Annotated in this window: 55 protein-coding genes (1 of these 55 running past the window's edge); 45 read left to right on the forward strand and 10 right to left on the reverse strand. The window is 53.4% G+C overall.

Annotation, left to right across the window (positions count from 1 at the left end; translation table 11 throughout):
* From AC0YOA_RS29870 to AC0YOA_RS29925, 12 genes are all read left to right on the forward strand, one after another.
* On the forward strand, positions 1-1,148 hold a 1,148-nt coding region (locus AC0YOA_RS29870; protein ID WP_475789728.1), incomplete at its 5' end, for a WIAG-tail domain.
* 330 nt (positions 1,149-1,478) lie between these two features.
* Entirely contained in the window at positions 1,479-2,711 is a 1,233-nt protein-coding gene (locus tag AC0YOA_RS29875) for a glycosyltransferase family 2 protein (RefSeq protein ID WP_475789729.1), read from the forward strand.
* A gap of 4 nt (positions 2,712-2,715) precedes the next feature.
* Positions 2,716-3,816 carry a hypothetical protein gene (locus AC0YOA_RS29880; RefSeq protein ID WP_475789730.1) on the forward strand — a complete coding sequence of 367 codons (1,101 nt, stop codon included), beginning with the start codon at positions 2,716-2,718 and terminating at the stop codon, positions 3,814-3,816.
* Entirely contained in the window at positions 3,816-4,562 is a 747-nt protein-coding gene (locus tag AC0YOA_RS29885) for a glycosyltransferase family 2 protein (protein ID WP_475789731.1), read from the forward strand. The genes AC0YOA_RS29880 and AC0YOA_RS29885 overlap by 1 nt, the downstream gene beginning before the upstream one ends.
* Before the next feature lie 57 nt (positions 4,563-4,619).
* On the forward strand, positions 4,620-5,342 hold the full coding sequence (locus tag AC0YOA_RS29890) for a sugar phosphate nucleotidyltransferase (RefSeq protein ID WP_210037222.1): 723 nt from the start codon (positions 4,620-4,622) through the stop codon (positions 5,340-5,342).
* Positions 5,339-6,487, forward strand: coding sequence for a GT-D fold domain-containing protein (locus AC0YOA_RS29895; RefSeq protein WP_475789732.1), 1,149 nt, complete (start codon positions 5,339-5,341; stop codon positions 6,485-6,487). Before AC0YOA_RS29890 ends, AC0YOA_RS29895 begins: the two co-directional genes overlap by 4 nt.
* 23 nt (positions 6,488-6,510) lie before the next feature.
* On the forward strand, positions 6,511-7,887 hold the full coding sequence (locus AC0YOA_RS29900; RefSeq protein WP_475789733.1) for a glycosyltransferase family 2 protein: 1,377 nt from the start codon (positions 6,511-6,513) through the stop codon (positions 7,885-7,887).
* 86 nt (positions 7,888-7,973) lie between these two features.
* On the forward strand, positions 7,974-8,261 hold the full coding sequence (locus AC0YOA_RS29905; protein ID WP_210037225.1) for a nucleoside-diphosphate sugar epimerase: 288 nt from the start codon (positions 7,974-7,976) through the stop codon (positions 8,259-8,261).
* A gap of 27 nt (positions 8,262-8,288) precedes the next feature.
* Entirely contained in the window at positions 8,289-8,612 is a 324-nt protein-coding gene (locus AC0YOA_RS29910; protein ID WP_475789734.1) for an alpha-helical endospore appendage domain-containing protein, read from the forward strand.
* A complete protein-coding gene (locus AC0YOA_RS29915) occupies positions 8,612-8,905 on the forward strand; it encodes a hypothetical protein (protein ID WP_475769167.1) in 294 nt (97 codons plus the stop codon). Before AC0YOA_RS29910 ends, AC0YOA_RS29915 begins: the two co-directional genes overlap by 1 nt.
* 27 nt (positions 8,906-8,932) lie before the next feature.
* Complete coding sequence (locus AC0YOA_RS29920) at positions 8,933-9,253, forward strand: hypothetical protein (RefSeq protein WP_475789735.1); 321 nt, start codon at positions 8,933-8,935, stop codon at positions 9,251-9,253.
* 172 nt (positions 9,254-9,425) lie between these two features.
* Positions 9,426-10,178: a hypothetical protein gene (locus AC0YOA_RS29925; protein ID WP_475789736.1), complete on the forward strand. Its 753-nt coding sequence runs from the start codon at positions 9,426-9,428 to the stop codon at positions 10,176-10,178.
* 40 nt (positions 10,179-10,218) lie between these two features.
* On the opposite strand, the gene AC0YOA_RS29930 is transcribed toward AC0YOA_RS29925, so the two are convergent.
* Positions 10,219-11,496, reverse strand: a complete 1,278-nt coding sequence (locus AC0YOA_RS29930; RefSeq protein ID WP_475789737.1) for an adenylosuccinate synthase — start codon at positions 11,494-11,496, stop codon at positions 10,219-10,221.
* A 108-nt stretch (positions 11,497-11,604) separates the two neighbouring features.
* Here AC0YOA_RS29930 and AC0YOA_RS29935 point away from each other — a divergent pair, with 108 nt between their 5' ends.
* Positions 11,605-12,507, forward strand: a complete 903-nt coding sequence (locus AC0YOA_RS29935) for a LysR family transcriptional regulator (protein WP_475789738.1) — start codon at positions 11,605-11,607, stop codon at positions 12,505-12,507.
* A gap of 9 nt (positions 12,508-12,516) precedes the next feature.
* Here the strand turns inward: AC0YOA_RS29935 and AC0YOA_RS29940 are convergent, their stop codons facing one another.
* Positions 12,517-12,750, reverse strand: a complete 234-nt coding sequence (locus tag AC0YOA_RS29940) for a cold-shock protein (protein ID WP_379219636.1) — start codon at positions 12,748-12,750, stop codon at positions 12,517-12,519.
* 238 nt (positions 12,751-12,988) lie between these two features.
* On the opposite strand from AC0YOA_RS29940, the gene AC0YOA_RS29945 reads away from it, so the two are divergent.
* The 13 genes from AC0YOA_RS29945 (at position 12,989) to AC0YOA_RS30005 (ending at position 27,149) form a co-directional block, all read left to right on the forward strand.
* Entirely contained in the window at positions 12,989-14,080 is a 1,092-nt protein-coding gene (locus AC0YOA_RS29945; RefSeq protein ID WP_475789739.1) for a CgeB family protein, read from the forward strand.
* Between the two features lie 40 nt (positions 14,081-14,120).
* Positions 14,121-15,332: a CgeB family protein gene (locus tag AC0YOA_RS29950; protein WP_475789740.1), complete on the forward strand. Its 1,212-nt coding sequence runs from the start codon at positions 14,121-14,123 to the stop codon at positions 15,330-15,332.
* A 163-nt stretch (positions 15,333-15,495) separates the two neighbouring features.
* Entirely contained in the window at positions 15,496-17,061 is a 1,566-nt protein-coding gene (locus AC0YOA_RS29955) for a glycosyltransferase family 4 protein (RefSeq protein WP_475789741.1), read from the forward strand.
* A gap of 36 nt (positions 17,062-17,097) precedes the next feature.
* Positions 17,098-18,195 carry a non-hydrolyzing UDP-N-acetylglucosamine 2-epimerase gene (wecB, locus tag AC0YOA_RS29960; RefSeq protein WP_475789874.1) on the forward strand — a complete coding sequence of 366 codons (1,098 nt, stop codon included), beginning with the start codon at positions 17,098-17,100 and terminating at the stop codon, positions 18,193-18,195.
* Complete coding sequence (locus AC0YOA_RS29965; RefSeq protein ID WP_475789742.1) at positions 18,185-19,168, forward strand: polysaccharide biosynthesis protein; 984 nt, start codon at positions 18,185-18,187, stop codon at positions 19,166-19,168. The genes wecB and AC0YOA_RS29965 overlap by 11 nt, the downstream gene beginning before the upstream one ends.
* Positions 19,165-19,998 (forward strand): dTDP-4-dehydrorhamnose reductase family protein, encoded by an 834-nt coding sequence (locus AC0YOA_RS29970; RefSeq protein WP_475789743.1) that lies wholly within the window; start codon positions 19,165-19,167, stop codon positions 19,996-19,998. Before AC0YOA_RS29965 ends, AC0YOA_RS29970 begins: the two co-directional genes overlap by 4 nt.
* Positions 19,980-20,942 (forward strand): NAD-dependent epimerase/dehydratase family protein, encoded by a 963-nt coding sequence (locus tag AC0YOA_RS29975; protein WP_475789744.1) that lies wholly within the window; start codon positions 19,980-19,982, stop codon positions 20,940-20,942. The genes AC0YOA_RS29970 and AC0YOA_RS29975 overlap by 19 nt, the downstream gene beginning before the upstream one ends.
* A 119-nt stretch (positions 20,943-21,061) precedes the next feature.
* Positions 21,062-21,844: a glycosyltransferase family A protein gene (locus AC0YOA_RS29980; protein ID WP_475789745.1), complete on the forward strand. Its 783-nt coding sequence runs from the start codon at positions 21,062-21,064 to the stop codon at positions 21,842-21,844.
* A gap of 110 nt (positions 21,845-21,954) precedes the next feature.
* Complete coding sequence (locus AC0YOA_RS29985) at positions 21,955-22,653, forward strand: FadR/GntR family transcriptional regulator (RefSeq protein WP_475789746.1); 699 nt, start codon at positions 21,955-21,957, stop codon at positions 22,651-22,653.
* A 160-nt stretch (positions 22,654-22,813) separates the two neighbouring features.
* A complete protein-coding gene (locus AC0YOA_RS29990; protein ID WP_475789747.1) occupies positions 22,814-24,142 on the forward strand; it encodes an ABC transporter substrate-binding protein in 1,329 nt (442 codons plus the stop codon).
* An 87-nt stretch (positions 24,143-24,229) separates the two neighbouring features.
* The gene (locus AC0YOA_RS29995; protein ID WP_379112982.1) at positions 24,230-25,120 is read left to right on the forward strand and encodes a carbohydrate ABC transporter permease; all 891 of its coding nucleotides are present in this window, start codon (positions 24,230-24,232) and stop codon (positions 25,118-25,120) included.
* On the forward strand, positions 25,120-25,947 hold the full coding sequence (locus AC0YOA_RS30000) for a carbohydrate ABC transporter permease (RefSeq protein ID WP_210037241.1): 828 nt from the start codon (positions 25,120-25,122) through the stop codon (positions 25,945-25,947). Before AC0YOA_RS29995 ends, AC0YOA_RS30000 begins: the two co-directional genes overlap by 1 nt.
* Positions 25,944-27,149 carry a trans-sulfuration enzyme family protein gene (locus tag AC0YOA_RS30005; RefSeq protein WP_475789748.1) on the forward strand — a complete coding sequence of 402 codons (1,206 nt, stop codon included), beginning with the start codon at positions 25,944-25,946 and terminating at the stop codon, positions 27,147-27,149. The genes AC0YOA_RS30000 and AC0YOA_RS30005 overlap by 4 nt, the downstream gene beginning before the upstream one ends.
* A 131-nt stretch (positions 27,150-27,280) precedes the next feature.
* Here the strand turns inward: AC0YOA_RS30005 and AC0YOA_RS30010 are convergent, their stop codons facing one another.
* From AC0YOA_RS30010 to AC0YOA_RS30020, 3 genes are all read right to left on the reverse strand, one after another.
* Positions 27,281-27,997 carry a glycosyltransferase family 2 protein gene (locus AC0YOA_RS30010; protein ID WP_475789749.1) on the reverse strand — a complete coding sequence of 239 codons (717 nt, stop codon included), beginning with the start codon at positions 27,995-27,997 and terminating at the stop codon, positions 27,281-27,283.
* A gap of 141 nt (positions 27,998-28,138) precedes the next feature.
* The gene (locus AC0YOA_RS30015) at positions 28,139-29,227 is read right to left on the reverse strand and encodes a glycosyltransferase family 4 protein (RefSeq protein ID WP_475789750.1); all 1,089 of its coding nucleotides are present in this window, start codon (positions 29,225-29,227) and stop codon (positions 28,139-28,141) included.
* Between the two features lie 157 nt (positions 29,228-29,384).
* A complete protein-coding gene (locus AC0YOA_RS30020) occupies positions 29,385-30,377 on the reverse strand; it encodes a ketoacyl-ACP synthase III (RefSeq protein WP_210037244.1) in 993 nt (330 codons plus the stop codon).
* A gap of 145 nt (positions 30,378-30,522) precedes the next feature.
* Here AC0YOA_RS30020 and AC0YOA_RS30025 point away from each other — a divergent pair, with 145 nt between their 5' ends.
* Positions 30,523-32,394: an adenylate/guanylate cyclase domain-containing protein gene (locus AC0YOA_RS30025; protein ID WP_475789751.1), complete on the forward strand. Its 1,872-nt coding sequence runs from the start codon at positions 30,523-30,525 to the stop codon at positions 32,392-32,394.
* An 87-nt stretch (positions 32,395-32,481) separates the two neighbouring features.
* Complete coding sequence (locus tag AC0YOA_RS30030) at positions 32,482-33,159, forward strand: YhcN/YlaJ family sporulation lipoprotein (RefSeq protein WP_475789752.1); 678 nt, start codon at positions 32,482-32,484, stop codon at positions 33,157-33,159.
* Positions 33,160-33,324: 165 nt separating this feature from the next.
* Here AC0YOA_RS30030 and AC0YOA_RS30035 read toward each other — a convergent pair whose 3' ends face one another.
* Positions 33,325-34,185: a helix-turn-helix transcriptional regulator gene (locus AC0YOA_RS30035; protein ID WP_475789753.1), complete on the reverse strand. Its 861-nt coding sequence runs from the start codon at positions 34,183-34,185 to the stop codon at positions 33,325-33,327.
* A gap of 167 nt (positions 34,186-34,352) precedes the next feature.
* On the opposite strand from AC0YOA_RS30035, the gene AC0YOA_RS30040 reads away from it, so the two are divergent.
* The 3 genes from AC0YOA_RS30040 (at position 34,353) to AC0YOA_RS30050 (ending at position 36,444) form a co-directional block, all read left to right on the forward strand.
* Complete coding sequence (locus AC0YOA_RS30040) at positions 34,353-35,267, forward strand: phytanoyl-CoA dioxygenase family protein (protein WP_475789754.1); 915 nt, start codon at positions 34,353-34,355, stop codon at positions 35,265-35,267.
* Positions 35,268-35,462: 195 nt separating this feature from the next.
* Positions 35,463-35,687: a helix-turn-helix domain-containing protein gene (locus tag AC0YOA_RS30045; protein WP_210037248.1), complete on the forward strand. Its 225-nt coding sequence runs from the start codon at positions 35,463-35,465 to the stop codon at positions 35,685-35,687.
* 169 nt (positions 35,688-35,856) lie between these two features.
* Complete coding sequence (locus tag AC0YOA_RS30050; protein WP_475789755.1) at positions 35,857-36,444, forward strand: restriction endonuclease; 588 nt, start codon at positions 35,857-35,859, stop codon at positions 36,442-36,444.
* A 75-nt stretch (positions 36,445-36,519) separates the two neighbouring features.
* On the opposite strand, the gene AC0YOA_RS30055 is transcribed toward AC0YOA_RS30050, so the two are convergent.
* From AC0YOA_RS30055 to AC0YOA_RS30065, 3 genes are all read right to left on the reverse strand, one after another.
* Entirely contained in the window at positions 36,520-36,672 is a 153-nt protein-coding gene (locus tag AC0YOA_RS30055) for a hypothetical protein (RefSeq protein ID WP_475789756.1), read from the reverse strand.
* Between the two features lie 86 nt (positions 36,673-36,758).
* Positions 36,759-37,097, reverse strand: coding sequence for a L,D-transpeptidase (locus AC0YOA_RS30060; protein ID WP_475769201.1), 339 nt, complete (start codon positions 37,095-37,097; stop codon positions 36,759-36,761).
* Positions 37,098-37,267: 170 nt separating this feature from the next.
* Positions 37,268-38,860, reverse strand: a complete 1,593-nt coding sequence (locus AC0YOA_RS30065; RefSeq protein WP_475789757.1) for a catalase — start codon at positions 38,858-38,860, stop codon at positions 37,268-37,270.
* Between the two features lie 225 nt (positions 38,861-39,085).
* Here AC0YOA_RS30065 and AC0YOA_RS30070 point away from each other — a divergent pair, with 225 nt between their 5' ends.
* The 9 genes from AC0YOA_RS30070 (at position 39,086) to AC0YOA_RS30110 (ending at position 49,428) form a co-directional block, all read left to right on the forward strand.
* Positions 39,086-39,700, forward strand: coding sequence for a CBS domain-containing protein (locus tag AC0YOA_RS30070; protein WP_379112862.1), 615 nt, complete (start codon positions 39,086-39,088; stop codon positions 39,698-39,700).
* Positions 39,701-39,737: 37 nt separating this feature from the next.
* Positions 39,738-40,547, forward strand: coding sequence for a pyruvate, water dikinase regulatory protein (locus AC0YOA_RS30075; protein ID WP_475789875.1), 810 nt, complete (start codon positions 39,738-39,740; stop codon positions 40,545-40,547).
* 39 nt (positions 40,548-40,586) lie between these two features.
* Positions 40,587-41,561 (forward strand): class II fructose-bisphosphatase, encoded by a 975-nt coding sequence (gene glpX, locus AC0YOA_RS30080; protein WP_475789758.1) that lies wholly within the window; start codon positions 40,587-40,589, stop codon positions 41,559-41,561.
* 167 nt (positions 41,562-41,728) lie between these two features.
* Positions 41,729-42,916, forward strand: coding sequence for a GntR family transcriptional regulator (locus tag AC0YOA_RS30085; protein WP_475789759.1), 1,188 nt, complete (start codon positions 41,729-41,731; stop codon positions 42,914-42,916).
* A gap of 666 nt (positions 42,917-43,582) precedes the next feature.
* On the forward strand, positions 43,583-44,881 hold the full coding sequence (locus AC0YOA_RS30090) for an ABC transporter substrate-binding protein (protein WP_475789760.1): 1,299 nt from the start codon (positions 43,583-43,585) through the stop codon (positions 44,879-44,881).
* A 68-nt stretch (positions 44,882-44,949) separates the two neighbouring features.
* Positions 44,950-45,837: a carbohydrate ABC transporter permease gene (locus AC0YOA_RS30095; RefSeq protein WP_475789761.1), complete on the forward strand. Its 888-nt coding sequence runs from the start codon at positions 44,950-44,952 to the stop codon at positions 45,835-45,837.
* 33 nt (positions 45,838-45,870) lie between these two features.
* Positions 45,871-46,758, forward strand: a complete 888-nt coding sequence (locus tag AC0YOA_RS30100; RefSeq protein ID WP_475789762.1) for a carbohydrate ABC transporter permease — start codon at positions 45,871-45,873, stop codon at positions 46,756-46,758.
* A 147-nt stretch (positions 46,759-46,905) separates the two neighbouring features.
* Entirely contained in the window at positions 46,906-49,026 is a 2,121-nt protein-coding gene (locus AC0YOA_RS30105; protein ID WP_475789763.1) for a glycoside hydrolase family 76 protein, read from the forward strand.
* Between the two features lie 48 nt (positions 49,027-49,074).
* On the forward strand, positions 49,075-49,428 hold the full coding sequence (locus AC0YOA_RS30110) for a DUF3243 domain-containing protein (RefSeq protein ID WP_475789764.1): 354 nt from the start codon (positions 49,075-49,077) through the stop codon (positions 49,426-49,428).
* Between the two features lie 131 nt (positions 49,429-49,559).
* On the opposite strand, the gene glsA is transcribed toward AC0YOA_RS30110, so the two are convergent.
* Positions 49,560-50,495 carry a glutaminase A gene (gene glsA / locus AC0YOA_RS30115; RefSeq protein WP_475789765.1) on the reverse strand — a complete coding sequence of 312 codons (936 nt, stop codon included), beginning with the start codon at positions 50,493-50,495 and terminating at the stop codon, positions 49,560-49,562.
* 168 nt (positions 50,496-50,663) lie between these two features.
* On the opposite strand from glsA, the gene AC0YOA_RS30120 reads away from it, so the two are divergent.
* The 5 genes from AC0YOA_RS30120 to AC0YOA_RS30140 form a co-directional block, all read left to right on the forward strand.
* Positions 50,664-51,335 (forward strand): tetratricopeptide repeat protein, encoded by a 672-nt coding sequence (locus AC0YOA_RS30120; RefSeq protein WP_475789766.1) that lies wholly within the window; start codon positions 50,664-50,666, stop codon positions 51,333-51,335.
* A 29-nt stretch (positions 51,336-51,364) separates the two neighbouring features.
* The gene (locus tag AC0YOA_RS30125) at positions 51,365-53,110 is read left to right on the forward strand and encodes a sensor histidine kinase (protein WP_475789767.1); all 1,746 of its coding nucleotides are present in this window, start codon (positions 51,365-51,367) and stop codon (positions 53,108-53,110) included.
* A 38-nt stretch (positions 53,111-53,148) separates the two neighbouring features.
* A complete protein-coding gene (locus AC0YOA_RS30130) occupies positions 53,149-53,622 on the forward strand; it encodes a GNAT family N-acetyltransferase (RefSeq protein ID WP_210037265.1) in 474 nt (157 codons plus the stop codon).
* A 200-nt stretch (positions 53,623-53,822) separates the two neighbouring features.
* Positions 53,823-55,397 (forward strand): SWIM zinc finger family protein, encoded by a 1,575-nt coding sequence (locus AC0YOA_RS30135; protein WP_475789768.1) that lies wholly within the window; start codon positions 53,823-53,825, stop codon positions 55,395-55,397.
* A protein-coding gene (locus AC0YOA_RS30140) for a DEAD/DEAH box helicase (RefSeq protein ID WP_475789769.1) crosses the window boundary here: on the forward strand, positions 55,394-57,671 show its 5' portion. The gene runs 758 nt beyond the window's last position; only the first 2,278 of its 3,036 coding nucleotides appear in the window; it begins with the start codon at positions 55,394-55,396; the stop codon falls past the right edge of the window. Before AC0YOA_RS30135 ends, AC0YOA_RS30140 begins: the two co-directional genes overlap by 4 nt.

Below are 57,671 nucleotides of genomic sequence, written 5' to 3' on the forward strand. Positions count from 1 at the left end.
CGAACGAGAAGCTTGCTCCCGAGGCTGTCATTACGGAAGCATTGTCAGCAGGAGCAGTTACAAGCGAGAAGCTGGCGGCTGAAGCGGTCGGTCAGGAACAGCTGCAAGCAGGCGCAGTGACGGAAGCGAAGCTCGCGGAGGGCTCAGTTACGGCGACAAAGCTGGCAGCGGGATCGGTGACGAACGAGAAGCTTGCTCCCGAGGCCGTTCCTACGGAAGCATTGGCAGCAGGAGCAGTTACAAGCGAGAAGCTGGCGGCTGAAGCGGTCGGTCAGGAACAGCTGCAAGCAGGCGCAGTGACGGAAGCGAAGCTCGCGGAGGGCGCAGTTACCGCGACAAAGCTGGCAGCGGAATCGGTGACGAACGAGAAGCTTGCTCCCGAGGCTGTCATTACGGAAGCATTGGCGGCAGGAGCAGTCACAAACGCGAAGCTGGCGGCTGAAGCGGTCGGTCAGGAACAGCTGCAAGCAGGCGCGGTGACGGAAGCGAAGCTCGCGGAGGGCGCAGTTACCGCGACAAAGCTGGCAGCGGGATCGGTGACGAACGAGAAGCTTGCTCCCGGGGCTGTCACTACGGAAGCACTGGCAGCAGGAGCAGTTACAAGCGAGAAGCTGGCGGCTGAAGCGGTCGGTCAGGAACAGCTGCAAGCAGGAGCCGTAATACTGGGTAAAATCGCGCCTGGATCCATTACAACGGCAAATATTATTGCCGGCTCCATTGAAAGCGACCTGCTGTGCGACGAGGCAGTGACAGGGGATAAAATCGCGCCCGGTACGCTTACTGTGAAGCATTTCGCTCCGGATGTGTTGGCATCCCTGATCCAGGATGTGAATCCCCCAGCCTCCGAACAGCTTCCAGCCGATGATACCCAGGATGCGGAGCTGCAGGTCAGTCCGGCAATCTGTCAGCAATTCGGATTGATTCCTTACAATTTTGCAGGGCAGGGCGAGCAGCTGGAGCTGACCGTTACATTCGACCAACCGTTCGCAAGCGATGTCTACGTTCTTGTTGCTACGGCCGATCAGCTGTCCTGTTATGCGACAATAAAATCAAAAACGGCTGACAGCGCAGAACTGACTGTCGTGCGCACGCGAATCTCCCCCGAGCCCGTCGGATTCATCAATTGGATTGCCATAGGCAGCAAATAGTTCCAATATCCGATGCCAGGATCGCGGTCATCCGATTATGATGCTCCTTCTTACCGTGTCAAAGATATAAAATTTTCGATTAAAGAAGTCCGACACTTACAAATAAACGGGTGTCGGACTTTTCCATGCCGGCTGCGGTTGAGGACTTGTCCGGCTTTCTCCAAATCAGACCTGAAAGGCCGCTGTCTCACGTACAACAGCCGTGCCTCTTGACCTTACGCGTCCATACAATAAGTTGTAAAAGGACTGTCTTTGTCTTGCATACACGAGCAAAGCGCAATTGACGAAGAGGTGATCAGAATCAGGAATCCCTTTTGGGTTAGCAAAGACATGCAATACCGCGCAGCTGTGAATATCGGCAATCACCCTTCAGGGAAGAACCCGGGTTCCCGATTAACATCGCCGGCAATGGGTCTGTCCATGGGAAACGATACCGTTCAATCGAAGCGGGTCTACTTGCATTCCAGCCGGAATGGGAAAGCAGGAACGCCGGCTTCCCGTCCCGCACGCAAGGTAAAGGTAAAGGTCGCGGGAAGGCGTCCCGCCACAGGCATTGCGCCAGCCGGGGGGAAGAAGCCGTCCGGGTCCGGCGCGGTCAGGACTGCCGCCAAGCGCAGAGCGTCAGGTTCCGCCGGGTTCCGTAAGATTCCGACCAAGAGCAGGACAACGAAGTTTCGGCCGCGTCCCGCAGGATTGTCCAGGCGCAGCCGAAGCTTGCAGCGCAGCCGGGCAGCCTTTAAGCCTGTGGATCGCCATCCGGAAAGTATAGAACCATTTACACCGATTGAAGGAAGCGCCCATCCAATTGTTACCCGCGCGGCTGCCGGGGCGGAGCCGGTCGTCTCCGTTATTATTCCGGTCATGAATGAACGCCGCTCAATTGCCCGTGTGATTCAGGAGGCAAAACGAACTCATCCCCAAGTGGAGATCATTGTGGTTGCGAATGGATCGACGGATGGTTCGGCCGCAATAGCCCGGCGTAATGGAGCCCATGTGATCGAATTCTCTGAACCGCTGGGTCATGATGTAGGACGCGGTGTAGGAGCGTCTGCCGCAAAGGGGCGGGTGCTGCTCTTTATCGACGGGGATATGGTCATTAGCAGTGCGGCGCTCAAGCCGTACATTCACGCAGTTCTGGATGGAGGCGTTGACGTGGCGCTCAACGATTACTCCGGCCCAATCCGCAAACAGGTCGTCCACAGCGTTGTTCTTGCCAAACATGCGCTTAATTCGCTGCTGGGAAGACCGGAGCTGAGAGGAACCTCGATGACAGCGGTGCCTCATGCGATAAGCCGGCATGCTCTTGAAGTGATTGGCGCAGATGCGCTGTCAGTCCCCCCATTAGCGCATGCCAAAGCGGTGCAGCTTGGGCTTAACGTCCGCGCCGTACATCCTGTTAACGTGGGGAAACTGAATCTGCAACGTACGCGCCGGGAAAGACTCAATCCGCTTGAGCATCTGATTGTCGGCGATCATCTGGAGGCTATTGATTGGCTGATGCGGCAGACGGACAGCCTTGGCGGCTTCACGCTTTGGCAGCAAAATCGGGAGAAGGCAAGGTGAGTATATGCGAAAGGCGAAACCGGCAGCAGCAGGAATCAAACGCAAGCCCTCCTTTCGGAAGATTCGTACCCGTTCATCCCCGGGAGGAAGGAGACGCGCACGCGGTGCAAAGCCATTAAAACGATCCTCAGCCAATCAAGGCGCCTCCTATAACGCTGGCTTGCGCGATGCTGCTTTGCTGCGGGAAGCAGGAGCCATCCCGCAATCCGATGAGCTGAGGCTAAGACTGAACGAGAGCTGGTCGCGCAGACACCGGCTGAATGGCAGCTTGAGCAAAAGCCTGCTGCTGCAGGGAAAAGCGTATGCGGATGGATATATGGATGGGCTCCGTTTAAACAGGCAGAGCTGGCTGCCCGTACCGCTGCAGGGCTCAGCTGCTGCAGTCGTCCTTGCCGGAAGAGGGATGGCAGCCGAGCCTGCATCGCTGCAGGAGCTGATGCGTTTGCCGCTGCAGGAAATCATTGTTGTGCTTGAGGATGCGGCTGGAGGCGACTATCACACGCTTAGCCAAATGCCGGGCATCACCATTGTGCATGCAGGAACGATGCTCGAACGCGATATGGGGCGCTCCATAGGTGCCAGGCTGCTGCGGACGGATTCCATCCTGTTCTGCGACGGCCATGTTCCGATACCGGCTGAGCGTCTGGCGCCTCTTCTTGCGGCAGTGGACAGCGGCGCCGATGTTGCGCTCAGCGATACATCCGATTCTCTGGGTTTATTCCGGGATTGGGATGAACTGTCGCGCGTGAAAGCTTTTATCAACCTGTCATTGGGCCGTCCGGATTTGCTCGCCAATTCCAATCAGGAGCTGCCATGCGCCTGGTCGGCAAAAGCACTGAGACTGGTTGGGGAGGCCTCGCTCGCACTGCCGCCGGTTGCCCAGCAAGCTGCAATCCATCACCGCCTGAATATTGCAGTCTGCCGCAATGTAAGCAGGGGCGGGGCTGGCAGCGGGAACAGACGCGCTGATGGTCTTCACGCAGCGAATAAACATGCCGCATACGCGCATCTTACCGCATTGAAGGCGGCTATGGCTCTGAACGGGAACCGGCTGCTTCATCCCGACCGGTCCAGACGCCGCGGGGCGGTTGGAGGTGAAGGCTGATGAAGCTTACGAGCATTGTGATACCGACCTATAACGGACTTGATCTGGTCCAGCAGGCGGTGGCGTCCATCCGTTCTTATACCAGCCAGCAGGATACTCCATATGAGATTATTATCGTGGATAATGGTTCAACTGACGGTACGAGTGGGTGGTGTCTTCAGGAGCAGCTCGCCTTTATTTCTTTACCCCGCAATACCGGTTTCCCTATGGCCTGCAACAAGGGGCTTCGGTTTGCGCGCGGCGATTGCCTGATGCTGCTGAACAATGACGTAACCGTTTCGCACGGCTGGCTGGCAGCTTTGCTGCAGGCGCTTAACAGCGACGGGAAGATCGGCATCGTCGGTCCAGTGACGAATTATGCCAGCGGGAAGCAGCAGGTGGATTACCCTTTTCACTCCATGAACGAGTTCCATCGCGTCGCCAAGGAAGTGCTGACCCAGTCAGGCGAGCAAGTGCAGCCTGTTCATCGGCTTGTGGGCTTTTGCATGCTGTTCGGGCGCACGCTTTACGAGCGTATCGGCGAGCTGGACGAGAGATTTTCGCCCGGCCATTACGAGGACGATGACTATTGCTTCCGGGCCCGGATGAGCGGGTACAGCTTATTGATGTGCCGGAATGTATTTGTTCACCACCAGGGCAGCGCAAGCTTCAAGCGGGGCGACAGCATGGAGCTGCAGCGGCTTGTCGAACAAAATCGGCAGCGGTTCATCGACAAGTGGCAGGTCGATCCCGGCATATTTATCTAGCTTGTGAATGCTTACGATGTCGGTTTTTCTTACGAAAAACCTGAGGAGGTCATAATTTTGAGAGCTGTTATCTTGGCTGGCGGAACGGGAACGCGGCTTTTTCCGCTGACCAAACTGATGAATAAACATTTGCTGCCGGTTGGCAGGCTTCCGATGATATGCTACAGCCTGATCAAATTGAGAGAAGCGGGCATAACCGATATTCTGCTCGTCACAGGACGCGAGGCGGCGGGAATGTTTACAGATTTCCTGGGCAGCGGACGCGATTACGGGATATCCCTGACCTATCGCATTCAGGAGCAGGCGGGCGGGATTGCCCAGGCGTTGGAGCTTGCTCAGCCTTTTGTCGGCAGCGAAGACAAATTCCTGGTCCTGCTTGGCGACAATTTGTTTGAGGAGCCGCTGAAGCCCCATCTGGAGGCTTTCGCGAAGCAGTCAGAAGGCGCGATGGTGCTGCTCAAACAGGTTCCGGATCCGGAGCGTTACGGCGTTCCTGTCTTTGATGCGAAAGGCAGGATTGAACGAATCGAAGAAAAGCCGGAACAGCCGCAAACCGACTTTTGCGTGACGGGCATTTACTTATTTGATGCATCCGTATTTACATTAATCCACGAGCAGGCGCCTTCTCAGCGGGGCGAGCTGGAAATCACGGATGTGAACAACGCTTATGCAAGCAAAGGCATGCTTCGGCATAGCCGGATGAACGGCTGGTGGACCGATGCCGGAACCTTCGAGTCGCTGCAGGAAGCGTCAATCAAGCTTATGGGAACTGTACCATGAGCGGTGGCGGCCGGGCAGGAAAGCCCCTCCTGAACAAGACAACGGGTCCGGTCCGTCAGGATCGCCGGGTGCCGGTTTCGGCGGCTGAGAGCGTACATCGTCCGGTGAAAGCTCCAAGAACGGGTAAGCAGCCGGCTTCAGGCTCGGGAGCAGGCCGTTCCCGCATTCGCGGCCGGGCCATCAAAAAAAGCCCTGCATTCAGGAAGCGGACAAGATTGGGGATTCGTACCCGTTCCAAACGCCTGAATCGAAGAACGGCGGGATTGCCCGGCCAGAAGGATCAATTCGGGAAGCATACGCCTGAGGACGTCCCGGAGACTGCCGAGCAGGCATATAACAGAGGATTTGAAACCGGCCAGTATGATGGCGGAGAGAAGTGGCTGGAGAATGCAGTGCCGCAAAATATGCTCCTTCCGGATGTCACACTGCAGGAGGTCATAGCCTTGGGGGTCGAACAGCTGAAACCGCAGTGCCATCGGCTGATGGATGTGCATGAGGTATTCGAGCAGATGATGCAGGCTTTGGCGTCGAACTCGCCTTGTGCGGTTGTACGGCTTGGAGACGGAGAACTGCTGGCCCTGTCGCAGGACGTGGTTTACAACGCCAGAATTGTCAAGCAGGAAGGGGGATTTCTCCCCTACGCAGGCGTTCAGCCGCCCGATATAGGCGCGCGCGACCAGCTGGCCCAGGCTATCCGGCATGCGCAGATCGTCGGCGTCCCGTTATCACGGCGAAAACATTTTCAACCGCTGCTTTATCCGGTTATGCGCGGACACGGTCTTGATCCCGGCGCATTGCGGATGACCCATTCCACGATAAATTACGGCTTGTATCAGGCCGGACTGCTGACCCGTCTGCTGACAGGGCAAAGACTGCTTGTTATTGGCAACGCCGCACCCGAACTCGCGGAGACGCTGACCCGTCACGGCCTGCTGGTTTCGGGCATGATCAGTCCGGTTAAAGGGTTTGCCGACATTGACCGGGTTATGGATGAGGCGCATCATGCCGTTTTTGATCTTGCTCTGGTTTCGGCAGGGATTCCCGCAGTTGTTCTATGCTGGCGAATTGCAGCGGAGCAGGGCAAGGTGGCGCTGGATTTTGGACATATGGCCGATGCCATCATCAAAGGTAAAGTGACGCTTTGAAAAAATGGGAGTGACGTAGGCTGATGATTCGGAAGAGACGGCATACGCAGATGTACAGGCGGAGGGCGGGCAGAAGATCCGCCAAACGCAGTCTGCGCGGGTATCCGGAAGGTCACAAAGCCGGATACGAGCAAGGCTTGCGCTCGGGACTCGATAGCTTCAAAACGCTGTTCGAGGGAACAAGCATTATAATTCCCAGCTACAATCAAGTGGAGTATTTGAAGAATTGCATCGAGAGTATTGGCGAGCACACCGATCTGCCTTATGAAATCATTGTGGTCGACAATGCATCGGTGGACGGAACGGCGGAATATCTGCGGAAAACGGACAGCGCGGTCCGCTGCCGGGTTCTGGAGTCGAACAAGGGGTTCGCCGGTGCCGTTAATATCGGCATGATGATGGCGAAGGGGACAACGATGCTGCTCCTTAACAACGATACGATTGTTACCGAGCGCTGGTTGAGCAACATGCTCAAGTGTCTCGACAGCGATCCGAAAATCGGTATGGTCGGTCCGGTAACCAATTATATAAGCGGCGATCAGCGTGTTGAAGTGCCATATCTGGATATTAACGACATGCCCCGTTTTGCACAGCATTTCAACATTTCCGATCCTGGAAAATGGCAGTTCACAGACCGCTTGACCGGATTCTGCCTGCTGTTTCGCCGCGAGCTGTGGGAGCGGACCGGGTTTCTGGACGAAGGGTTTGAGATCGGAAACTTCGAGGACGACGACTACAATATCCGCGTTCGTCTGCAGGGGCAATCGCTTGTAATCGCCCGCGATACCTTCATTCATCATTACGGCAGTGTCAGCATGAAGGGGCTTGGGGAGAACTTGGCCAAAATCAATAATCACAATATGCAGTTCTATATGGAGAAGTGGGGAAATCCCCATGATCTTGTTCATCAAGTGAAAGAAATGCTGCCCCTTCATCGGGAACGCACAGGATTGGCGGCACAGCAGCCAGTTGGAGAAACAGCCTTTTTCCCTCAGCAGGTCGTTGCCCGTGGAGTTAGCGAAACGCTGTACTGGATCGAACGGGGAGTGCGAAGACCGGTCGCGGGTGAACCTGCTGTGCCGATTACCCGGCTGTCCCAGGTGGATCTCCGTCGTTGGCCCATAGGGGAGGGAATATCCGCGGAAGAGGTGGAGGCCCGCTGGCATGGCCATTTCGATGCAGGAGAGCAGTTCCCGGACGGCCAGACCTTCAAGGCAGCGGACGGATGGATTTATGTGGTGGATGAGAGAGCCTTGCGCAGGGTAGTCAGTATGGCAGCGGCGGAAGCATGGGGGCTGGTATTGAAGCCGCAGCAGCAGCTGCCGGCTGCCCATGAGCTTGAGCAGCTGACGAAAGGCTTGCCTGTCATTGCGCCGGCGCGGGTAGCTCCATATTTGTGACCATATACATTTGAAGAGCGATATTCATGGCAGTATCATGCTTGAAATATGAGCATATGCTGTAGAGAGTGGAGGGACAGCGAAATATGCAGCATATTGTAACGGAAATGATTGAGCATATGTCCCGTTCCCACGAGCAGATGGCGCGCGTCATGGAGGCAGAGCGGCATGTGGCGGTGCGGATGGCACAGATCGTACACGCGCTGCCGGATCAGCATCCGAATTTCGGCGGAGTGAGCGAGCTGATGGAGCAATCCCAATCAGTGAGCAAGAACCTCGTTGCTTATTTAAACAGTATTGCCGAACTTCAGGAAACGATGGCTGCAACCTTGACAACCGTTATGAAGGAACTGGGCGGCGAGGATGAGGAATAGGGGCGGAGCCAAAGGAGAGTGCGGGCTTTGAGTCGTGAAACGGCGTATGCGCGAATGCTCGATGCCTCCGCCAAGATGCAGTGGAATGTGGCGATGATTCTTGAAGCAAAAGCGGTCGAAGCGGAGAAGGTGCGAAGCTGGCTGTGCAATCACGTCACGCCCGATGCATTTACGGAGCAGGAAGAGCAGTTGAAGGAAACCTTGCTTGTACATGAGCAGCTTATCGAAGTGATTGACGGTCTGACGAAGCTGAATCAAGGCATGGCGAATGTCTTGAAGGCCGCGCTGCGTCACGATCAGGATAGCGGAGGCGGATTTGGCGGGGGCTTCGAGATTGGAGACAGTGACTGATGAGTCTCCTTCAAAAAGAATGGGAGGCCCGGCTTGAGCTGATCCGTTCCATTGCGAACAGTCAGCAGGCAATTGCCCGTATATTGGACAGTGTTGCGGGTATTTCCGAGTATTCTCCCGGAATGGCGAAGTCCATTTCCGAAAATATGCGATCGCTTACCGCCATGCAGCTGTCCATTGCCGAGACTGTGGGCCTTGTCCGGCTGCGGCGGCCGAAGCAGGGGAAACCTGGCAGGCCTTGGCTGCGGGCAGGACTGCTGCCAGGAGCAGCCGGCAATCCGGATCAAAGCTAGGCTGACATGAAACGGGAGGAGAAAGATGTGAGCATACCAGCACGTAAGAATAGGCTGAGGCAGGCTGCGGCAGGGCCCGGAAAGCGGCGGGCTCCGCGTAAGGGTATGGACGGCAAGCTCAAGAAACGGTCTGTTGCCCGAAGCGGAACAGCTATCAAACCAAAGAAAAAGTCTCTCAGGCAAACAGGAAAGATAATTAAGCGCAGAAGGACACGCAGGAGGACTGCTCCTGCAGGTAAGACAGCGTTCAACGCATCTTACGACCAGTCCTATAACGCGGGCTATAGCGCCGGATTTGCCAAAGGATTCGAGGACGGACATCAGCTTGCCTACGAGCAGCAGCCATAGACTAAAGCACATGGCACCCGATTCGCGGTTGAAGAAGAATGGCCCTGCACCTTGTTGAACAAGGGCAGGGCGATTTTGCGTGCCGGGATATCGGGAAACAGGCTGTTGAAGGGATTAACAGGCTGAATTTTGCTATAATCACATAGAGAACTCAGGAAAAGGGATAGAAGCCTTGATAGAATCAGAGGTTTACAAGCGCTTTAAGAAGGCCATACAAGATCTTCCCCCGAAAAACAGCTACAGCCGAGAGGATTTGCTCATCGAAGGCTTATTGTTCGACCGGCATGGGGATATCGAGATCTATTATGCGCCCCATAATGAACTCATAAACCCATCGGCAGGCATTGTTATTGCAGGGATTACTCCCGGCTGGCGGCAGATGGAGATTGCCTACCGGACATTGAAGCAGGCGTTCGGGCAGGGATTGACGGAGGAAGAGGCGTTCAGTCATGCGAAGGCGGCCGCCAGATTCGCGGGCTCCATGCGCATGAACCTGCTTCAAATGCTGAGAGACCTTGGACTTCACCATTATGTGGGACTTCCCGATGTGGAATCGCTGTTTGCTCCGGGATGTCAGCTCCTCCATACCACCTCGGTGCTACGTTATCCTGTTTTTGTACAGGGCAGGAACTATACCGGGCATCAGCCTCCGCTCATGACGTCTGCGTACCTGCGGCCGTATGCGCTCCGATTCATCGGGGAGGAAATTATGCAGCTCAATCGGCAGCGGCCCCTGTTTATTCCTTTGGGACGGACAGTCGAAGAACTGTTCCGCTCTCTCGTTAACAGCGGTCTGATTGAGGAAGGGCAATGCCTGTGGGGATTTCCACACCCTTCGGGGGCGAATGGCCATCGGCATCAACAATTCCGGCAGGCCCGTGACGGCATGCTGGACATTATTACCAGGTTCTTCGCAGCGCAATAGAGACATATGGAACAACATCGATTGACCCCATCCTCAGGGATTAGCGTTCAATCAGTTGCTCTCTGCGGGGGCCGACGGATATATAGCGGACAGGTACGCCAATCAAGCGCTCCAGGTAAAGAACGTAATTCTGCGCCTGCAGAGGGAGCCGGTCAAACTCGCGAATGGAGGAGATATCCGATTTCCAGCCAGGCAGCGTTTCAAGAACAGGCTTTGCCTGTTCAAGTCTTGCCGACACAGGGAAATGGGTTGTCTGTGTGCCCTCTATTTCGTATGCGGCGCATACCGGAATGTCATCGAGGAAACCGAGCACATCCAGATTGGTGAGCGCGGCTTCCGTTGCCCCTTGCAGCATGCAGCCGTAACGGGTCGCTACCGCGTCGAACCATCCCATTCGTCTGGGCCGTCCGGTGTTGACTCCGTACTCTCCCGCGTCGCCGCCCCGCTGCCGCAGCTCATGGGCAATCGGCCCGTCAATTTCCGCTGTGAAAGGACCTTCGCCTACGGAGCTGGAATAAGCTTTCGTGACGGCTACGATCCGCGTTATCGCATGCGGCGGCAAACCGGCGCCTACTGAAGCATAGCCGGCTAACGTAGAGGATGATGTGGAATATGGATAGATGCCGTGATCCGGATCGCGAAGAGCCCCGAGCTGTCCCTCTGCGACAATCGTCTCTCCTTGGGAAACTGCGCGCTGAAGCAGCTCTGTCGTGTCGCATACATAAGGACGGAGCTTTTCCCCCAGCTTGATTAAATCCTCCAGCATATCCGCCGCTCTCAGCTGCGGTTCCCGATACAGATGCTCCAGTAGAACATTTTTGGGTGTGAGCGCAGCTTCCAGTCTGTCCATCAACCTGCCGCGATGAAATAAATCCGCCGTCTGGATGCCCAGCTTTGCCGCTTTATCCGCATAGAACGGTGCAATGCCGGACTGGGTGGACCCGAATTTACGGTCGCCCAGCCGCTGCTCTTCCAATTCGTCGAGTTGTTTATGGTAGGGAAGCACAATCTGCGCACGGTCGGAAATACGCAGGTTGGGCTCCGGAACGCCTCTTGCTGTCAATGCTTCCAGCTCCCGGAACAGATCGGAGATATTGAGCGCCACCCCCGGACCAATGACATTGGTGACCGTGTCATAAAATACGCCGGACGGGAGCATGCGCAGCGCGAATTTGCCGTATTTGTTAATAATGGTATGTCCTGCATTGCTGCCCCCCTGATAGCGGACCACATAGCGCGCTTCTGCCGCAAGCGCATCGGTCATTTTCCCCTTGCCTTCGTCGCCCCAATTGGCTCCGACCACCGCCGTAACGCTCATATACCCACATCCTTCTAAAGAGATTTGCTTTCTATCCCTATTGTAAGTTGAGTTATACTATTAATAAAATTAATATTAATAATATCTGATATAAGGATGGATAATGGAATGATACAAAATCTGGAATGGTATCGCGTGTTTTATTTCACGGCAAAGACAGGCAGCTTGTCCAAAGCGGCGGCAGAATTGTTCATCACCCAGCCGGCGGTTACCCAGACGATCAAACAGCTGGAAGCGCAGCTGGGCGGCCAGCTCTTCTTTCGGACCTCGAGGGGCGTTAAACTGACGGCTGAGGGAGAGGCATTGTACCAATATATCGCCCAGGCCTACAATTTCATCCAGAACGGCGAACGGAGAATTGCCGGTATGCATCAGCTTGCGGAAGGCGAAATCAAAATCGGGGCCGGAGATACGCTGTGCAAGCATGTTCTGCTGCCGCATCTGGCGGCTTTCCATGAAGCGTACCCGTCCATCAAAATTCAGGTCACCAACCGGACGACGGCTGAGACGATGACACTGTTGAAGCAGGGGGAAATCGATCTGGGCATTGTGAACATGCCAGCGTCGGACAAGGCGGTGGAAGTCCGGGAATTGATGCGGATCGAGGACTGCTTTATAGCAGGAGAGACGTTCAGGCATTTAGCGGCGAGACCGATGGCCTGGGAGGAGTTGATGGAGTACCCGCTCATGCTGCTGGAGAAGGGGAGCGCAACCAGGAGCTATCTGGATCACTTTGCGGAGCGGCAGGGGAGCCAGGTCAAGCCGGAGATTGAGCTTGGGAGCGTCGATTTGTTAGTGGAGTTTGCCAGAAGGGGACTTGGAATCGCATATGTTGTCAAAACGTTCATCACCGGCGAGCTGCGCGCAGGCCAGCTTCATGAGATTCAGCTGAAAAAACCGATTCCTCCAAGAGGAATCGGCCTTGCGACCTTGAAGGATGTGCCGCTCACCGCTGCCGCCGTGACTTTCATCCAGCGCATTCAAATGGCTCAGCCGGTTGAGGAAGCCTGACATTCGCCATTACTGAAATCCTTTTTTGGCCCCATTGGAGAGGACGGGAAGCAACCTGATTTCACTGGTCATGGTGGAATTGCAGATGGGGCATGCCGGCTCTTCGCCGAACGAGAAATTATCTCTCATCCAACAGGAGCATTCTTCGTTTGTGCATGTCCATATCGACGTTTGTTCCTCGGGAATAGGCTCCACTATCTTCTTAGAGAAATGAATAATCGTACCCTCCTCTAGATTGAAAATTCCCTTATAATATGTGTTTCGCCTTCCATAATTATACTATGTTTGCAATCAGGTGTTATGAACGGTACTTGCCGCCGTCATAACGCCTTTTTCTGCTTGGAGTAATCATCTATCCGCTAACGTCTGGCAGGTCATACGCCAATTTTACAGAGGCGGAGGACAAGTGACCATGAGCCTTGCGGGTCAGCCGCATATATATGTTGGTAGTTCCCACAGAAACAAGGCAGGAGCGTGCGTCATGTATACGAAGAAACAAGTCAAGTCCCGGCATGCCCATAAGGGTTACGCCGACGGCTACAGGCAGGGATTGAGGGATGGCGCCTGTGAGTCGCTTGCAAGCCATATTCAGCCGCCTTCCCCGATTAAGCATGATGTGCGAGTCCTCTATATACCGCAAGGCTTCGAATCCATCGATCAGGGAATTATCGAAGCGCTCAGCTTAACCGTCCGCGAGCTGTATGTATCCGAACCGGGGCGAATGGCGGAACAGGCCGCTCTGCTGAGGCCGGATTGGATGTTTGTGTTAAATGGCATGCACGTGTTTCCGGACGATCATCTGGAGCAGGTCGCTGCCGTCAGGGAGCTTGGGGTACGAACCTTGATCTGGTTCGCGGACGATCCTTACATGACGGCGGATACGGTCCTGATCGCTCCCCGATATGATGTTGTTCTGACCCATGAGCTCAGTACCGTCGAAATCTACCGGCAGATGGGATGTCCCAGCGTCCATTATATGCCGCTGGCGGTGTATGCGGGGTGGTTCAAGCCGCAGCAGGTCGAGGATAAATACCGCAGCGATATCTGTTTTATCGGGCAGGCCTTCTGGAACCGGGTGGAGACCTTCGACGCCATCGCGCCTTTTTTGAGCAAGCAGCGCGTGTTCATTGCGGGCGGCCTGTGGTCCCGGCTCAAGAACTATGACCGCTTGAAGCATGTTATTCGTATGGGCTGGCTGCCGGTTGAGGAGTCGATCCGTTACTACAACGGCGCCAAGATCGTCATCAACCTTCATCGCACGACCGTTTCAGGCTCCGACAACAAAAACTCGCTTAATCTGCCAGGGAGGTCCATTAACCCCCGCACTTATGAAATTTCTGCTTGCGGGACGCTGCAGCTTACAGATTTGCGCGAGGATCTGCCGCGCTACTATAACCCTGGCAGCGAAATTGAGACATTTGCCAATCCGGAAGAGCTGCACGCCAAGCTGGCTTATTATTTAACCCATGAAGACCAGCGGCGTGAAGTTGCGCTGCGGGGGCTGCGCAGGACTCTTGTGGAGCACACATTTGTTTCGCGCATTCAGCAGCTTGCGGCGACGCTGCAATGGTAAATACAACAAGCGCATATGCGTGGAGAGAGGAGTGAAGCAGGTGGCGGCTTCTTTTCGCAAAAGGAGAAACGACCGGAAAAGCTTGCTGATTCAAGATAAAGTCCGCAGGGGAAAAAACCTGCTGATTCAAGATAAAGCCCGCAGGGAGAGGGCCTTCAGGCAAGGCTTTGATCATGGCTATTGGTTCGGACAATGCGAGTCGGTATTAAAGCGGACGGAACGCGTAATCGGGGTAAGGCCTATTCATGTCCTGTTCGTCGCAACGGGCAAAGGCTTTCCGTACTCGCCGCTGGATGAAGCGATCGCGAATACTTTAAGATCCATGGTCGGCCAATTATCCGTCACCAATTCCACAGAACCGGTATCCGATATCGCCAAACAGCTGAGACCTGATCTCGTTATTGTGCTGGATGGGCTGCAGTTCAATGTATACCATGCGGATGAGATGCGCCGTGCCGGCATCCGGACGGCAATCTGGTTCACGGATGATCCTTATTACACCGACATTACCGGACCTTTGTCCCTCCATTTCGATGAAGTATTTACATTGGAGCTGAACTGCGTGGAGATGTACCGCAATCTCGGCTGCCCACACGTGTATTATTTGCCGCTTGGGGCTTACCCGGCGGAATTCAGACCGCGTAATCCGAAGCTCACACAACGTCATGAGATTTGCTTCGTAGGTTCGGCTTATGTGAACCGGCTTGCTTTTTTTGATCAGATTACCCGGTATTTGGCCACCAAGGATACCTTGATCTCCGGCATTTGGTGGGAAAGATTGAAGGATTTTAAACTCATGTCCAAACATATCGAGCTTGGACGCTGGATGGGGCCCGGCGAAACAGCGGACACCTATAACGGAGCCAAGATCGTTATTAATATGCACCGCGCGCATGATGACGAGACATTCAATAACAACAGCGCTGCAGTGACAGCCGTTTCACCCAATCCGCGGACCTTCGAAATATCGGCCTGCGCTGCGCTGCAGCTTACCGATATCCGGAGCGATCTGGGTTCCTTCTATACGCCGGGGGTCGACATTGTGACCTATTCTTCCCCGCAGGAGATGGTGGACAAGATTGAATATTATTTGCACCACGAGGATGAACGCCGGGAAATCGCCATGCGCGGGATGTATCGGACAATGACTGAGCATACGTACGTGCATCGCCTCGATATGATGCTGGGGATCCTGTTCCCAGATCCTCCCCCGGCAAATGAAGGATTTGTCGGCGACTTGACAACATTGTAAGCTTCGCAAGCCGTAACGGGAAACGGTCATATTTGTGCGTATGGAATGGGTCTAAGTGTCGTGCCGATTGAATGGCCCCCTAAATATATTGTAGAACCAAGGTTCAATGGGTTGAAGGAGGTGAACACGTATTCGTTCCAAGGAACGGGTACGGCAATCGCGCGTGAAACATACAAAACCAAAAATGCTGATCTTCTCGCATATCTGCAGCCAGCAATATGTGACCGGAGCAGAGAAGCTCCTCATATTCATGATACGCGAACTGCTTCCGAGCTACGCGTGCACGCTGGTTGTACCGGTAGACGGGGTCATTGCGCAGCAGGCCAGATCACTTGGCATACCGGTGGTAGTCCAGGATGTTCCGCTGGTGGTTTCGCTTTATTTGGCCCTCCCTCATTTTCAGGGGGATATCCGGATAGAACAGCAGGGAGGGGCATGGCAGGAGCTGTTCAGCCTCATCAACCGCGAACGGCCTAATATCGTTCTGACCAATACATGTGTTCACGCCCTTCCTGCAATGGCCGCCAAATTCCTGGGAATTCCTGTGGTCTGGACGATTATGGAGGCGATGCGGCAGACGCCGGATACTCCTGCCGCCGCAGCCGTAATCGGGCAGTATTCCGATTGCATCGTCGGTATATCCGAGACCGCGCTCGCTCCGCTGCGGACATCCGAGATGCTGCCAAAAACAAAACTCATCCCGCCTTCCTGGCAGCATTCCGAGCTTGCCGAGGATACCTGGCGCAGACATCGATTGAACCGCCGCAGGCAGCTTGGCATTGCAGATGATCAAAGACTGGTCGGTTATATCTCGTCCTCCATCTTCTCGGCCAAAGGACTTGAGCACTTTGTGCTTATGGCGGTGGCGGTGGCGCAGCGTTTCGAAAAGGCGGTATTTCTGATTGTCGGCAATCCGGTGGACACCGATTATTTCGAACAATGTCTGAACCTTGCCCGGGAACAAAATGTGATAGACCGCTTCAGATGGATCCGTTTCGAGGAGCAGATCGAAACGATTTATCCGGCAATGGATGTACTTGTTGTTCCAAGCATGACTCCGGAAGGCTTCGGAATGACAGCTTTGGAAGGAATGGTGTTCGGCAAGCCGGTTGTGGTGTACGGCTCCGGCGGATTGGCTGAAATCGCCAATGCCACAGGCAATAGCCGCTATATTGTGGAGACCGGCAATGTGGACGGATTGTTCCAGAAGGTCAGCGGCCTGCTGGGCGACGAAATGGAGCGTGCGGTCGTCGGGGAGCGCAACGCCAGAATGGCGGTGTCGGCTTTTGGCATAGCCGCGTATAGGGAGCGGATCCGGAAGCTTATTGACTTGCTCGCCGGGTTTTCACCGGTGAAGAAACAGGTTGTAAGGGGAACGGCGGGAACGGTTTATTTGCTTGAGGACGGCATCCTGCGGCCTTTTGCTTCGGAAGAGGCATTCCTTCATGAGGGTTACCGGTTTGAAGAGGTGAAAGAGGTGCCGGATGCCATGCTTGCGGCACTTCCGCATGGAATGTCCATCGGCCGCAGCAGCAAAAAGGCATCGACTGTCACCCGCAAAAGGAAAAACGGAAGGCGCGGAAGAGGGCGGCGAAGAAAGCTGCTCCCGGGAAGAAGAAGCTCTGCTGCAAGAAGGCGCAGGCATGCCGCCCGCAGAACGCGCACCATGCGCCCGCAGCGCCGCCGAAAATCCGCTGCGGGCATAACAAGGTCGCGCAGGCGGCACTGAAGCGTTGGACAGGGGAAAGGGAAGGTGAATCACAGAATGCGCGTTGTAACGGTTTTGGGCACGCGCCCGGAAATTATACGTCTAAGCCTTATTATTCAAAAGCTGGACGCGCTGGCTGAGGAGCATGTGCTCGTGCATACGGGACAGAACTTCTCTCCCTCGCTCAGCGATATTTTCTTCGAAGAGCTTGGACTCAGGCAGCCGGATTACAGGCTGGGTCAAAGCATGCTCTCCTTGGGCAGGCAGCTCGCCGTCATGTTCGGGGAGATCGAAGGCATTCTGAATGCGCACCGGCCTGATGTGGTGCTGCTGCTTGGCGATACGAACAGCGCATTATGCGCCGTCATGGCCGAGCGGATGGGAATACCTGTTGTACACATGGAAGCGGGCAACCGCTGTTATGACTTGTCGGTACCGGAAGAGAAGAACCGGAAGATTATCGACGCCGTATCCACGATCAATATGCCGTACACCTCATACAGCAAAGGCAATTTGCTGCGCGAAGGGTACCCTGCCGGGCGGATCGTGCTGACAGGCAATCCAATTCACGAGGTAATCAGCCATTATATGCCGCAGATCGGGGCCAGCGATGTATTGGAGCGGCTTGGTCTTGCGCCGGGCGGCTATATGCTGGTAACGGCGCATCGTGCCGAGAACGTGGATTCCCCGGAACGGCTAGCGGGCATTCTGGAAGGCTTGAACCGTATCGCCAGGCGGTTCAACAAGCGGCTGATATGCAGCGTTCATCCGCGGACGCGCTCGCGTATTGACGAGGGAGAAGAACGAATGGCGATGGATGAGCGTGTTGAATTCTTTGAGCCATTCGGATTCTTCGATTTTGTTCAGCTGGAACGGCATGCGGCCTGTGCGATAACGGACAGCGGGACCGTGCAGGAGGAATGCTGTCTGTTCCATGTGCCGACGGTCACCATCCGTCAGACGACCGAGCGGCCGGAAACCGTTGATTGCGGCAGCAATGTGGTCTGCGGCCTGAAAGCTGCGCGAATGGAAGAAGCGGTGGTGGTTATGACCGCCCTGCCGCCAAAATGGCAGTGTCCGGATGGCTATCTGGCGGATGACGTGTCCGATAAAGTGGTCAAATTTGTACTTGGAGGGAAATGGGATGTTCACTAATCAGCGGATCCTGGTAACCGGGGGGACCGGGTCGTGGGGATACGAGCTGATCCGTCAGCTGCTTCTGCAAAAGCCAAAGCAAATTATCATTTTTTCCCGCAACGAATCAAGTCAGGTGGCGATGAGCCGCGCCTTCGACGATTCCAGATTAAGCTTCTGCATCGGTGATATCCGGGATAAAGAAGCCTTATCCCGCGCATGTGAAGAGGTGGATTATGTTTATCATCTGGCCGCGCTCAAGCATGTGCCCGTTTGCGAGGATCAGCCCTATGAAGCGCTCAAAACCAACGTGATCGGCACGCAAAATGTCATTGAAGCGGCGATCGCAAACAAGGTCAAGCGCGTCATTTATATCTCAACCGATAAAGCCGCCAATCCTTCCAATTTCTACGGAATGACCAAGGCAATCGGCGAGAAGCTGATCGTGTATGCCAATCTGCTCCGCTCGGATACGACATTCGTCTGCGTGCGCGGCGGCAATGTGCTCGGCACGAACGGCAGCGTGGTGCATCTGTTTATGAATCAAATCAAGACCGGCCATCAGGTCCGGATTACCGACAAGAGGATGACCCGCTTCTTCCTTACTCTGGAGGATGCCATCAAGCTGTTGTTCAAAGCTTCCGGGGAAAGTCTGGGCGGCGAAATATTCGTTATGACCATGCCGACATGCCGGATCGTCGATTTGGCGGCGGTGCTGATGGATGCGATCGGGATCCAGGCTGATATCATTGAAACCGGCATTCGCCCGGGCGAGAAAATTCACGAAATTCTGCTGACAGAGCACGAAAGCACAACGACGGTTACCTATGACACCGCCTATTTGGTCATACTCCCCACTATAGATATTCCGGGACTCAGGGAGCATTACAGCAAATATGTGCCGGTCAAATTCAACAGCTTCAGCTCCAGCCAATCGTTGATGAGCCTGGATGAAATCCGCACCATGCTGGTGCGTGGAGGTTTTCTGCCATGAAGCTGCTGATTGTCGGCGGGCATGGAATGGCCGGGCATATGCTGGTCCGATACTTCCGTATGGAGCGCGGGTTCGAGGTCGTCTATACGGCCCGTTCTCCAATCCATGGAGATGAAGGCATTTTCCTTGATGCTCAAGATGGCGAAGCCGTTGCTGCTGTCATCCGCAAGCAGCGTCCGGATGTCATTATCAACGCCGTCGGCATTCTCAACCAGGATGCGGAAGACCATCCCCTTACGGCTTATACCGTGAACGGCCTGCTGCCGCACTGGCTGGGACATCTGGCGGATGAAACGGATGCCCGGCTGATTCATATCAGCTCGGATTGTGTATTCAGCGGCAGAAGCGGCGGATACCGGGAATCGGACATAACGGATGGCACGAGCGTGTACGCCCGGAGCAAGGCGCTTGGCGAATTAGAGCACTCGCGGCATCTGACGATCCGTACTTCTATTATCGGACCGGAGATCAGAGCAAATGGAATCGGTCTGCTGCAGTGGTTTTTGCAGCAGGAAGGAACCGTCAGCGGCTACGCCCGCGTAATGTGGAACGGGGTCACCACACTGGAGCTGGCCAAGGCAATCAGCTATGCGATTGCCCGGCCGTCTATCGGCGGTCTCATCCATTTGACGGCTGGCGAGACAGTAAGCAAGCTGACCCTGCTGAAGCTGTTTCGCGAATACTTCAGCCGGGAGCGTCTGACGATCCTGCCTGATGACGAGATTACGATCGACAGGACGCTTGTAAGCACAAGAGAGGATTGGCGGTACGAAGCGCCGCGTTTTGCCGTGATGATTGCGGAGCTGGCAGAATGGATGGCAGAGAATTGAGCCGCCCGCGTTTACTTATAACGGGCGCGGGCGGATTCTGCGGGGAGCACGCCTGCCGCTATTTTGCTTCAGCCGGCTGGGAGGTGACGGCGCTTGTCCGCCAGCTTCGTCTGGGCGGCGGCTTCCGCTGGCTTGATAATGTTGATAAGGTTCTGTCAGGCGATCTGTCGCTGCCCGAACAGGCGAACGCTGCCTTGGCCGCGGCGCAGCCTCAATATGTCCTGCATATGGCTGGCAAGAATGCTGTAGGGCCTTCCTGGAGCGATCCAGGCGATACGCTTGCGAACAATGTGATGGGGACCGTCAATCTGCTGGAAGCGGTCAGGCGGATCGACAGGGGCAGCCTGAACTGCCGCGTTCTTGTGGTGGGATCGATGCTTCGCTTCCCGCTGCCTGCCGGCGGGGAAGCGCCTGAGCCTCCCCATCCGTACAGCTTGAGCAAGACGCTGCAGGTATTGACGGCGCGGAGCTGGTCGGCATTGTACGGAATGGATATCGTTGTCGCGGAGCCATCGAATCTGATCGGACCGGGCAGGTCCGCCGGCTTGTGCTCGCTGCTTGCCCGCTACACAGCGGCGGTCGAACGGGCTGCTGCCGGCAACAGCGTCAGGCCGCAGCTGATGAGACTGTCATCGCGCAGCGAAACCCGCGACCTGCTGGATGTCCGCGATGCCATGAGCGCTTACGAGCTGCTGCTTCGCCATGGCGGCAAAGGCGGCATCTACCCTGTCGCCTCCGGAGTCATGCGGACGCTGGGGGAGCTTGCGGACATCTTCACATCGCTAGCGTCATATCCGCTGGAATTCGCCGTCGGCGATTCGGCGGCGCAGTCGCCTGCGCCTGCAGACTGCAGCGCGATCCGGTCGCTTGGCTGGTCGCCTGTAATTCCGCTTGGGCAATCGCTGGAAGATGCTCTTGAAGACGCACGGCGGGCAGCAGGCTAATAAGCAAGCAATCCTGAGCGGCGGTCAAATAACCCGTCGTTTCTTCTTGACTAAAGATGAAATAAATAATACAAGGACAGACCGGATAACAGAGTACAAGAAAAACGGAGGGGTTGAATTTGGAAATCAAACGGCCGAAAGTAACCATCGTGATTCCTTTTTATAACGATCCGTATGTGGGGGAAGCCATCGACAGCGCTCTGGCTCAGAGCTATGACAATCTGGAAATTATCGTGGTCGATGACGGCTCCACGCTGCACCAGGATAAGGTGGCCCCCTACCTGAACCGAATCTACTATCTGGGAAAAGCAAACGGAGGAACCGCCAGCGCGCTTAATCACGGCTTTCGTTATGCAACCGGTGAATATATCGCCTGGCTCAGCTCGGATGACCGGTTTCATTCCGGCAAAGTGGAGAGACAACTGGATGCGATGATCAGGAGCGGAGCCTTGATTGGCCATACGGGCTTCAACCAGATGGACGCTGCAGGCAGCCTGACGAGGACTTCAATCATTCCGCCGGGATACGAGTCGGGAGAATTGTACCGCGCTTTGCAAAAAAGCAATCCCGTTAACGGCTCTACCGTCATGATGCATCAATCGTTATTCCGCCTGATCGGGAAGTTCGAGGAATCGCTTCCGTATACCCATGATCTGGATTACTGGTTCCGGGTGCTGCTGACGGGTATTCCGCTGCATTTGACCCCTGAAGCGCTGATGGATTACCGCATGCATGAGGCCATGGGCACGGTGCGTCATAGCGCGGCTATCGCAAGGGAAGTGGAAGCTGTCTATGAGAAATACGGGAAACGCTGGGAACTGTATCTGACACAGCTTGGCTATATAACGTCCAATGCCGATGTGCGCTCTGAGAGTAAGCGTTCCCGCAGAATCAGCAGATAATGAGGCTCCGATGAGAAAACCTGAATATGCTCAAAAGATCAATATTGACATGGTATGTGAGTATCACCTATTATTGACCTATCTGATAGGTAGAAGGGTAAGTGAAACAGATGGCTGTTCATAAAATTCAAAAGATTCTCGTGCACGAACAGGTATCGCAGGAGATTCAAAACTATATTCACGACGAGAAGCTTAAGGAGGGAGATAAACTGCCTTCCGTCACGGAAATGACCCAAATGTTCGGTGTAGGCAGATCTTCCATGCGCGAAGCGCTCCGTTACCTGGAGGCGATGGAAATTATCCGCGTCGAGAATGGCAAGGGAATATTCGTACTGGAAGTGGATACATTCCGGTTCTCGGGCAAGGTGAAGGTCGAGCGGGAGAAGCAGTCGCTGCTCGCCATTCTTGAAGTGCGGAAAGCACTGGAGGGCAAAGCTGTCGAGCTTGCGTCGCAGCGGATTACAGCCGGCAGGGTGAAGGAAGTACGAAGATGTCTCGAGGAATACCGCAGGCTCAAGGAGAGCGGGGCGGACACGTCGCAGGTGGATCTGACCTTTCACCGCCACATTATCAAGGCAGCCAATAATCCGATTCTGGAGACCGTGCTGAATTCCGTTTCCGAGCTGTATGAGAAATTTTTCAATGATCCGCTGGGCGACAAGCAGCTGTTCGACGCCACGTACGAATTTCATTTTACGATGTTTGATGCGATTGCCTCCCATGATACGGAAACTGCCATGGAAGAATTTAACAAACTTATGAACGCCATCGAAATTATTATAAAACAATTTAAAAGCACGGAAGCATAAAGCAGGCATTCAGCACTATTCATTTTTTTGATTCGACAGCATTCGATTCATTTTTACAAATTGTATATATTTGATTGACAATTCAAAACAATCCCATTTATAATCAACCTATCAGACAGGATGACTGTATGATACATGTGTTGGGGAGGGGTCGTGTAGAATGAAGAAGACCAGAAAAGGCTTTGCATTGCTGATTGCTTTCATTCTTGTAGCCGGCGTGTTAAGCGCTTGCGGAAGCAAGAATGAGAACAGCGGGAATGGAAACGCAGGTGCCGCTAATGGCGGAGAAAAAGTCAAATTACGCATGATCGAAAGCTTGACAAGTCCTAAACGTACCGAATTACTTAACGCCATGATCGGCAAGTTCGAGGATGCGAATCCTAACATTTCTGTTGAATTGATCTCTCCACCGCTTGACCAGGCTGACAACAAGATCAGAACGATGCTTGCAGCCAAAGAAGATATCGATATCCTTGAAGTGCGGGATCTCAATATTGCCGAGTATGTGAATAATGATTATATCGCTCCATTAAACGAATATGCGGACGCGTGGTCGGATTATGCAACAGTCGGCGCCGTTCCAAAATCGCTTGGCTCATTGGGAGACAAGCTGTACTTCGTACCGAACGGCTTGTATGAAAGACAGATGTACTACCGTGCAGACTGGTTTAAAGAAGCTGGACTGGAGGCTCCAAAAACCTGGCAGGAGCTGTATGAAACCAGCAAGAAGCTTACGGATGCTTCCAAGAACCGCTATGGCTTCTCCTTCCGTGGAGGCCCTGGTTCCAACGGAAACAGCGACGCCATGGTCCTTACTTACAATGCGGACAACGTGAATCTGGAGGATTCGATGTTCCTGAAAGACGGTTCATCCATCTTCTCCTCGCCTGCAGCCAAAGACGCGATGGACTTGTATGTAAAGCTGTATAAAGAAGCATCTCCTCCGGATTCCATCAACTGGGGCTTCCAGGAACAGGTTCAATCCTTTACTTCCGGTGTAACCGCTATCCTTCTTCAAGATCCGGACGTTATTCAGTCCCTGCAGGAAAAAATGGAGGAAGGCACCTGGGCAACTGCCCCAATGCCAACCGGCCCTTCCGGCAAAGCGTTGATCGCTGCAGGCGGAGCGGGCTGGGGGATTGCGTCCTTCTCCGAGCATAAGGAAGAAGCCTGGAAGCTGATTGCCTTCCTGTCGAATCCAGAGCAAAATACCGCTTTCTCCAAAGACTACGGTTTGATTCCGATTCACACAAGTGCAACGGAAGATGAGTTCTTCAAAACAGGACCGTACAAAACGCTCATCGACGCCAGCAACATGCCTGAAACCTTCGTGAACTACAAACCGGCGTTCCAATATCCGGGAACCGGCCAATGGTCTCAGGTCAGCATGGAAAGCCAGCAATCGCTGCTGCTTGGCCAGACTACTGTCGAAGATACGCTTAAGAAGTGGAATGACTTCTGGGTTGACCAGAAATCCAAGCTCAAATAAGAGACGCTTAACAGGTAAATAAATAATATACAAAAGGTAATGGGCGGCCGCACGCATAAGCCGTCCATTACGCTTTTATCCAAGGTGGTGCGCCTGTTGAAAAATCAGAAAATGTTCATCGGACTCAGTCTTCTGCCAGCGCTGGTGCTGGTCCTGGTATTTACGTATTACCCCTTTATCAAAGGGATTATTATGGCCTTCCAGGATTATAAACTCTTCGACCTTCGAAACATCCAATTCGTCGGGTTCGACAATTTTACCGCAGCTTTTAAAGACCCTAAATTTCTGACCGCTTTATCCAACAGCGCTTATTGGGTCGGATTCTCGCTGGTATTCCAGTTTCTGTTCGGATTGCTGCTGGCGATGGTGCTGCGCAAGCCGTTTCGCGGACGGGGAGTATATCAGGGATTCGTCTTCTACTCATGGGCGCTTTCGGGATTTCTCATCGGGTTGATCTGGAAATGGATGTTCAACTCGCAGCTTGGCGTTATCAATGATATCCTGCTCCGTCTTGGCATCATTGATGTTCGCATAGGGTTTCTGTCGGATCCGAATTGGGCGTTGTTCTCGGTAATTGTCGTCAATATCTGGTATGGAATCGCCTTCTTTGCCATTATGCTGCTGGCTGCTCTGCAATCGGTGCCATCGGAGCTGTATGAAGCGGCGGATATGGACGGAGCCAATGCCTCGCGCAAATTTTTCAACGTGACGCTGCCTTATATTTTCCCGACGATCATTACCACGACGCTGCTCAGAGCAATCTGGATTTTCAATGATCCGGCTATTATTTACGGAATGACGAACGGCGGACCTGCGGGCTCGACGCATATTTTATCCTCGTTCATGCTGGACAAAATCATTTATGGCGGAGATTACGGGGCGGCATCGGCTGTCGGCGTCATCATGATTGTGCTCCTGCTTATGTATACGATATTTTATCTTTCCGTGACGAGGTCTGAGAAAGTGGGGGATTTTTGATGAAATCTCGTGTGCTTCTGATATCCAAAATCCTGTTCCTGGCGCTTAACTTTCTCGTCATGGTATTTCCGCTGTACTGGATCGTCATTACCTCCCTGAAGCCGCAAAAAGATATTTTCTCGTTCCCGCTGCGGTATTGGCCCAAGGAACTGACCTTTAGCAACTATGCGAATATTTTCAAAATCTCCAAATTTCACATTTACATGGGCAACAGCCTGCTGATTGCAGTGTCCGCCGCAGTCGTTGTCCTGATTATCGCGATTCTCAGCGCTTATGTTATGGCCCGCTTTCGCTTTCGCGGACACAAGCAGATCATGCTTGGCTTCTTCCTGACGCAAATGCTGCCGGGCTTTGTCGCGCTGGCGCCGTTGTATCTCCTGATGAGCCGGCTGGATCTGATCAACAACCGCATTTCGCTCGTGCTCATGTACACGGTATCCTTGATCCCGTTCTCCACCATTCTGCTGCGCGGGTTTTTCCAGCGTATTCCATCCAGCCTGGAGGAAGCGGCCATGATCGACGGCTGTTCAAGGCTCTCAGCATTATTCCGCATTATTATTCCTGTCATGCTGCCGGGAATCGCTTCAACGTTTATTTTCGCTTTTGTACAGAACTGGAATGAGCTGTTTATGGCGGTGATGTTTATTGACACCGATGCGCTCAAGACGCTTCCTGTGGCGATGAATTCTTTTGTATTGAAATATGATGTGGATTGGGGCTCCATGTCCGCCGGTACCGTTCTGTCGGTTATCCCCACAATCCTGCTGTTCGCTGTAGCTCAGCGGTTTATTGTAGAAGGCTTGACACAAGGAGCGGAAAAAGGGTGAGTCATTCAATGGGAGAATCAACTGCAGACACCGAAACAAAAAAGGTGAGCGAGTATACCCGGGTTGTTTATGATCCGATTGACACCAGACATTATGGCGCCATCCATACCCCGATCTACCAGAACAGCCTGTTTGCCTTTGAAAATTACGATCAGTTCGACCAGGCCTTCCAGGATCTGCAGGCCATTCCCGTCTACTCCCGCGGTCATAATCCGACGGTGCGGTATCTGGAGAATAAGATTGCCGATCTGGAAGAAGCGGAAGAGGCCAAGTGCTTCTCGTCGGGGATGGCTGCCATAACGGCAGCGATTCTGTACACTGTCAGTCAAGGTGATCATATTATATGCGTGAATCAGGTGTACGGTCCGACGCGCGAATTTCTAGGCGGGTATCTGCAGAAGTTCGGCATTGAGACAACCTTCGTGGACGGAAGCCGTATCGAGGCGTGGGAAGAAGCGGTACGTCCCAATACGAGAATGTTTTATCTGGAAAGTCCGACGACGCAGCTGTTTCAGCTTCAGGACATCCGGGCATGCACGACATTGGCCAAGAGCATCGGTGCCTTGACAATCATTGACAATACATGGGCTACGCCGGTGTTCCAAAAGCCGCTTCAGCTCGGCGTGGACCTCTCGGTTCATTCGATATCGAAATATATCGGCGGGCACAGCGACTGTATCGGCGGCGTGGTGATCGGATCGGCGGCCATAATCAAGGCCTTGTTTAATAAAGAATACATGCTGTTCGGCGGCATCATGACGCCGCAAACGGCAGCGCTTGTATCCAAAGGGCTGCGGACTCTGCCGCTGCGTCTGAGGAGGCATGAAGCCAGCGCGCTGAAGGTAGCCGCTTTTATGCAAACCTTGCCCTTTGTGGTCAAAGTGAATCATCCGGGGCTGGAATCCCATCCCCAGCATCAGCTGGCTATGACCCAGATGTCCGGAAGCACAAGTCTCTTTTCTTTTGAATCCACAATGGAGCTCAGCCGGATCAAGGAATGGGCGAACCGCTTGAAATATTTCAAAATCGCGGTTAGCTGGGGCGGATTCGAAAGTCTTGTAACGGTGAACAAGCTAAATTCTGCTCCAGCGGACAGTCCGCGTGTCGTTGTCCGGATTTATATCGGACTGGAGGAGCCGGAGGACTTGATGGCGGATATCGAATCGGCCTGGAAGCAGGTCGAGGCGCTTGAATTGCCATAACCCGGTCGTCGGGATCAAACGTTATGAAGCTTGCAGAACAGAGCAAAAGCAAAACACCCCGCATCGAGCTGCGGGGTGTTTTGCTTTTTTCCAGGACCATCGCTCCGTGCTGCCGCAAACGTCTGATTATCCTATCCCGGAAGCGACGCAACCAGGGCATTCATCCTGCCGGCGTAAAGCTGGCTGACATGGGTTGCTTCCTTGACTATGGTGTCAAAGTGCTTCACGGTGCCCATTTGCGGATGCTGCCGGTAGATCGTTAATCTTTCGTTGATGAAATGAAAGTCTATCCCCGATAATATGATTCTGATCCACAGATCGTAATCATGGGTGTAGGGAAGCGATTCATTAAACCAGCCGATGGATTGAATCAGCTCCCTGGTCATCATGATCGTACAGCCGTTGACGGGGCAGCCATGGCGAAGCTCAGAGATAAAGGCCTTGGCAGAGGCGTATTTGGCTGATGCCGCCATCGCCGTGATAACCCCATTCTCGTTCATCAGATCGTAATCCGTATGGCTGATCTGAGCGTTTGTCCGCTCCATGTAATCGACCTGCCTGGCTATCTTCTCAGGGCTGAAACGGTCATCCGAGCTGAGCCAGGCCACATACTTGCCGCTTGCCATTCTCATGCCGTAATTGAGCGCGCTCGCAGTCCCGCCATTTGCTTTGCCCAAATAATGTATGCGGGACAGGAAAGGGGCAAGCAGGTGCTGATGCAGGGTTGATCCGTCATCCACGACGATAATTTCGATATTGGGATAGGTCTGGTACAAGGCGCTCATCACGGCCTGATCAATATAAGGATCATTATAGAAAGGTATAATGATAGATACTTTCGGAGTCATTATCTCTCACCTCACATCCTTTTTTCTTCCCAGTATATGAGGACAGGGTATATGCAGGCACGGCAATTGGCGGCATGCATTCGACCATATTGCGTGTCATGCATGCACACGGTCTGGAGCGGCCCGGAGATCGGGGCAGCCTCAGTTGTATGCGCGAAGCCCAAGTGCAACCAATATATTCACCATATCTGCGGCGTAACGGGCCAATGAGAAATGGCTGCGGATATGCTGCTGGGCCTGCTCGCGCATTTGCTCGGTATGGGCGCGGTTTTTCATCATCAGCCCGGCTTCCCTTACGCCCTCCTCAACCGTTCGCGACATGAAAAATTTTCCTGTGCGGTTGTGCTCAATAAAAGTGCGGACGCCATCAGAATCAGTGGACAGCACGGGACAGCGGCAGCTCATGGCTTCCGCAACGGCATATCCGAAGCCCTCAATGAAGGAGGTGGAAATCACCATCCCTCCGGAATCTCCGATAGCAGATAAATAAAGAGGCATATGATCATGGGGAACATTGGACCGCACAACAAGGTTAGGCGCCAGATGAAGCTCATGTACCAGATTGTTGAAGGCATCCCGCTCTCCCGGTTCGAAAATAAAAGCATCCTCGAACATCCATATTTGGAGGAGCGGCTTTTTCATCTTGAGAGCTGCGGCAATAGAGAGGAAGAGCCGCCAGTTCTTGTTGGCTTCAAGCCGGCCAATCCAGCCCACGATAGGCGCCCCGGAAGGGTTCAGCCATTGCGCATGCTGGTACGTAAAGCGATCGGTATCTATCATATTTTGCACATAGAATCTTGGAATGTCGGAAAGATGGGCTTGAAAAAGCTCCATAAGGTGTGAAGTGGGGGGGCTGATAGCGGCCTGTGCGTACAATCGGATGAAAAGGGAGGCAAAAGCAAGCGTACCGCTTGCTTGCTCACGAGTGCCAAGGCCCTGCGCTTCATACAACAGCGCTCCCGTATAGCCAAGGCCTCTGATCCTCTGCAGCATCAAATGATCGCAGGTAACAACGATTGCGTTGTAATTCCCTGCTGCAAGAACGTTGCGGATTTCATTGTCGTCATTTGTAATGAAATGTGAGACCTCTGCCATGTTTTGCCGTCCGGCGCCATCCCACAAATAGAGGACATGAGCCTCTATTCCAACCATCCGTAAAGCTCTGCAGCGAAGCCGGTTAAGAGTCTCAATTCCTCCGCTTGGCACATAATAGGTAAACAGCAGCTTCATCTATCATTCCTCCTTCGTTATTCCATCCCGCAGCATCTATATGTTCCATAGTATGTCTGAAACAGCGCCTCTGGTATGGTTCCTTGTCCTGTCATGGCAATTGACAGGACATGAATAACGATCGGGTGGGAAATAGCCGCTTACGGGCAGGTAAGAATTACAGGCTCCATTCAAGAAGGACGGCCGCTTCGGTCAACCCGCCGCCAAAACCATAAAGCAGACAGAGATCCCCTTTATTTATACGACCGTCGCGGATGGCCAAATCAAGCGCAAGCGGTATGGATGCGGCAGAGGTGTTGCCGAACAGCTCCATGCTTGCCAAGGTTTTCTCAAGCGGTATGCCCGTTCGCTCGCAGACGGATTCCACGATGCGCATGTTGGCGCTGTGGGGAACGAACCAGTCTATCTCCTCCGTTGTCCGGCCGTTGTTCTCCAGCAAAGCGGTTATTCCTTTGGGCACCTGGGTTACCGCCCATTTGTACACCTCGCGGCCATCCTGAACAATTTTGCCAGTAGTTTGAATAGGATGCCCATCAATATCGGCAGAGAGGCTTGAGCGATATAAATGATGACCGCTCGCTCCGCTGGTTGCGGTATAGGAGCCAAGCAGCGTGCCATCCTCGGTCCACTCCAGCAGCGCAGCGCCAGCCCCGTCGCCAAAGAGGATGCAGGTGGAACGGTCGGTGTAATCGGTCGCTTTGGATAAGGCATCCGCTCCGATAATGAGTATTTTACGGTGAACGCCTGTCAGCAGCAGTCCGTTGGCCAGCTGAAGCGCGGCGACGAAGCCGGCGCATGCGGCCTGAATATCCAGCGCACCGCATGAACGGATGCCGAATTTGGCCTGAACTCTGGCAGCCATGCTGGGGAAGAACGTATCCGGGGTGGAAGTTGCCACGATGATATAATCCACATCCGCAAGGTTCACTGCATAACGCGCTTGCATATTGGCGACAGCAGCGTAGCACAAGTCGCTGCAGTATTCATCATCGGCCGATATGCGCCGCTCCCTGATGCCGGTGCGTTGGACAATCCACTCGTCGCTTGTGTCCACGAGCTTCTCCATATCATTGTTCGTGAGTATCCGATCGGGTACATAAACGCCAAATGCGGTAAGCTTGGTTTGCGATTTAAGGGCGGAAAGCGTCATTTTATCGTCTCCTTGATATCAGGTATTAGTACCAGGTTCTAATTTATACTTTAACTTAAAAGCAATGGTGCTGTCAATGAAGGTAAGGTACACTATTTATACGACAAAATTCGTCAATTTACGGCATGAGAACGGAGGAAGGTGGGTGGGCAATGGAAAACCGGAGGTTCATTTGGTCATGGAGAAACAATTTGCGCTTTCCAAATCCCGCATATGGGAAATTCTCTCTAATACGAATCGTATAAACCGGGCAATCGGGCTCGATCCCGTCATTCGCGGGGAGCTGCGCGATCACCGTTCCATAAGCCGGGCAATGAAATCAACCGCGCTGCGTCTGCTGCCTATGGAATGGCAGGAATATCCGTTTGAATGGCAGGAACGCCATTGGTATGAGGTCTACCGTCATTATTCGCGGGGGCCAATGAAAACATTCCGTTCCGGCATTCAGCTCAGTGAAGCGGATAACGGCGGGGATGGAGAGCCGCTCACTAATGTGAAGCTGTACTCTACAGTTACTACCGCTAATTGGGCCATGTACCTACCTGTGAGGCTGCTCGCCAGCCAGTCGATGAAGAAGACCTTTCAATATATTGAAAGAGCAATTGCGGCTGATTCTTACAATCGAGTCCCGAGCCTGCCTGCTGCCGGCAAAGCGCCGCATGCGCCAGGCGTGAATGCGCAGAGACTATCCGAGCTGATGGAGCGGCTTGCTCCCCTGGGTTTTAAGCAGACTCTGCTGCAGGAGCTTGAAATGCTTGTCCTGAACGGGCATGAGGACGACACAGCGGATATCAGGCCATTTGTTCTGGCCGCCAAGTGGAAAGCAGAGCGAAATGAGGTGCTGAAGCTCCTGCTTCATGCGACTACGCAGGGCATGTTCAATATGGAGTGGCGGCTCATTTGCCCCAATTGCCGCGTTGCTGAAACGGGGGCTGACCGGCTTTCCGCAATTCATGAACGGTATCACTGCGAATGGTGCGGAATCGATTACGAGGCAATGTTCGACCGTTATGTTGAGCTCTGCTTCTTCGTACATCCGGAAATCCGGCGTTCCGCGCGGGCTGTCTATTGCATAGGGGCTCCGGCCTTCTCGCCCCATATCTTCACGCAGCGTCTGATAGGTTCCGGAGAACGTACGGACTTGGAGCTGCCTGAACAAGACATTAACTGGAAAATACGCATTCTGCGCAGCAATGAATGGATTCATTTGAAGCTTGATTCCGCTCCGCAAGAACAGCAGCATGATAAGGATAGTCATCCAGTAACGGAGGTTACTATAAATAAACAGGGCTGGGCACAGGAGAGTGCGGCCGGTTATTGTGGCGGCGGCATCCGGATCGCAAATGAACGCGATCATGAGGTGATTGTCGTTATTGAACGCGAAGGCTGGGATGATCTCGTGGCGACAGCTTCTCATGTGACCCTGCTGCCCGAATTTCGCAGCCTGTTCTCATCGGATGTGCTTGCACCCGGACAGCAAGCGGGAATTTCCAGCCTTACTGTCCTGTTTACCGATCTTTGCGGCTCCACGGCTTATTATGAACGGGTTGGAGACGCCAGCGCGTATGGATATGTCAGGCAAATGTTCGACTTCTTGTCAGAGACGATCGAGCTTCATGGAGGAGCGGTTGTCAAAACCATCGGGGATGCTGTGATGGCTGTATTTGACCGGGCGGAGGACGGCATGGCAGCTGCTCTGGATATCCAGAAGTCCTGGCAGGCAGAAGATGGATTGGACCTTCGCATAGGGCTCCATCACGGTCCGGCGGTGGCGGTCGGCATGAACGGGCGCAATGATTATTTTGGGCGGACAGTCAATATGGCGGCGCGGATTCAGGCTTTGGGCAATCCCGGGGAAATCGTGCTGGAAGCCAATATGTACAACCAGCTTTTCCGGAGGATTGAGATTGCTGCCGATTCCTACAGCTCACATTCCTTTGTTGCCGCATTGAAGGGAATGAAGGAGCCGGTTCAACTGGTTCGCGTCCAGCATCACAACATGAGGATGTCCGGTTGATCTAAAAAAGTTACCAGCATAGAGCCTCCCCGTTCGGCGAACGCTATAAGCGGGCCGCAACATAAGTTACGAAACGGAGGATGGCATATGCAGCGCAAATGGATCATGCTCATGGCAGTGGCTGCAACAACAATGCTCGCCGGCTGTTCGGACAAGCACGGAGAGCTTGGAAACAAGAACATCCGGCAAAACAGCATTACCTACGACATGAATGGCAACCGTATCATGAATAAGCGCTTCGCCAACGATCAGATGAATGAAATGAATCGTATGGACGGCCGAAGGCTCAACAGCAATAATATCATTGGCGCCCATAAAAATTACCGCCTGGAAATGAGCAGCGACATCGCGGCCCGGATCGCTGCCATGGAAGAGGTGGACAAATCGTTTGTGATGCTGACGGATAACAACGCTTATGTTGCCGTAACCTTGAAGGATTCCTCAACTCATACGCAGCACGGCACCGTCATGGAAAAAAATCTGCCCAAGGGCAGAACCGCCCAAAGCTATATGCGGCCTCTTGCGAATACCATGCCGGAACATCACGGCAAGGAATTGGCGCATGGCTTGAAGCAAAAGGTAGCCCATAAAGTAAAACAGATAGCGCCTCAAATCGAGCATGTATATGTGTCGGCCTCGCCGGATTTCGTTCACCGCATGAGCTCCTATTCGGAAGATGTGAAATCCGGCCATCCCATTCAGGCCTTTATTACCGAATTCAATGCCATGGTTGACCGTGTGTTCCCTGTCCGGCCCAAACCATAAATTTCTCTGATTGGAACTGACAACAATCTCTGCCGGCAGCCTGCCGCATGGGTTGTTGTTTTTGTTTTACCGGTCGAAGGATATTCATGTTATTCCCTGATGATTGGAACAGCATTCCGTGAATCCATGAATCCAACTATTTTATCCTCTTGTGCATTGATGCTCTTAATCGGTTACCAATGAGGAACAAAACTGGCTGAGGCTGGTTCCCATTTTGTTTTTGAACATGCGTCCAAAAGTATGAACATCGGCATAACCGACGGCGCAGGCAATCTCGCTGATCGACATCTTGGTTTGCAGCGCAAGCTCCTTGGCACGTTCAATCCGGACACGGCTTAAATACTCGAACGGCGTCACGCCAAATGCGGAGCGAAACTTGAGAATGATGTAATTGCGGCTCAGACCGGACAGCTCCTCCAGCTCATGATGCGTAATCTCGCGGTTATAATGGGCAGCGATAAAATTGCGGATCAACACCATTTTGGTTTTGATTTTCTGCTGGCCTTCCGTCTTCGTCTCCCGGTCTTTTTTCCAATTGGACAAGTCCGAGAGAAGCTCCATAAGAAGCCCCTGACACTGCGAATGATGGGTAAGTCCGGGCTGATGATAGTGGGTGATAAGCTGCGTCAGCTTCTTCTCGATCGCTTGACCGTGGAAGTTGCCGAGCAGCCGATTTTCCCCGAGGAGCTGTTCGAGAGGGTACTCCGTATCGCCAAAATGAAACAGGATGGAAAGGCAAATATATGGCTCCCCGGGAAGCTTCCGCAGCTCATGCAGCTGATAGGGGGAATGATAAATCAAATCGCCGCGCCGGGTCATAATCTTATGGCCTTCAATTTCATATTCCGCCATTCCATCCACGACATATTGAAACTGATAATTGCTAAGCCTGCGCGGCGGAATCCCCCAATCAGCCGGCGAATGAAACAGATGGGCAAGTGTAATATAGGGCGGGAAAAAATACATCCCGGCCGCATGCTCGGGCAGGGAATGAACGAAAACGGGAGCCGGTACGTCAGACATCATAGTCCCTCCATCAGAATAATGGCAGCGCTGTCAACCTGATTATCATTATAAAAGCTATTGTGTGATATCGGCAACCTTATTGTTACTTTAAGCTAAATACATCACCTGCCGCATCTCTTATACTACAGGTAAACCATTACCTGATGCCACAAAAGGAGAGAGCGAGCATGAACACGTCAAATATGGAAATGCCGATCGCGGATGCACAGCTTCAGGACAGCATTAATGAGGAACAGGCGAAGTTTTTCCTGGATAACGGCTTCCTTGTTATTCGTCATGTTCTGGTGGATGAAGAGCTTCGGATCGTCCAATCCGAGATGGCCAAGCTGTATGACAAAGGAGTGGCCGGTGTCAGCGGGGATCCCGACTATATGTACGGTACGGGAGTGAAATCAGGCCAACCGATTCTCAAACGTGTTGAATATGTGATTGACAAGAGCGATCCCATGAAGGCGCTGCTGGGTCATCCTTTTATTCTCCGTTCCGTAGAGAAGCTGCAGGGGTCCAATTTCATTCCCACCTGGGATTCGATGGTGCTGAAGGCACCGGATGAGGGTGTCATTGTTCCCTGGCACCGGGATGCGGCTGTTCCGGATGGGTGCGAGGACAAACGGCCGATTTTTAATGTGGATTTTTATTTGGACGAAGCCGACTTGCAGACCTGTCTCTGGGTGATTCCCGGCAGCAGCAGCTGGTCTCCGGAAGCTTCGGATGAACGCTGCAGACGTCCGGGCTTTTCCACCGAGGATGCCATCCCCGTGCCGATGCAGCCTGGCGATGTGATTTTTCATAATATTCTTGTTTTGCACGGCTCTCCGGATGGGGACGGCAATCCGCTCCGGCGTACGGTTTATTATGAATTCCGTCCAGGCGAAATTGAGGCGGGCTTCGGTCCGCACACGCTGGAATACCTGGCGCTCAAGCAGAATGTGCTGTATGACTGCATCGAGCGCCGCAAGCATACCGCTTATGCCTCCGGGGAGAAACCGTTTGACTACAAGCCGACCGGCGGCTTTGCGATCAGGCAAAAAACCAAGCCGCTGCAGTACCGCTACCCCCACGAAACGTACTGGCGGCGCTAGGCAGGATAAGCCGAGATGAACGATAATAAGCAATAGAAAAAAGGCTGCGAGCAACGCTCGCAGCCTTTTCCTTTTGCATACCGCCCAATTTTGGGAACGACCGCACCACTGCATGCGCCTCTTCATATTATAAGTTGACTGTATCCCTTAACCTTGTTAAACCATAAAAACCCGAGCAAGGAGGGGTGACAAAAATTGAAGGGCAGCGACCAGAAAAGCAAGTTTCTCCTAACTCATCGTGAACGAGAGGTTTTTGAATTATTGGTTCAGGACAAAACGACCAGAGATATCGCGCAGCAATTATTTATAAGTGAGAAGACTGTGCGGAATCATATTTCTAACGTTATGCAAAAATTGAACGTTAAAGGTCGTTCGCAAGCGGTTGTCGAGCTAATCAAGCTTGGGGAATTAATTATTTGACCTTTTCCTCGCTAACCTTGCAAAGCCTTCTCGTCTTAGCTTTCCTAGTTGGAAGCTAATGCGTGAAGGTTTTTTGACGGGATCAGGCTTCTTTATTTATAAATGGAGTAAAAATAGCTACCTGTTTTTCCGATATATGGATTAAGACGGAAAAAAAGGGGAGAAAATAATGGCTCGTCGTAAAAGCTGGATGATACTGCAGGAGATTACGTCAAGAGGGCTTATGGGGTTATTGGTAGCGGCAGCCTTTTTGCTGACGTACAGCACCACGAAATCAATTGTTTATGCTGCGGTCGCGGCTGGATTCATAGTGATTTGTTTTATCATCGTACATATGTTTATTCGCAAGCGGAAGGAAGAGAACGCTGCCGGTATGGATATTGCGGATATTAGCATTATGGAGGGCAGTCAGTTTGAGCAGTATCTGGGTTATTTGTTCAAAGCCCAAGGCTACAGCATCGAGATTATTCAAGCTCCAAGCGATGAGGGCACGGTTCTGATTATCGCCAAGGGAGGCAGGAAAATTGTTGTACAGGCTAAACGTCACACCAGTAATATCGGGATTAAAACGATTCAGGAGGCGCAGGCGGCCATTGCTCATTATGGAGTTGCGGAGGCATGGGTGGTTACGGATAGCGGCTTCACGGAAGCGGCCGATACATTGGCCAAATCCAATGCAGTCAGGCTTATACCGCGCGAGCAGCTGATGGAGATGATCCTTGAGCTGAATCCCGAGGCAGCGATTCCTCCAAAATAAGCGGCATAGTCCCTGCTGCGGCTGCTGATATAAAATAAAACAACCCCCACGGTTGGCAGGGGCTGCTGCGCGTGTTTATTCCTGATCAAGGCCGGATGCGGGGGCCGGCCCCTCTTGTTCGTAAGCGATAAGGATGATGTCTTCGCCTGTGCTGCTGGAAAGCTCGCTTTCATATTGCTGCAGCTTTTTTACTGCCTCCGGCGTAAGCTGCGCTGTTTTGTAATCCATTTACTTCTTCCTCCCAAATATTCAATCTTCCCTCTAGTATGTCCGAATGGCCACATTAAATAACTGCGGCCTCCAAGGCTTTCCCGTCAGGGCCGGATGGTCACTCGCGTTCGCAGCGGCACGATTTGCGCCAGGGAAACGACGTCCTCGTTGTACATCCGGATACAGCCTCGGGAAACCTCGCGTCCGATGGAGGAAGGATCATTATTCCCGTGAATGCCATAATGAGGCTTCGACAACCCCATCCAGTAAGCGCCGAACGGGCCGCCGGGATCGGGTTGTTTATTGATAATCGTATATTCTCCGGTTGGTGTTTTCGTCAGCATTTTGCCGATGCCTACCGGATATTCGTTCACTACGATATTGCCGTCAAGCAGATACAGCTTCCTGTCCGACAGATCGACAATGATGCGGTACAGAGGCATTTGTATTTCCTCCTTTGCCACCATCTTATGTGCTGCTCCGGCTGACGGCACAAGACAAAGGCCCAAGCTCCGCCATCTCGGCGGCACCGGGCCTTAAGCGCAATAATCCTATTGGTGCTCCAGTAGATAAGAAAACGGCGCTTTAATGGCACAAGCTTCTGCCGAAGCGATCAGTAAGGCCCGGCCTCGCGCCCCTCCTGCTCCGACAGCTTGACGGCCTGATCCGGATCGGTTTGTCCGCTGGCAATTTTGCGGTCTCCGGCCTGTTTCAAGCCTTCGGAGACACGGCGGCCATATTCGATATCCGCTTCTGTCAAATTTCCGATCATCCGATCCCGGATATCGCTGTTGCATTTCAAGAACGCATCGACCAGATTGGCAATCAGCTCGTCCTGCTCCCAGGCCTCGAAGGAACGAAAGGTTTCGCCGGCCTGGCTGAAATTGTTCGTGCGTTCAATCGGCTGGCGCACCAGGCTGGCCTCATAGCGCGGCTCATGATCCCGTCCGGGTTTCGCTGCTTCCTGCAGCCCGCCCATACCGGAAGGCTCATAGTTGATATGCGGATTTTGCCCCGGAGCCCGGTCCATATAAATTTGCATCTGGCCTCCGGATTGATTGGTGGCTACCTGCGCTTTTGGCGCATTGACCGGCAGCTGCAAATAGTTGGTTCCCACCCGGTGACGCTGGGTATCGGAATAGGAGAACGTCCTGCCCTGAAGCAGCTTGTCGTCCGAGAAGTCAAGGCCGTCGACCAATACCCCCGTGCCGAAGGCAGCCTGCTCCACCTCCATGAAATAATCCTTGGGATTGCGGTTGAGCGTCATTTTTCCTACCGGGAGAAATGGAAATTGATCGGTTGGCCACAGCTTGGTCGGGTCCAGAGGATCAAAATCAAGTTCGGGATGCTCGCCATCGCTCATAATTTGCACGCACAGCTCCCACTCGGGATAGTCGCCGCGTTCAATCGCTTCATAGAGATCCAGTGTGGCATGGTTGAAGTTAAGCGCCTGGATGGCGTTGGCCTCCTGCTGCAGCAGGTTTTTGATTCCCTGCTTCAGGGGTTCCCAGTGATATTTGACAAGCACAGCATCTCCGTTCTGGTTGACCCATTTGTATGTATTGACGCCAGAGCCCTGCATTTGCCGGTAATTAGCCGGAATTCCCCAGGGCGAGAAGAGGAAGGTAATCATATGCGTGGCTTCCGGACTGAGCGAGACAAAATCGAAGAAACGCTCCATATCCTGCACATTCGTAACAGGATCAGGCTTGAAGGCATGTACCATGTCGGGAAACTTTAGCGGATCGCGGATAAAGAAGATCTTCAGATTGTTGCCGACCAAATCCCAGTTCCCGTCCTCGGTATAAAATTTTACGGCAAATCCGCGCGGGTCGCGCAATGTTTCCGGAGAGTGGGTGCCATGAATAACCGTAGAAAAACGCACGAAGACCGGGGTTTGTTTCCCCGCTTCCTGGAACAGCTTCGCCCTCGTGTAAGTGGAGGCAGGCTTATCGCCCGCTTTGCCATAAGCTTCAAAAATGCCATGGGCTCCTGCGCCGCGCGCATGTACGACGCGTTCAGGTATGCGTTCCCGGTCAAAATGCGTCGTTTTTTCAAGAAAATGATAATTTTCAAGCGTGCTTGGTCCCCGGTTTCCCACCGTTCTTATATTCTGATTATCCGTCACGGGATGACCTTGCCGGGTCGTCAGTGTCGGAGGAGACGCTGATTCGACATGATTGTTGCTGTTCTTATCCACATCCAAACCACCTTTCTGTCTTTCAAAGCATGCCTATTATTCCCTAAACAGGAAGGAGCATTCTAACAGAAATGACGCCTGCAGGCAGTGAACCTTGCAGGAGCTGCGAAGCGGTGTGGGCTTTGTTTGCTTTGCTATTTTTTGAAATAAATATTGTGTATTAAAAAAGATATATGATACATTAATGATTGAATAAGATGTCTTATTCGATAGGGAGTGATTTTCATTACATTGTCTGAACGACAAATGGAGATTGTCAAATTAGTAAAACTGCATGCCCCGATCACAGGCGATCAACTGGCGGAAATGATGGGGACAGGCAAGCCCACGCTGCGTGCCGATCTGTCCCTTCTCGTCATGCTGCGGCTGCTGGAGGCGAAGCCGAAGGTGGGGTATTTCCTTGGCGATGCGGGGGCAGGCAGGGAGCAGGCCCTTAAACGATGGGAAGGCGTGCTGGTCAAGGATGTGCAGGGGATGCCGGTTAATGTTTCGGAGACTGCTTCGGTGCATGATGCGGTGATCAGCCTGTTTATGGGCAATGCGGAGGCGCTGACCGTGGTCGATGACCAGCAGCGTTTTGTCGGTGTGGTTACGGCGCGGGATTTGCTCAAGATTACACTGGGAAACAGCAATCCGGCTGCAATTCCGGTCAGTATGGCTATGAACAGGCTGCCTGCCATTGCCGCATTGAAACCGGATCAGCCGCTGCTTGAGGCCGTGAACAAAATGCTTATCCATGAGCTTGACGGTCTTCCTGTTGTAACCGGGGAGGACAGCTATTCCCGCCGAGGAGAGGTAACCGGATGGATCAGCAAAACCAACATCCTTCGCTGGATGACGGAATAATTGCAGCCAGGATTGGAGGACGCAGCAGTTGGATAATCTGGAGAACAGGCCCCATCGCATTTACATATGTTCGGATGCGGTAGGAGAGACCGCTGAAGCGGTCGTCAATGCAACTATGAGGCAATTTGCCAGCGAGCAGGTCAAATTAAAGCGGTTCAGCCATATCAAGACGGAGGATGAAATCGCCGAGATCGTGGAAGAAGCATCGATTGGCCAAGGCTTCATCGCCTATACGCTTGTCCAGCCGGAGCTGCGCGAAGCCATGAAGGAAGAGGCGCTGCGCAGAAGTGTCCGGGCCATCGATGTTCTGGGGCCGATGATGCAGGCATTCATAGATACGTTCAATGATTCGCCCAAACGCAAGCCCGGCCTTCTGCACACGCTGGATGACGATTATTTCCGCAGAATTGAAGCCATTGAGTTCGCGGTCAAGTACGATGACGGCAAAGACATGCGGGGTCTGCTGCTCGCTCAGGTTGTATTGATCGGGGTTTCCCGCACATCAAAGACGCCGTTGAGCATTTATTTGGCCCATAAAGGCGTCCGGGTTGCGAATTTGCCGCTGCTTCCGGAAGTCAAGGTGCCGCCTGAGCTGAAGGAAGGGAATAAGCTGATTGTCGGGCTGACTATGAGTCCGGATCAGCTGAGCGGCATTCGAACGGAACGGCTCAAGGCGATGGGCCTGCCCTTCTCGGCGCAGTATGCTTCCCTGGAGCGCATTCATGCAGAGCTGCGATATGCGGATATGATTATGCAGTCGCTTCGCTGTCCGGTCATTGACGTAACGGAGAAGGCCATTGAGGAAACGGCGGGAACGATCATCGGCTGGCTGCAGGAAATGGTCTGATAAATTAGAAGAGCGAGCTTGGGGAGAGGGGATAGAAGCATGGAACGCGAATTAGCGCTGGAGATTGTCAGGGTTACGGAGCTTGCCGCATTGGCGGCAGCCCCTTGGATGGGCCGGGGAGACAAGCATCATGCCGATGAGGCGGCCACCAATGCCATGCGCGGCATGCTGGATTCCGTTTCGATCCGGGGTACCGTAGTCATTGGCGAGGGCGAGATGGACGAGGCGCCGATGCTGTATATCGGCGAGTCAGTCGGCAGCCTGCAGGGGCCAGAGGTTGATGTGGCTGTCGATCCATTGGAAGGAACGGAGCTTGTCGCCAAAGGGCTGAATAACGCGCTCGCGGTTATCGCGGTGGCGCCGAAGGGACATCTGCTGCACGCCCCGGATATGTATATGGAGAAGCTGGCGGTCGGTCCATCGCTGGCCGGTAAGCTGAGCATCGACGATCCGATCCGCACGACCGTAGAGAAAGCTGCCCTTGCGCTGAATAAGCAGGTTTCGGATTTGACGGTTATTCTGCTGGACCGGGAACGCCATGGATCTTTAATCCAAACATTGAGGGAAGTAGGCGTCCGGATCAAATTATTGTCTGATGGCGATGTTGTAGGAGCCATTGCTCCTGCTTTTGCCGAGACCGGTATTGACCTGTACGTGGGTTCTGGAGGCGCTCCGGAGGGTGTGCTTGCCGCTGCCGCGCTCAAATGTCTGGGCGGGGAAATTCAAGGGAGATTGATGCCCGAGAATGAGGAGCAGTCCCAGCGCTGTATCGAGATGGGCTTATCCGATCCGCGCAAGCTGCTGCGGATGGATGATATGATCGGCACGGGCGATGTTATTTTTGCCGCGACGGGCGTTACGCCCGGCGAATTCTTAAGCGGCGTGCGGATGCTGCCCGATCAGCGGGCGGAAACCCATTCCATCGTCATGCGCGCTAAGACGCGGACGATCCGTTATATTAAATCGCTGCATTACCTGCCTAATAAGCCGCTTTTGGCGGATTTAAAGCATTAAATCAACTAAATTGGAGCAAGCCCGCTATTGAAGCTGTTAACCCAAGCGCAAGGAAGGTACTCCTTCGGCGCTTGGGTCTTTTGCATGGAGATGTCGACAACTATAGTATATCATGATATATTATTATGTATAAAGGGAAAGCTGAGGGTCAGGAGGTAACGAAAATCATGAACGAGACGACGTCATCCAAGCCGATGTATGAGAAAATTTTTGATGAAGTGAAACAGCGTATCGTCACAGAAACCTATAAGCTTGGAGAGCGCGTTCCCTCCGAGAAGGAGCTGGCGGAAGCCTATCATGTAAGCCGTATCACCAGCAAGAAGGCGCTTGAGATGCTTGCTGCTGAACGATTGATTGTTCGCAAACCGGGAAGAGGCTCATTTGTGGCCGATCCTGAGACCGATTATATGGAGCCGGAACCTGAATCGGCCGCAAATCCCGCCGGAACCGTTCCCAAGACGATTCATCATGAGGAAATCACAATTGGTCTGATTATTACCGATTTTGGCAACAGCTATGGAACGGGTCTGATCTATGGCATGGAGCAGTCTTCCCGCGACAATGACTGCTTTTTGGTGCTGAGAAGAACCTTCGGCATAGCGGAGAATGAAGAACAATCGATACAGAAGCTGTTGAATCTGGGCGTAGACGGGCTTATTATATTTCCGGCGCAGGGGGAGTACTTCAATGCGGAGATCCTGAAGCTGGTTATCGGCCGCTTCCCGCTTGTTCTGGTGGACCGGCATTTGAAGGGGGTCGCGGCTGCCTCGGTCAGCTCCGATAATATGACAGCTGCGCTCAAAGGCACGGAGTATCTGTTTGACCTCGGACATGCGCATATCTCATTTCTTTCCCCGCCTCCTGTGGATACGACTGCCGTGGAGGATCGGATCGAAGGTTTTATCCAAGCGCATGCCAAGCGTGGAATCGCGGTTGATAAGGAGCTTTGGGTCAGCGATCTGACCTCTACGCTGCCGAATTCCTTCAATGATAACAATATTGAGCGCGATATCTCGCGGCTTGTCGCTCATTTGAAGAACAATCCCGCGATAACGGCTTTGTTTGCCATTGAATACAACATCGCGCTGCTGGCAAAAACAGCTGTGGAACGGCTTGGCCTCCGGATTCCGGAGGATATTTCGATTATTTGCTTCGATAGCCCGCCTACTCATCTTGGAGGCGGCTATTCATTTACTCATATGCGGCAAAATGAAGAAGAGATGGGGAGGATTGCCGTGGAGAATGTGCTCAGCATTATGAAGGGGCAAGCCGTTCCCCATAAAGTGACGCTTGAAGCCAGGCTAGTTCCGGGTGAATCGACTGGTCCGGCGAAGCCAGAGCCCGGGGACAGGTAATTCGCTGCAATAACAGAATAGCCATGAGCTGCTGTTCTTGAAAAAACCTGTCCCCTGGTCATACCCCCGTCAAGCAGACATTAGAAAAAAACTAAGCTGCCAGCGCGCACCGGTATTCAATCGGTGCGCGCTGTTTCAATTTGGCTTGAAAACGAGGGTAGTTAAAAAAATAAATGTGCGCTCCCACTGCTAAACTGTCATATCAATTGAAATTCGGACATAATAGTATATTATTATTTAAAATTAAACATATTGACATACATATTTCATGCTAATATACTAAGTTTATGAAAGCGGTTAACGAAATGAAGGAAGGTGAGGCGCTCAAGCTGAATTCAACGGCAGAGACGATGGGAGATACCCGGTGAGTGGCTGCGGGATTCCGCTGCGCAGGTCATACCCTGCCTGATGCCCGCATGAGAGGTGAACAGACAACGGATCGGTATAGGCGCAGCAAATCATTGATTTGAGGACGAAAGAGCAAAATTATGAAAGCGGTTTCAAATTAATTTTTTCTAACCGCCACTAAGTTTTTACTTAATTACTGCAGACTTATTTTGAGCAAAATGAATCACAAAAAAATAAAGCCTGTGCTTCCGAAATAATTTTTGGTTCGCAAGGATGTTTAATCTGATGTCTCACAAAAAAATTTAAGGGGATAAAAAAATGAAGAAATGGTTGGTTACGGCGATTGCACTGGTTATGGCTGCTGTTCTTGCAGCGGGCTGCGGCGGCAATAATGAGTCTGCCGACAAAGGGAACAACGCTGGGGCCGCAAGCGGTGAAGGCAAGAAGACGGAGCTCACGTTCTGGGGAGATTGGGGCGGAGAAGGCCAAAAGCAATTTGAAACCATGGTCGACACATTTAATAAGTCGCAGGATAAAATTCACGTCAAATATGTGCTGCAGCAGGATATGATCACCAAATTTCTGACTGCGGCTACTAATGGAGGCGCGCCTGACGTCTTGTTCTGGGACCGCTGGCGGACATCGCTTTACGCTCCCAAGAATGTCCTTCATCCGGTTGACGAATACCTGACCCGCGACGGCATAGTAAAAGATGACTTTTATAACGAATCGCTGAAAGAGCTCTCTTACAATGATAAATTATACGGCCTGCCGCTTACTGTTGACGCTCGCGCCCTGTTCTACAACAAGAAGCTGCTGGCGGATGCCGGACTCCAGCCTCCAACGACATGGGATGAACTTGAAGCGGCTGCCGCGAAGATGACAAAGTGGAACGGCAATAAACTGGAGACCGCCGGTTTCTCGCTGGGTGATCTCGGATTGTTTAATATGTATCTCCAGCAAGCAGGCGGCCGGATGCTGACCGAGGACGGCAAAACCAACTTCAACAATGAGCAGGGCAAGCAGGTGCTGGAGTTCTGGGACCGTCTGATGAACAAGGATAAAGTGTATAAGGTCGGTTTTGAGCAGGGACTGGGCGAAGGGCAGGATGCGTTTGTAACGGGTAAAGTCGCTATGCTGTACTCCGGGCCATGGATGCTCAGCACTTATAATAAATACGGCAAGGATCTGGAATACGGGATCGTTCCGCCTCCGGCAGGACCGAATGGGGATAAAGGAAGCGTTATGGGCGGGTTTGGTCTCGTTATTCCGGAAGGCTCCAAGCATCAGGATGAAGCGTGGGAATTTATCAAGTGGTGGACGGCCAACAAGGACAATGCCCTGCTGTGGGCCAAAACAAGTCTCAACCTGCCGGGCTTCAAGCCGGCTCTGGAGGATCCGTTCTTCAAGGATGATCCGCAGTGGAAACCATTTATGGACACTCTGGAATTCGCCAGGATCCGTCCTACCCACCCCGGTTACTCCGTGATGGAAACCGATGCGCTGGCACCGAATCTACAGCTTAATCAGCAGAACAAGCAGAGCATTGATGATACGCTGAAGAAAGCCCAGGAGCAGGGCGACAAAATGCTCAAGGACAACGAGATTGTGAAGTAACACGCTTGCAGCCAAGGGAGGTCATGCCTCCCTTTTGCATGCAATCATTAAAGAAGGGGGGAGCTTGGATGGCTTCCATCAGAAGGCTTGAAAAACATCAGGCGAGAACGGCGTATCTGTTTATTACGCCAACGGTGCTGCTGTTCGCGGTATTTACGGTTATCCCCGTCGTGATGGCCTTATATCTAAGTTTTACCAACTACGATGTGGTCAGCCAGAATGACTGGATTGGTCTGGACAATTACCGGCGGCTGATTGAAGATAATCTGCTGTGGAAAACGTTCCGCAATGTATTCCTCTATGCGGTTATCTTTGTGCCGCTTAATATTCTCATTTCGCTGCTTCTGGCAATGCTGCTGAACCGGGCATGGCGCGGTGTCAAGCTGTTTCGGACATTTAATTACCTGCCAACCCTGACATCCTCCGTAGCTGCGGCTACGGTGTGGATCTGGCTGCTGCATCCGGAATTCGGGCTGGTCAACGGCCTGCTGTCCTATGTCGGGATTACAGGACCGGCGTGGGTGTCGCAGACCGGGACGGCCATGCTGTCGATTATTATGGTCACGCTGTGGCAATCGGTCGGCTCCAATATGATTATCTACCTGGCAGGCCTGCAGGGGGTTCCGGATTATCTCTATGAATCGGCGCGTCTTGATGGCGCAAACAAGCTGGATTGCTTCCGGTTCATTACGTGGCCGCAGCTTAGGCCGACTACATTCCTGGTCAGCACAATGTCGATCATCGGCGCGCTGCAGCTGTTTGACCAGGCATTTGTGCTTACGCAGGGCGGTCCGGCCAATGTGACCAAAACGCCGGTTTATCTGATTTATCAGCAGGGCTTTAATCAGCTGCAGATGGGCTACGCGTCCGCGCAGGCCTTTGTGCTTGCTATGGCGATTCTTATCTTCTCGCTGATTAATATGCGGATCACGAAAGCGGAAGAGCCGATCGTATAGAGAGGCTTGCCAAGGAGAAGGAGGATCAAAGAAATGGAGACTAGCGGCTATTCCCCGCTGAAGCGTGGTCTTAGCAAGTCCATTTATTATATTGCTTGTATTGTCATCGCCATCGTGATGTTCCTGCCGTTCTATTGGAGCGTGCTTACGTCCCTGAAGCCGGATGAGGAAATATTCGCAATGCCGATCAAGTGGTTTCCCACGCATCTGACATTCGAGCATTACCGCAAAGCGTTTACGACGGTTCCGTTCGCTTTATTTTTCTGGAACTCGCTGGTGCTTGCCGTATCCGGCGTGCTGGCAAATCTATTCTTCGGCTCGATCAGCGGTTACGCTTTCGCCAAGCTGAAATTCAAGCTCAACAAGCCGATTTTCCGTGTGCTGCTGGCAGCCATGATGATTCCCGGAATCGTGACGATGATTCCGAGTGTTTATGTGATGCGCCATATTCCGCTGGCAGGGGGCAACGATATCCTCGGAAGCGGCGGCATGGGGCTGATGAATTCCTTTTGGGGCATTATTTTGCCGGGAGCATCCGGGACGTTTGCCGTCTTCTTCATGCGGCAGTTCTTCCTGACACTGCCCAGCGACATGATGGAGATGGCCCGGATCGAAGGCTGCGGGGAATTCAAGATTTTCTGGCGCATTTACCTGCCGCTGACAAAGCCAGCGCTTGCGACGCTGAGCATTTTTACCTTTCAGGCGGGCTGGAACAGCTTTTTATGGCCGATGATTGTGCTCAATGATCCCGATAAGGCAACCATCCAGATGGGTCTTCAGGCGTTCTCTTATAATTTTCAGACTGATTACGGACCGATGATGGCGGGCGCGCTTGTGGCGATCCTGCCGATTCTTGTGCTTTTCCTTGCGCTGCAGCGTTATTTTGTGCAGGGTATTGCCTTCAGCGGCACCAAAGGTTAGCGTTTCCCGTTACGCCGCAGCCGCACGCTGTGCGGGGTGTATATGATAGTCAACGAAATTCAACTGGGGACAGACCTGCGGATCCCGAACAACAGCGCGGAGCATGCAGGAAATACGGCAGATCAGATACCAGGGAGAGAAAGCATAATGAATCAACTGGAGCTTGGCATTTGGGGGAAAAGGGCCGATCAGGCGCAGGACGCGCTGGAACATTTATTCTGGAATGAATCGATCGGCATGTACAATATCCAAACCCCTTGTCCGAACGGGGAATGCAACACGATTTTTCATTACTGGTGGATGGCGCATGCGGTGGATGTGCTGGTGGACGGCCTGCTGCGGACCGGCGATGAACGTTATACGGCGCGGCTTGGCGCTTTGCATCAAGGTCTGCTTCACCGCAATGGCGGGGCATGGCCAAATGAGCTTTACGACGATATGGAGTGGATGGCTCTTGCATGGCTTCGCGCTTATCAGGCTACGGGGCAAGAAGTCTATAAAGAGACCGTTCTTATACTTTGGCAGGATATTCAGACCGGTTGGAACGGGCATATGGGAGGGGGCATTGCCTGGCAAAAATCACAGCTGGATTATAAGAATACACCCGCCAACTCTCCGGCTGCCATATTGGCGGCCCGCCTGTATCAAGCCTTTGGCGACGCGAGGGATCTGGAATGGGCGCATAACATTTACAATTGGCAAAAGAAGCATCTGGTAGACCCGGAGACCGGGTTTGTCTGGGATGGAATGAACCGGACCGGGGATGGATCGATCGACAAGGAATGGAAATTCACCTACTGCCAAGGGGTTTATATCGGTGCTGCTGTTGAGCTCTACCGGATCACGAACGAGCAGGTTTATTTGCAGGACGCGCGACGAACCTTCGCTTCGGCTATCAGAGAGCTTGTTAGCGCGGAACATGGCGCGCTGCCGGATGAAGGCGATGGAGATGGCGGACTCTTTAAAGGCATTCTGATCCGCTATACGGCCGAATACGCAAAAGCTGATCCTGACGCGGCTGATGCAGCCGCTTTCCTGAGCACGAATGCCGGGCTTCTATGGGAGAAGGGGAAGTCGGCGGATGAGGCGCTGTTCGGTACGGATTGGACTTCGGCAGCCTCAGGCGTTATCACGCTGAGCTCCCAGCTCAGCGGAATCATGCTGTTGGAGATGATGGCCGGGATGACCAGGAAGCAAGCCATGACAGATAAGCTGGCTGCAGCGGAAAAGGAAAGCTGGCAAGAGCACGCCGGGCGCCTCCAGCAGAGCCTGCAGCGTCATTATTACAATGAAGAGACGGGCATTATGAATCAGTGGTATCCACGCGGGCGCAACCGGGCGGACGACAATTTCTATTACTGGTGGCAGGCCCATGTTATCGATGTGCTGGCAGACGGTTACGAACGAACGGGCGATGCTGTTTACGCCCGGCGAATTCAGGACTTCAGCAGAAGCCTTCGCGCCTATAACGACGGTTCCTTCCTCCATAATTATTATGATGATATGGAGTGGATGGCCCTTGCGCTGCTGCGGGCATACAAGATTACCGGCAATGAGGAATATAAGAGCAGCGTGATGGAGCTGTGGACCGATATCAAGACAGCTTGGAACAGTCATTGCGGGGGCGGGATGGCTTGGAAGAAAGACCAGACCGATTATAAAAACACCCCTGCCAATGCGCCTGCCGCGATTCTTGCCGCCCGCCTGTATGGAATGCTCCATGAAGAGGAATATTTAGAATGGGCAAAACGCATTTACGATTGGAATAAAGAAAATCTGGTTGATCCTGCCACCGGCTTTGTATGGGATGGAATGAACAGACGGGGCGACGGTCAAATCGACTATGATTGGGAATTTACTTACTGCCAAGGGATATTCCTGGGAGCCGGACTGGAGCTTTACCGCAGCACGGGTGACCGGGCCTATGCGATTGAAGCGAAGCGGACAGCCGAAGCTTGCTTGAACCGCCTATGCAATCCGGATACGATGATGCTTCCCGATGAAGGCATTGACGATACCGGTCTGTTCAAAGGCATTCTGATCCGGTATTTGGTGCAGCTCTACCAGCAGTTCCCGGAGAACGCGCGGATTCAAGCGGTAATTCTGGTCAATGCCGGGCGGTTATGGGATGGAGGACTGGACAAGGAGCTCGATCTGTGCGGGCCATCGTGGGAGAAGAAGCCGCAGCTGCCTGTTCAGCTGAGCGTCCAGCTCAGCGGCATAATGCTTCTGGAGGGGGCCGCCATCGTGCAGGGTATGAGTCGCTAAGACGAGTATATTCAATTAACGTGAAGCCATTTAAGGAGGCGAGTTCTAATGTCCGAACACAATCATGCCGCTTTTAAAGACGGTGAAGTACGTGCCGAGATGATTCCTGATGTACTGAACCGGATCGACAAGGATGAAAAGGAGAACATCCTCCAGGATTTCGATGAATTCCGTTCCTATCTGGCGAGCCGCATTCATATGGCGGAAGCGATGGGATTGAATGAAGAACAAATCGCAGTGGCGGCGCAGAAGATCGCAGACTACCTGGCCGGACACGAGCATCCGCACAATGCGGAGGAGCAGCTGCTGCAGGAGCTGTGGAAAGTCGGGCGTGAGGACGAGCGGCATATGCTGGCTCATATGCTTGTCCGCCTGGCTCATTCAGACAGGCATTTGCAATAGAGGTAAGTCCGTCCGGAGTTGTTGACGAAAAGCAGATAACCTGCGGGCTCTGTCTGGACGTTTAAGCAAAAAACAGGCAAACAACAAACACCCGGACCGCCTGAGCATTTCAGGAATCCGGGTGTTTGTACTTAAAATATCGACCAATCGAAGGTCTCCGACATCGTCTCCAGCAAATGAACGCCGCCTGTGCTGTTCCCCTTTTCGCCCAGGGCAGGTCCAATAATCCCGATGCCGAGCTTGCCGGGAATAAGGGCGAGAATGCCCCCGGACACGCCGCTTTTGGCGGGAATTCCCGCACGGATGGCAAATTCGCCGGAGGCGTTGTACATCCCGCAGGTAATCATGAACGTCTTGGCAATCTGCACGTAACGGCGGGGGACCAGCTGGACGCCTGTCACCGGATCTGTTCCTCCGCAGGCGAGCAGAAGCGCCATCCTCGCAAGCTGGGCGCACGTGATTTCAACAGCGCAGTGCTTGAAGTAAACATCAAGCACCTCTTCGACATCGGTCGCCGCGTCGAGCACTTCGTTATCCTTCAGGAAGTAGGCAAGCGAACGGTTGCGGTGGGCCGAGGCGGACTCCGACCGGTACACCGCCTCATTATATGCAAGATCGGCGCCTCCGGCCGCCTCGCGCAGAAACTGCATGATCCGCCCTGTCCTGGCTTCCGGCGTAGCCCCATGGATAAGCGAGGTCACGGCGATAGCGCCTGCATTGATCAAGGGGTTGAAGGGCTTTCCCGGTTCTACCAGCTCAAGCTTCAGCATAGAGTTGAAATCATCGCCGGTCGGCTCCATGCCGACCTTGGCGAACACGCCTTCCTCGCCATTGTCCATGAAAGCGAGAAGAAGAGTAAATACCTTCGAGATGCTCTGCATCGTAAAGGGAAGGTCCACGTCTCCAGCCGTCGCCGTTTCCCCATCCGGCCCCATTGCAACAATGCCGAGCGCGTCCCCCGGAGCTTTGGCCAGCTCGGGAATATAATGGGCTACTTGTCCCTTTTCCGCATAGATGCGGCTTGCTTCGATCCAGTCCGGAAGCTGTAGACGCAGCTGTTCCATCATTGCCTTCACTTTCCCCTCTGCTTATCGTTTTCCACTCCAGTTTAAGTCCCGCGGCCAGCAAGAAGCAAGCCAAGAGCTTGAAGAAACGGGAAATTTGTGCTACCTCCTGCATAAACATTAGTGTACAATGATGGAAGAATTTCGAACCTATATTTAGCAGGAGGAGCTATGTTCAAAATATTAGGCTTTATATTTCTGTGGCGGCTGCTCGGCAACCCGTTTCTCGCTCTTCTTGTGCTGCTCATTATCCTATATGCCCTGGACCGCCGGTATGTCGGCCTTTTTCCCAGCTTTGTGAAACCGCTGAAGCGGCGCGGAGCCATCCGGCGGCTGCGTCAGCAGGTGAATATGAATCCCAATGATGTGCCTGCCAAGCATGAGCTGGCCAGGCTGTTAATTGAAAGGAAACAGTATAAAGAAGCCAAGGAATGGCTGATGCCGCTGCAGGATGCGTTGGAGAATTCAGCGGAGTTCTGGGACGATCTGGGCACATGTCTGGCCCATCTTTCAGAACCGGAGGCGGCGGAGGCGGCGATCGGCAATGCTTTGTCAATCAATCCGAGGGTGAAGTACGGTACGCCCTACCTGAGGCTGGCCGCTCTGCATGCCCGAACCAATCCGGAAGCGGCGATCCGTCATCTGGAGTCGTTCCGCGCGATCCAATCCTCCTCCTGCGAAGCCTATTATCGTTTGGCGCTGCTTTACGAAGATCTGGGCCGCAAGGAAGAGGCAGCCAAAGCGCTGCAGGAATGCAAGACGATCTATCGCATGCTGCCGCGCTACAAGAAGCGTCAGGAGCGCAAATGGGTGCTGCGTGCTTCCTTCAAGAAAATCAAATAACCGTACTGGAAAATCGGGGAGTCAGATAAATGCGTCGAAACATCTGGTTATTGGCGATCCTCCTAATTGCAGTTCTTCTTGGCATCAACAACACGATTTATTATTTTACCAGCAAAAACACCCTGGAAGATCGCCTGCGCCATGAGCTGAACGAAGTTGCCCGGCAGATTCAGCTGTCCATCGAGCTCTCGCGCACGGGAGCGGAGAAATACCAGGAGCAGATCGGGCGCGAGCTTCGCGCTGCCTCAATCGCCACCCAGTTTGCTTTGAATCCGGATATTGACAATGTAACCAATGCCCAGCTCGTCGAGCTCAAAAAAAGGCTGGATATGGCTGATATCACACTGCTTGAGCGTACCCGGGACAACATCGTGCTGTCCAGGTCCTCCAATCCCAATCAGATCGGCTACAAAACGAATACCTGGAAGCCATGGTATGAAGCGTTCAATCAATTATTTGATTACAAGCAGGTTACCGTGCCGTGGGGGCAATCCCTGACAAATTTCTGGACAGGCCCTTTTGAGTTTTCCACGACCGACACGAGCAATATCAATAAGTGGGGCTATTACTACGACGGGGCGACCAACTATATCATTGATCCCTTTATCAGCTACGAGAGCAGGCAGCGCGCTTATGATGAAGCTACGGGAGTCAATCAGCTTATCGCCCGCACGCTCAAGGGGAGCGGCTCCCTGCTTGAAATAGCGGTTATCAACCCGCAGACCTTCTCATCCGGGGAAGTTACAACGGTGACCAATAACGGGGATACGCTCAAGCATATGACCCAGAATCCCATTATTAACGGTTCGTATGCCTTCCGGCACAGTGGGGATCAGCTTAATGTCAGCCAGGCCAATGCATCCAGCCAAACGGTATGGGTCAATGGCATCATTAATGACAAACATGTTATCAAAGCGTTCATTCCGGTCGATATTGATAAGGTGGCCAGCATGCTGGATGAGAACGGTCTGCCGATCAATCGTTATGTGCTGGCGCTTGTTGCCGATTATCAGCCCATTCAGGATTCGCTGGACAAGCAATTTTTCAATATTGGGCTAATTGTGTGCACGGTGACGCTGCTTAGCCTGGTCATTGTCTATCTGACGGTAACCGGGTACCGCAAATCGCAGGATAAGCTGGTCCGCCAAACCCAGGAAACGTACGTGGAGGATATTAATCAGCTGTTTCATTCAATCCGGGCGCAGCGGCATGATTTTATGAATCATGTCCAAATGATCCAATCGCTTGCCCAGTTGAACCGGATTGATGATCTCAGAAGCTACGCGGCTGATTTGACTGGCGAAATACATGAAATGAATGATATTCTAAATATCGGCAATCCGGCCATAGCTGCGCTAATCCGATCCAAAATATCGCAGGCGGAGCCGCTCAAAATTCGTTTGGAGACCGGTTTCAGCGACATCAGCAAGCTTCCGCTCGGCTTAAAATCGCTGGATTTGACAAGAATGCTCGGAAATTTAATCGACAACGCCTTTGACGAGGCAGGCCGTTTCCCCGAGGATCAGCGGCTCGTGCGGATCATGATGTATGAGAAGGAAGGCTGTATGGAGTTTGCCGTCAGCAACCCGTGCCGCGATGCCGGAAGCCTGCAGGCTAAACCCTTGTTCCAGCCCGGCTACAGCAATAAAGGCGCGGGCCATTCCGGTCTTGGTCTGGCAATTGTGAAGTCGATTGCAGAGCAATACAGCGGTCATGTCCGCGTTTCCTTCGATGAGCCGGACATCGTAACGTTCATCATCAGAATCCCCTATTGATTTACACAATTTATATAAAATTTAAGGAGGCAGCAAAAATGCCGGATATGCTGGTTAAGCTGTATGAATTGCCTGAAGGGGAATCACCCGCCGAGTATACGGAGCGTACGGGCGTTACCATAAGGAGGGCGCTTGCGCCAGAGCTGCTGACCATCGCGGAATGGGTCGAGAAGCATTTCAGCAAGTCATGGAGAAGTGAGTGCATGGTGGCAATTTCGCAGGCGCCGGTGAGCTGTTATATTGCCGTCAAGGACGGGCAGCTGCTTGGCTTTGCTTGTTATGATGCCACCTGCAAAGGTTTTTTTGGTCCTACCGGCGTGGATGAGCAGGTGCGCGGTCTTGGCATCGGCAAGCAGCTGTTTCTGGAAACGCTGCGGGGCATGCGCGAAGCGGGCTATGGATACGGCGTTATCGGAGGAGCGGGTCCGGTCGATTTCTATGCGAAAGTAGTTGGCGCAACCGTCATCGAAGGCTCGGTGCCGGGAATTTATAAAGGCATGCTCAGGAATTAACGCCCGCTGGATAGAACGGAACTCATAAGCATTTATGGCTCTTTACCCGGACGGTTCCGTTCGTGTAAAGGGCTTTTTTGTCAAACGGACGAGCATTCGTGCAGAAAACATGCTTGACCGCAAGAGGTTGGCGTCAGTTGTTTCTTGTTTGGATGTGGTATAATGAGTGGATGCGTAAAAAGCGAACGGAGGGACGCGGAATGAGCGGATTTTTTCAGCTTGACGAGCAAAGGCTGCATGCGTTTGAATCAAAGCTTGCCGACGTCATGCCTGTTCCCAATCTGGAGAAGGGCTGGGATTTCTACCGCCGTGAAAAGGTGCTCAACGTTCAGGTCATGGACGGCTCGGCGATATATGGAGCTGTACGCGACACGGATATTTATGCCGTTACCCTGGACGCCGACGACATTAGCTTTAGTACCTGTACCTGTTCCTACAAAGGGTACTGTCAACATATGGCTGCCGTTTATTACGCTTATTGCGAATTTGCCGGAGAGAGCGCCGAAGGGGCTCATAACCGGCTGCTATACAAAGAAGAACTGCTGTCTGTTGATCCTTCCAAGACAGAAAATACTCAAAAACCGGCAGATGCAACTGCTGTACGGCCGGAGGAATGGTTAGGGCAGATGGAGCGCCTGCACGGGGATGTATGGCGGCAGTGCCGGCATTCGCTTCATCCGCTGCAGGCTGTGCTGTCCTCCCTGAAGGGATTGTCCAAGACATGGGAGGAAGGGCTTCGCCGTCTTCACTGGATGCATGCGATCGTATTTGTCATTGAACTGGCGGAGAAAGCCTACTCGGCAACGGACAGCTATAACCGCTATTACTATGAGATGGCATTCGCCCGTATGACCGAGCCTTGGGTGAATCACTATCACGAACTGGCCGGGGAGCTTGAGCCCGGAGCTATGACGGAAGAGGAGCAGGCTGCCCTGCAGAGCCTGCTCGGTATCTTTCACAAGCGTGACATGGACCGCGAGCAGCAGCTGCACCGGTGGGAAATGCTTTATTTTTCCTTATGGGCGAAGCTGGTGGCTTTTCCCGAATGGAGAAGCAGGGAACAGCAGTGGCTTGACGGCGGACGGGCCGGCGGCGATGGACGCCAGGGCACCTTTTATCCCATGGCGCTGGCTTTTCTGGCTTTTGCAGAGGACCGTGACGAGCAGGCTATCGCCCTGCTGGAAGATACCGCATTCAACCGGACGGCGCTGCTCGCTTGCGACTGCGCGCTGCAGCGTCTGGAAGACCATGATTGGCCGAAGCTTGAGGCGTGGCTGGGTTATTTGAACAAAGGGCTGCAGATCGAGCGCAAATCCAGAGCCTTTGGCCCCTTTCTGACCATGTGCCGCGTGGCTGACATCAATGAGCCGGGCAATCCGGTCTGGCAGCAGTATCTGATCGCATTTCTGCCTTATTCTTATTCTGCACTGACGGACCATTGGCTGGAGAAGCAGCAGTTTACGGATTGGGCGGATTTGCAGCTTCTTCTGGGCATTGAGCCGGATGAGATCGATGTGCAGGTCATGCGCGAGATTGCCAAGGCGGCGCCCGGCGCGCTTATTCCTCTATACCATCAGTCTATCGATACTTCCATACGTGCCCGCAACAGGCAGGGCTATAAACAGGCTGTCAAAATGATGAAGAAGCTCGAGCGGCTCTACAAATCCGAGAAGAAGCAGGAAATGTGGAGCCGGTATGTCAACGGAATTGTTCACAAGCATCAACGGCTCCGTGCACTGCAGGAAGAGCTCTGGAGGGGAAAAATCATCACATGAGAGGCTACACGGGCGCGGAAACGATTAAAGTGGACGGGTTTTGGAAGGACGGCGAAGGAATAACGCTTGCTGCGGGCCATGCTGCGGGAATAACTTTGCGGCTGCGCCATCTGCTCTTTGCCTGGCATGAAGCATCCTGGTACGGCGCGGATATTGAAGAGCGCATCGATGAACGTTCAAAACAGACAGAGCTGCCGCTCACGCCGCTGATTGCGATGGATTATCTGTCCTCGCCTGAGCCTGTACGGCTGCTGAGGGTGGAGTGGACGCCAAGAGCCAGGACGCTGATGGAGCTTGCCGGGCTTCTGCGCCAGTCACTGTTGAAAGGCTGGTACGGACCGGACTGGGCGCGCTGGACGACTGAGCTCAGAGCGTGGAGGCTGGAGCTGCCGGCTTCAGCGGAAGCGGCAGCTGGACGGCTGGCAGAGCTCCGTAAGCAGCTGGAGGCACAAGGGGATTATGGCACAGACCGGCGCTGGCTGAGCCAGATTGTGGAAGAGCTGGTCGGAAGCCATGTGGATGTGGCTTCCAGCTGGAAGGAGACCGCTGCAGAAGCCGGGGAAAGCGCGCTCGTCATGAAAGCGGCCGACGAGGAAGATTGGCTCGTCTCCATCGGATTGAAGCAGGACAATATGCCGTTTCGGACGGCGCTTCAGCTGCTTGAGCCGGATGACACGGCGGGCTGGAGGCTTCGTCCTGCCGTTCAGGGCCGCTCTGAAGGCAGCGGCTGGATGACGCTGGAGCGAATCATGCCGGAAGAACGGCAGCAGGCAAGCAGTCATGAGGCGCAGGCTGCTGACGGCTCGGGCGGCTTGGACCGGCAGCCCCTGCGGTTTGCCCTTCCTGCCGAAGCCCCGGCAGAGTGGCGGATGTATATGGAGCAGCGGCTGTGCAAGGAAGAGGCGAAGTGGGCGTCAGCGCTGCCGGAATGGCTGGAATCTGCTGCTCCGGCTGAAGGAGAGGCCGTTTCTCCCGGTAAGGTTGCCGAAACGGCTTCTGCCCGGAGTGAGGACGCTGTCGAAGGGTTCATCAAGACGGAGCTTAGCGACAATGAAGCGTGGCTGTTTCTGGAGCAGGCCAGCGTCAAGCTGCTGGCAATAGGCTGCTCCGTGCTGCTCCCCGGCTGGTGGGAGGCGGTGCGCAGCCGTAAGCTGCGGCTGAAGGCGAAGGTGAAATCCTCGGTCGGTTCTTCGGAGCAGTCGATGTTCGGACTGCAGCAGATTGTTGATTTTGACTGGAAGCTTGCGGTCGGCAATGTCGATATGAGCGAAGCGGAATTCATGCAGCTTGCCCAGGATAACAGGCGGTTGATGCGCATTGGCGGGGAATGGGTGCATCTGGATCCGGATGATGTGGAGCGGCTGCGCAAATGGCTGCGCAAAAGCGGAGGCAGAACCGATTTCACAATGCGCGATGTACTGGAAATGCATTTGCGCGGCGGGACGGAGCTTGAGCCGCAGCGTGAGGATGAGGATGCGCTGGAGGCAGAGGTTGAGCTGAATGAGCATTTGGCGGCATGGATCGGCAAGCTGAGCGAATCGTCAGAGCTTCCCCTGGTGGAGAAGCCTGCCGCTTTCCATGGCGAGCTACGGCATTACCAGCTGCAGGGGGTTTCATGGCTTGTTTTCCTGCGGAAATTCGGAATCGGCGGCTGTCTGGCGGATGATATGGGACTTGGCAAAACGATTCAGTTCACCGCATATCTGCAGCATGTGATGGAGCATGGGGGGCTTGGCCCCTCACTTCTGATCTGTCCGACCTCCGTTATCGGCAACTGGGAGAAGGAGCTGGAACGGTTCGCTCCCTCGCTTCGCCTGCATGTTCATTACGGGCCAAGACGGTTAAGAGGCGAAGAATTCGCTGCGGCGGCGGCCGAATCCGATCTGGTTATCAGCTCCTATGCGCTGGCGCCTATAGACGAAGATGATCTGGGTGCGGTCAATTGGGATGTAGTCTGTCTTGACGAAGCGCAAAATATTAAAAATTATTACACCAAGCAATCCACCGCGATCCGGGGGCTGCGTGCGAACCACCGCATTGCGCTGACAGGCACACCGATGGAAAACAGGCTGACGGAGCTCTGGTCAATCTATGACTTTACCAATCCCGGTTATCTGGGCAGTCTGGGAGAATTCCGCAGGGCAGTCGTGCTGCCCATTGAACGGGAACGGGATCCTGCGCTTATTGCCGAGCTGCAGCGCTGGGTCAATCCTTTCATGCTCCGCCGGGTCAAGAAGGACCCCGCCATACAGCTTGCGCTCCCAGAGAAGAACG

It is taken from the genome of Paenibacillus sp. JT22N12, from assembly GCF_056269365.1.

What these genes read in the sequence shown, in the direction of transcription:
- AC0YOA_RS29875 (WP_475789729.1), top strand. Translation starts at nt 1,479, where the DNA reads ATGCAATACCGCGCAGCTGTGAATATCGGCAATCACCCTTCAGGGAAG.
- AC0YOA_RS29880 (WP_475789730.1), top strand. Translation starts at nt 2,716, where the DNA reads ATGCGAAAGGCGAAACCGGCAGCAGCAGGAATCAAACGCAAGCCCTCC.
- AC0YOA_RS29885 (WP_475789731.1), top strand. Translation starts at nt 3,816, where the DNA reads ATGAAGCTTACGAGCATTGTGATACCGACCTATAACGGACTTGATCTG.
- AC0YOA_RS29895 (WP_475789732.1), top strand. Translation starts at nt 5,339, where the DNA reads ATGAGCGGTGGCGGCCGGGCAGGAAAGCCCCTCCTGAACAAGACAACG.
- AC0YOA_RS29900 (WP_475789733.1), top strand. Translation starts at nt 6,511, where the DNA reads ATGATTCGGAAGAGACGGCATACGCAGATGTACAGGCGGAGGGCGGGC.
- AC0YOA_RS29905 (WP_210037225.1), top strand. Translation starts at nt 7,974, where the DNA reads ATGCAGCATATTGTAACGGAAATGATTGAGCATATGTCCCGTTCCCAC.
- AC0YOA_RS29915 (WP_475769167.1), top strand. Translation starts at nt 8,612, where the DNA reads ATGAGTCTCCTTCAAAAAGAATGGGAGGCCCGGCTTGAGCTGATCCGT.
- AC0YOA_RS29930 (WP_475789737.1), bottom strand. Translation starts at nt 11,496, where the DNA reads ATGAGCGTTACGGCGGTGGTCGGAGCCAATTGGGGCGACGAAGGCAAG.
- AC0YOA_RS29935 (WP_475789738.1), top strand. Translation starts at nt 11,605, where the DNA reads ATGATACAAAATCTGGAATGGTATCGCGTGTTTTATTTCACGGCAAAG.
- AC0YOA_RS29945 (WP_475789739.1), top strand. Translation starts at nt 12,989, where the DNA reads ATGTATACGAAGAAACAAGTCAAGTCCCGGCATGCCCATAAGGGTTAC.
- wecB (WP_475789874.1), top strand. Translation starts at nt 17,098, where the DNA reads ATGCGCGTTGTAACGGTTTTGGGCACGCGCCCGGAAATTATACGTCTA.
- AC0YOA_RS29965 (WP_475789742.1), top strand. Translation starts at nt 18,185, where the DNA reads ATGTTCACTAATCAGCGGATCCTGGTAACCGGGGGGACCGGGTCGTGG.
- AC0YOA_RS29970 (WP_475789743.1), top strand. Translation starts at nt 19,165, where the DNA reads ATGAAGCTGCTGATTGTCGGCGGGCATGGAATGGCCGGGCATATGCTG.
- AC0YOA_RS29975 (WP_475789744.1), top strand. Translation starts at nt 19,980, where the DNA reads ATGGATGGCAGAGAATTGAGCCGCCCGCGTTTACTTATAACGGGCGCG.
- AC0YOA_RS29985 (WP_475789746.1), top strand. Translation starts at nt 21,955, where the DNA reads ATGGCTGTTCATAAAATTCAAAAGATTCTCGTGCACGAACAGGTATCG.
- AC0YOA_RS29990 (WP_475789747.1), top strand. Translation starts at nt 22,814, where the DNA reads ATGAAGAAGACCAGAAAAGGCTTTGCATTGCTGATTGCTTTCATTCTT.
- AC0YOA_RS30000 (WP_210037241.1), top strand. Translation starts at nt 25,120, where the DNA reads ATGAAATCTCGTGTGCTTCTGATATCCAAAATCCTGTTCCTGGCGCTT.
- AC0YOA_RS30010 (WP_475789749.1), bottom strand. Translation starts at nt 27,997, where the DNA reads ATGACTCCGAAAGTATCTATCATTATACCTTTCTATAATGATCCTTAT.
- AC0YOA_RS30015 (WP_475789750.1), bottom strand. Translation starts at nt 29,227, where the DNA reads ATGAAGCTGCTGTTTACCTATTATGTGCCAAGCGGAGGAATTGAGACT.
- AC0YOA_RS30020 (WP_210037244.1), bottom strand. Translation starts at nt 30,377, where the DNA reads ATGACGCTTTCCGCCCTTAAATCGCAAACCAAGCTTACCGCATTTGGC.
- AC0YOA_RS30030 (WP_475789752.1), top strand. Translation starts at nt 32,482, where the DNA reads ATGCAGCGCAAATGGATCATGCTCATGGCAGTGGCTGCAACAACAATG.
- AC0YOA_RS30035 (WP_475789753.1), bottom strand. Translation starts at nt 34,185, where the DNA reads ATGATGTCTGACGTACCGGCTCCCGTTTTCGTTCATTCCCTGCCCGAG.
- AC0YOA_RS30040 (WP_475789754.1), top strand. Translation starts at nt 34,353, where the DNA reads ATGAACACGTCAAATATGGAAATGCCGATCGCGGATGCACAGCTTCAG.
- AC0YOA_RS30050 (WP_475789755.1), top strand. Translation starts at nt 35,857, where the DNA reads ATGGCTCGTCGTAAAAGCTGGATGATACTGCAGGAGATTACGTCAAGA.
- AC0YOA_RS30055 (WP_475789756.1), bottom strand. Translation starts at nt 36,672, where the DNA reads ATGGATTACAAAACAGCGCAGCTTACGCCGGAGGCAGTAAAAAAGCTG.
- AC0YOA_RS30060 (WP_475769201.1), bottom strand. Translation starts at nt 37,097, where the DNA reads ATGCCTCTGTACCGCATCATTGTCGATCTGTCGGACAGGAAGCTGTAT.
- glpX (WP_475789758.1), top strand. Translation starts at nt 40,587, where the DNA reads ATGGAACGCGAATTAGCGCTGGAGATTGTCAGGGTTACGGAGCTTGCC.
- AC0YOA_RS30085 (WP_475789759.1), top strand. Translation starts at nt 41,729, where the DNA reads ATGAACGAGACGACGTCATCCAAGCCGATGTATGAGAAAATTTTTGAT.
- AC0YOA_RS30090 (WP_475789760.1), top strand. Translation starts at nt 43,583, where the DNA reads ATGAAGAAATGGTTGGTTACGGCGATTGCACTGGTTATGGCTGCTGTT.
- AC0YOA_RS30095 (WP_475789761.1), top strand. Translation starts at nt 44,950, where the DNA reads ATGGCTTCCATCAGAAGGCTTGAAAAACATCAGGCGAGAACGGCGTAT.
- AC0YOA_RS30100 (WP_475789762.1), top strand. Translation starts at nt 45,871, where the DNA reads ATGGAGACTAGCGGCTATTCCCCGCTGAAGCGTGGTCTTAGCAAGTCC.
- AC0YOA_RS30105 (WP_475789763.1), top strand. Translation starts at nt 46,906, where the DNA reads ATGAATCAACTGGAGCTTGGCATTTGGGGGAAAAGGGCCGATCAGGCG.
- AC0YOA_RS30110 (WP_475789764.1), top strand. Translation starts at nt 49,075, where the DNA reads ATGTCCGAACACAATCATGCCGCTTTTAAAGACGGTGAAGTACGTGCC.
- glsA (WP_475789765.1), bottom strand. Translation starts at nt 50,495, where the DNA reads ATGATGGAACAGCTGCGTCTACAGCTTCCGGACTGGATCGAAGCAAGC.
- AC0YOA_RS30120 (WP_475789766.1), top strand. Translation starts at nt 50,664, where the DNA reads ATGTTCAAAATATTAGGCTTTATATTTCTGTGGCGGCTGCTCGGCAAC.
- AC0YOA_RS30125 (WP_475789767.1), top strand. Translation starts at nt 51,365, where the DNA reads ATGCGTCGAAACATCTGGTTATTGGCGATCCTCCTAATTGCAGTTCTT.
- AC0YOA_RS30130 (WP_210037265.1), top strand. Translation starts at nt 53,149, where the DNA reads ATGCCGGATATGCTGGTTAAGCTGTATGAATTGCCTGAAGGGGAATCA.
- AC0YOA_RS30135 (WP_475789768.1), top strand. Translation starts at nt 53,823, where the DNA reads ATGAGCGGATTTTTTCAGCTTGACGAGCAAAGGCTGCATGCGTTTGAA.